The organism is Caulobacter sp. CCNWLW153, assembly GCF_036889365.1.
Classification (GTDB): Bacteria; Pseudomonadota; Alphaproteobacteria; order Caulobacterales; family Caulobacteraceae; genus Caulobacter; species Caulobacter radicis.
Genome location: NZ_JBAKFV010000025.1, coordinates 1 through 51362, shown reverse-complemented (window position 1 = coordinate 51362; position 51362 = coordinate 1). Strand labels below are relative to the sequence as shown.

Annotated in this window: 46 protein-coding genes, 3 pseudogenes and 1 riboswitch; of the genes and pseudogenes, 27 read left to right on the top strand and 22 right to left on the bottom strand. The window is 69.5% G+C overall.

Annotation, left to right across the window (positions count from 1 at the left end; genetic code table 11):
• Positions 1-1106, bottom strand: a 1106-nt coding sequence (locus V6S85_RS25670) for an acetyl-CoA carboxylase biotin carboxylase subunit (protein WP_334350696.1), incomplete at its 3' end; no start/stop codon positions are given.
• A gap of 246 nt (positions 1107-1352) precedes the next feature.
• Here V6S85_RS25670 and V6S85_RS25665 point away from each other — a divergent pair.
• Both V6S85_RS25665 and V6S85_RS25660 read left to right on the top strand, forming a co-directional pair.
• Positions 1353-5141, top strand: a complete 3789-nt coding sequence (locus V6S85_RS25665; protein ID WP_442885738.1) for a LamG-like jellyroll fold domain-containing protein — start codon at positions 1353-1355, stop codon at positions 5139-5141.
• A complete protein-coding gene (locus V6S85_RS25660; protein WP_334350694.1) occupies positions 5138-5599 on the top strand; it encodes a GlcG/HbpS family heme-binding protein in 462 nt (153 codons plus the stop codon). The genes V6S85_RS25665 and V6S85_RS25660 overlap by 4 nt, the downstream gene beginning before the upstream one ends.
• 112 nt (positions 5600-5711) lie before the next feature.
• On the opposite strand, the gene V6S85_RS25655 is transcribed toward V6S85_RS25660, so the two are convergent.
• Both V6S85_RS25655 and V6S85_RS25650 read right to left on the bottom strand, forming a co-directional pair.
• On the bottom strand, positions 5712-6290 hold the full coding sequence (locus V6S85_RS25655) for a type 1 glutamine amidotransferase family protein (protein WP_109098966.1): 579 nt from the start codon (positions 6288-6290) through the stop codon (positions 5712-5714).
• Positions 6290-6610 carry a heavy metal-binding domain-containing protein gene (locus tag V6S85_RS25650; RefSeq protein ID WP_058349561.1) on the bottom strand — a complete coding sequence of 107 codons (321 nt, stop codon included), beginning with the start codon at positions 6608-6610 and terminating at the stop codon, positions 6290-6292. Before V6S85_RS25650 ends, V6S85_RS25655 begins: the two co-directional genes overlap by 1 nt.
• A gap of 66 nt (positions 6611-6676) precedes the next feature.
• On the opposite strand from V6S85_RS25650, the gene msrB reads away from it, so the two are divergent.
• On the top strand, positions 6677-7156 hold the full coding sequence (msrB, locus tag V6S85_RS25645) for a peptide-methionine (R)-S-oxide reductase MsrB (RefSeq protein WP_116569211.1): 480 nt from the start codon (positions 6677-6679) through the stop codon (positions 7154-7156).
• A gap of 286 nt (positions 7157-7442) precedes the next feature.
• Here the strand turns inward: msrB and V6S85_RS25640 are convergent, their stop codons facing one another.
• The 5 genes from V6S85_RS25640 to thiC form a co-directional block, all read right to left on the bottom strand.
• The gene (locus V6S85_RS25640) at positions 7443-7835 is read right to left on the bottom strand and encodes a hypothetical protein (RefSeq protein ID WP_334350693.1); all 393 of its coding nucleotides are present in this window, start codon (positions 7833-7835) and stop codon (positions 7443-7445) included.
• A gap of 69 nt (positions 7836-7904) precedes the next feature.
• Positions 7905-8306, bottom strand: a complete 402-nt coding sequence (locus V6S85_RS25635) for a hypothetical protein (protein WP_334350692.1) — start codon at positions 8304-8306, stop codon at positions 7905-7907.
• A gap of 46 nt (positions 8307-8352) precedes the next feature.
• Complete coding sequence (locus V6S85_RS25630) at positions 8353-8706, bottom strand: DUF1428 domain-containing protein (RefSeq protein ID WP_334350691.1); 354 nt, start codon at positions 8704-8706, stop codon at positions 8353-8355.
• 78 nt (positions 8707-8784) lie between these two features.
• The gene (locus V6S85_RS25625) at positions 8785-10071 is read right to left on the bottom strand and encodes a S41 family peptidase (RefSeq protein WP_334350690.1); all 1287 of its coding nucleotides are present in this window, start codon (positions 10069-10071) and stop codon (positions 8785-8787) included.
• A gap of 146 nt (positions 10072-10217) precedes the next feature.
• On the bottom strand, positions 10218-12056 hold the full coding sequence (thiC, locus tag V6S85_RS25620; protein WP_058349554.1) for a phosphomethylpyrimidine synthase ThiC: 1839 nt from the start codon (positions 12054-12056) through the stop codon (positions 10218-10220).
• A gap of 74 nt (positions 12057-12130) precedes the next feature.
• Positions 12131-12236: riboswitch (TPP riboswitch) on the bottom strand.
• A gap of 124 nt (positions 12237-12360) precedes the next feature.
• Here thiC and V6S85_RS25615 point away from each other — a divergent pair.
• Positions 12361-12879, top strand: coding sequence for a RidA family protein (locus V6S85_RS25615; RefSeq protein ID WP_116569205.1), 519 nt, complete (start codon positions 12361-12363; stop codon positions 12877-12879).
• A gap of 56 nt (positions 12880-12935) precedes the next feature.
• Complete coding sequence (locus V6S85_RS25610; protein WP_334350689.1) at positions 12936-13706, top strand: hypothetical protein; 771 nt, start codon at positions 12936-12938, stop codon at positions 13704-13706.
• Between the two features lie 4 nt (positions 13707-13710).
• On the opposite strand, the gene ypfJ is transcribed toward V6S85_RS25610, so the two are convergent.
• Genes ypfJ through V6S85_RS25595 form a run of 3 tightly spaced genes read right to left on the bottom strand, consistent with a single transcriptional unit; the run spans position 13711 to position 15639 of the window.
• Positions 13711-14559 carry a KPN_02809 family neutral zinc metallopeptidase gene (gene ypfJ, locus V6S85_RS25605; RefSeq protein WP_116489885.1) on the bottom strand — a complete coding sequence of 283 codons (849 nt, stop codon included), beginning with the start codon at positions 14557-14559 and terminating at the stop codon, positions 13711-13713.
• 14 nt (positions 14560-14573) lie between these two features.
• A complete protein-coding gene (locus V6S85_RS25600; RefSeq protein WP_334350688.1) occupies positions 14574-14978 on the bottom strand; it encodes a hypothetical protein in 405 nt (134 codons plus the stop codon).
• Positions 14979-15021: 43 nt separating this feature from the next.
• Complete coding sequence (locus V6S85_RS25595) at positions 15022-15639, bottom strand: tetratricopeptide repeat protein (RefSeq protein ID WP_243410628.1); 618 nt, start codon at positions 15637-15639, stop codon at positions 15022-15024.
• Positions 15640-15856: 217 nt separating this feature from the next.
• Between V6S85_RS25595 and V6S85_RS25590 the strand changes: the two genes are divergently transcribed.
• Both V6S85_RS25590 and V6S85_RS25585 read left to right on the top strand, forming a co-directional pair.
• Complete coding sequence (locus V6S85_RS25590; RefSeq protein WP_334350687.1) at positions 15857-16858, top strand: D-cysteine desulfhydrase; 1002 nt, start codon at positions 15857-15859, stop codon at positions 16856-16858.
• A 129-nt stretch (positions 16859-16987) separates the two neighbouring features.
• On the top strand, positions 16988-17650 hold the full coding sequence (locus tag V6S85_RS25585; protein ID WP_116569200.1) for an aspartate/glutamate racemase family protein: 663 nt from the start codon (positions 16988-16990) through the stop codon (positions 17648-17650).
• A 159-nt stretch (positions 17651-17809) separates the two neighbouring features.
• On the opposite strand, the gene V6S85_RS25580 is transcribed toward V6S85_RS25585, so the two are convergent.
• Entirely contained in the window at positions 17810-19756 is a 1947-nt protein-coding gene (locus tag V6S85_RS25580; RefSeq protein WP_334350686.1) for a transglycosylase domain-containing protein, read from the bottom strand.
• Between the two features lie 97 nt (positions 19757-19853).
• Between V6S85_RS25580 and V6S85_RS26715 the strand changes: the two are divergent.
• A pseudogene (locus V6S85_RS26715) lies at positions 19854-19995 on the top strand (hypothetical protein); the annotation flags it as partial.
• Here the strand turns inward: V6S85_RS26715 and V6S85_RS25575 are convergent.
• Together V6S85_RS25575 and V6S85_RS25570 are read right to left on the bottom strand one after the other, a co-directional pair.
• Positions 19976-20998: a sensor histidine kinase gene (locus V6S85_RS25575; protein WP_334350685.1), complete on the bottom strand. Its 1023-nt coding sequence runs from the start codon at positions 20996-20998 to the stop codon at positions 19976-19978. The pseudogene V6S85_RS26715 and the gene V6S85_RS25575 sit on opposite strands and share 20 nt — an antisense overlap.
• A gap of 83 nt (positions 20999-21081) precedes the next feature.
• Positions 21082-21261 (bottom strand): hypothetical protein, encoded by a 180-nt coding sequence (locus V6S85_RS25570; RefSeq protein ID WP_116489879.1) that lies wholly within the window; start codon positions 21259-21261, stop codon positions 21082-21084.
• Positions 21262-21761: 500 nt separating this feature from the next.
• Between V6S85_RS25570 and V6S85_RS25565 the strand changes: the two genes are divergently transcribed.
• On the top strand, positions 21762-23399 hold the full coding sequence (locus V6S85_RS25565; protein WP_334350684.1) for a pectate lyase: 1638 nt from the start codon (positions 21762-21764) through the stop codon (positions 23397-23399).
• 26 nt (positions 23400-23425) lie between these two features.
• Here V6S85_RS25565 and V6S85_RS25560 read toward each other — a convergent pair whose 3' ends face one another.
• Together V6S85_RS25560 and V6S85_RS25555 are read right to left on the bottom strand one after the other, a co-directional pair.
• The gene (locus V6S85_RS25560; protein ID WP_334350683.1) at positions 23426-24937 is read right to left on the bottom strand and encodes a DUF885 domain-containing protein; all 1512 of its coding nucleotides are present in this window, start codon (positions 24935-24937) and stop codon (positions 23426-23428) included.
• 57 nt (positions 24938-24994) lie between these two features.
• Positions 24995-25315 (bottom strand): ArsR/SmtB family transcription factor, encoded by a 321-nt coding sequence (locus V6S85_RS25555; RefSeq protein ID WP_334350682.1) that lies wholly within the window; start codon positions 25313-25315, stop codon positions 24995-24997.
• 84 nt (positions 25316-25399) lie between these two features.
• On the opposite strand from V6S85_RS25555, the gene V6S85_RS25550 reads away from it, so the two are divergent.
• The 3 genes from V6S85_RS25550 to V6S85_RS25540 all read left to right on the top strand — a co-directional run bounded on the left by V6S85_RS25550 (position 25400) and on the right by V6S85_RS25540 (position 28556).
• Entirely contained in the window at positions 25400-25747 is a 348-nt protein-coding gene (locus V6S85_RS25550) for a putative quinol monooxygenase (protein WP_334350681.1), read from the top strand.
• 280 nt (positions 25748-26027) lie between these two features.
• Positions 26028-26606, top strand: coding sequence for a hypothetical protein (locus tag V6S85_RS25545; RefSeq protein WP_334350680.1), 579 nt, complete (start codon positions 26028-26030; stop codon positions 26604-26606).
• A gap of 111 nt (positions 26607-26717) precedes the next feature.
• Positions 26718-28556: a glycoside hydrolase family 9 protein gene (locus V6S85_RS25540; protein ID WP_334350679.1), complete on the top strand. Its 1839-nt coding sequence runs from the start codon at positions 26718-26720 to the stop codon at positions 28554-28556.
• 9 nt (positions 28557-28565) lie between these two features.
• Here the strand turns inward: V6S85_RS25540 and V6S85_RS25535 are convergent, their stop codons facing one another.
• Positions 28566-28976, bottom strand: a complete 411-nt coding sequence (locus V6S85_RS25535; RefSeq protein ID WP_334350678.1) for a MerC domain-containing protein — start codon at positions 28974-28976, stop codon at positions 28566-28568.
• A 198-nt stretch (positions 28977-29174) separates the two neighbouring features.
• Between V6S85_RS25535 and V6S85_RS25530 the strand changes: the two genes are divergently transcribed.
• Entirely contained in the window at positions 29175-30638 is a 1464-nt protein-coding gene (locus tag V6S85_RS25530) for a catalase (RefSeq protein WP_334350677.1), read from the top strand.
• Positions 30639-30855: 217 nt separating this feature from the next.
• On the opposite strand, the gene efp is transcribed toward V6S85_RS25530, so the two are convergent.
• Positions 30856-31422 carry an elongation factor P gene (gene efp, locus V6S85_RS25525; protein ID WP_101719796.1) on the bottom strand — a complete coding sequence of 189 codons (567 nt, stop codon included), beginning with the start codon at positions 31420-31422 and terminating at the stop codon, positions 30856-30858.
• Between the two features lie 135 nt (positions 31423-31557).
• Here efp and epmA point away from each other — a divergent pair, with 135 nt between their 5' ends.
• Positions 31558-32610: an EF-P lysine aminoacylase EpmA gene (gene epmA / locus V6S85_RS25520; protein ID WP_334350676.1), complete on the top strand. Its 1053-nt coding sequence runs from the start codon at positions 31558-31560 to the stop codon at positions 32608-32610.
• Positions 32611-32839: 229 nt separating this feature from the next.
• Positions 32840-33277 (top strand): VOC family protein, encoded by a 438-nt coding sequence (locus tag V6S85_RS25510; RefSeq protein WP_334350675.1) that lies wholly within the window; start codon positions 32840-32842, stop codon positions 33275-33277.
• A gap of 3 nt (positions 33278-33280) precedes the next feature.
• Here the strand turns inward: V6S85_RS25510 and V6S85_RS25505 are convergent, their stop codons facing one another.
• The gene (locus tag V6S85_RS25505) at positions 33281-34159 is read right to left on the bottom strand and encodes a LysR substrate-binding domain-containing protein (protein WP_116569189.1); all 879 of its coding nucleotides are present in this window, start codon (positions 34157-34159) and stop codon (positions 33281-33283) included.
• Between the two features lie 128 nt (positions 34160-34287).
• Between V6S85_RS25505 and V6S85_RS25500 the strand changes: the two genes are divergently transcribed.
• The 9 genes and pseudogenes from V6S85_RS25500 (at position 34288) to V6S85_RS25460 (ending at position 46180) form a co-directional block, all read left to right on the top strand.
• On the top strand, positions 34288-34413 hold the full coding sequence (locus tag V6S85_RS25500; protein WP_279325507.1) for a hypothetical protein: 126 nt from the start codon (positions 34288-34290) through the stop codon (positions 34411-34413).
• A 15-nt stretch (positions 34414-34428) separates the two neighbouring features.
• Positions 34429-34563 (top strand): annotated as a pseudogene (locus V6S85_RS25495) (hypothetical protein); the annotation flags it as partial.
• A 56-nt stretch (positions 34564-34619) separates the two neighbouring features.
• Positions 34620-35663, top strand: coding sequence for a lysine-2,3-aminomutase-like protein (locus V6S85_RS25490; RefSeq protein WP_442885736.1), 1044 nt, complete (start codon positions 34620-34622; stop codon positions 35661-35663).
• A 4-nt stretch (positions 35664-35667) separates the two neighbouring features.
• Positions 35668-36429 carry a pseudouridine synthase gene (locus tag V6S85_RS25485; protein WP_334350674.1) on the top strand — a complete coding sequence of 254 codons (762 nt, stop codon included), beginning with the start codon at positions 35668-35670 and terminating at the stop codon, positions 36427-36429.
• 293 nt (positions 36430-36722) lie between these two features.
• The gene (locus V6S85_RS25480; protein WP_334350673.1) at positions 36723-36959 is read left to right on the top strand and encodes a hypothetical protein; all 237 of its coding nucleotides are present in this window, start codon (positions 36723-36725) and stop codon (positions 36957-36959) included.
• Positions 36960-37098: 139 nt separating this feature from the next.
• Positions 37099-38415: an efflux RND transporter periplasmic adaptor subunit gene (locus V6S85_RS25475; protein WP_334350672.1), complete on the top strand. Its 1317-nt coding sequence runs from the start codon at positions 37099-37101 to the stop codon at positions 38413-38415.
• Positions 38416-38430: 15 nt separating this feature from the next.
• Complete coding sequence (locus tag V6S85_RS25470) at positions 38431-41553, top strand: multidrug efflux RND transporter permease subunit (protein ID WP_334350671.1); 3123 nt, start codon at positions 38431-38433, stop codon at positions 41551-41553.
• A complete protein-coding gene (locus V6S85_RS25465) occupies positions 41550-44750 on the top strand; it encodes an efflux RND transporter permease subunit (RefSeq protein ID WP_334350670.1) in 3201 nt (1066 codons plus the stop codon). The genes V6S85_RS25470 and V6S85_RS25465 overlap by 4 nt, the downstream gene beginning before the upstream one ends.
• Positions 44747-46180, top strand: a complete 1434-nt coding sequence (locus V6S85_RS25460; RefSeq protein WP_334350669.1) for an efflux transporter outer membrane subunit — start codon at positions 44747-44749, stop codon at positions 46178-46180. The genes V6S85_RS25465 and V6S85_RS25460 overlap by 4 nt, the downstream gene beginning before the upstream one ends.
• On the opposite strand, the gene V6S85_RS25455 is transcribed toward V6S85_RS25460, so the two are convergent.
• A complete protein-coding gene (locus V6S85_RS25455) occupies positions 46177-46671 on the bottom strand; it encodes a hypothetical protein (RefSeq protein ID WP_334350668.1) in 495 nt (164 codons plus the stop codon). The genes V6S85_RS25460 and V6S85_RS25455 overlap by 4 nt on opposite strands.
• A gap of 184 nt (positions 46672-46855) precedes the next feature.
• Positions 46856-46948, bottom strand: a pseudogene (locus V6S85_RS26710) (hypothetical protein); the annotation flags it as partial.
• 317 nt (positions 46949-47265) lie between these two features.
• On the opposite strand from V6S85_RS26710, the gene V6S85_RS25445 reads away from it, so the two are divergent.
• Positions 47266-47541, top strand: coding sequence for a FecR/PupR family sigma factor regulator (locus tag V6S85_RS25445; RefSeq protein ID WP_116569179.1), 276 nt, complete (start codon positions 47266-47268; stop codon positions 47539-47541).
• A 173-nt stretch (positions 47542-47714) separates the two neighbouring features.
• Here V6S85_RS25445 and V6S85_RS25440 read toward each other — a convergent pair whose 3' ends face one another.
• Positions 47715-50714, bottom strand: coding sequence for a TonB-dependent receptor domain-containing protein (locus V6S85_RS25440; protein ID WP_116569178.1), 3000 nt, complete (start codon positions 50712-50714; stop codon positions 47715-47717).
• A 226-nt stretch (positions 50715-50940) separates the two neighbouring features.
• On the opposite strand from V6S85_RS25440, the gene V6S85_RS25435 reads away from it, so the two are divergent.
• Positions 50941-51147 (top strand): hypothetical protein, encoded by a 207-nt coding sequence (locus tag V6S85_RS25435; RefSeq protein WP_058346819.1) that lies wholly within the window; start codon positions 50941-50943, stop codon positions 51145-51147.
• Between the two features lie 138 nt (positions 51148-51285).
• Positions 51286-51362, top strand: a 77-nt coding sequence (locus V6S85_RS25430) for a hypothetical protein (RefSeq protein WP_334350697.1), incomplete at its 3' end; no start/stop codon positions are given.

Sequence of the window (51362 nt, the reverse complement as noted above, 5' to 3'; positions counted from 1 at the left end):
CAGGCGCCCTTCTCGCCTTCCGGCGGCGGGGCGTAGCGCACCAGCCGGCCGATGCTGGGCAGGAACTTGCGGTAGGGATCCTCGGCATAGATCCGGCTCTCGACCGCCCAGCCGTTGATGGAGAGATCTTCCTGCTGGAACGACAGCTTCTCGCCGGCCGCCGAGCGGATCATCTGCTCGACCAGGTCAAGGCCGGTGATCAGTTCGGTGACCGGATGCTCCACCTGCAGGCGGGTGTTCATCTCCAGGAAGTAGAAGCTCCTGTCCTGGCCGGCGACGAACTCGACGGTGCCGGCGCTGTCGTAGTTCACCGCTTTTGCCAGGGCCACGGCCTGGGCGCCCATGGCCGCTCGGGTCTCTGGATCGAGCAGCGGGCTGGGCGCTTCCTCGATGACCTTCTGGTTGCGCCGCTGGATCGAGCATTCGCGCTCGAACAGGTGGACGACGTGGCCGTGCTTGTCGCCCAGCACCTGAATCTCGATGTGGCGCGGGCTCTCGATGAACTTCTCGATGAAGATGCGGTCGTCGCCGAACGCCCCGGCGGCCTCGGCCCGCACGGCCGGAAAGCCCTCCTCGACGTCCTGGCGGCTCCAGGCCACCCGGATGCCCTTGCCGCCGCCGCCGGCGCTGGCCTTGATCATCACCGGATAGCCGATCTCCTCGGAGATCTTCATGGCTTCGGCGACATCGGCGATCTCGCCGATATGGCCGGGCACGCAGGAGACGCCCGCGGCCTGGGCGAACTTCTTGCTCTCGATCTTGTCGCCCATGGCGCTGATGGCGCCGGGGTTGGGGCCGATGAAGACGATCCCCTCATCCGCGCACCTCTGGGCGAACTCGGCCTTCTCGGACAGGAAGCCGAAACCCGGATGCACGGCCTGGGCGCCGGTGGCCTTGCAGGCCTCGATGATCTTGTCGGCGACCAGGTAGGACTGCGCGGCCGGAGACGCCCCGATGTGCACCGCCTCATCGGCCATCTCCACCGCCAGGCTGTCGGCGTCGGCGTCCGAATAGACCACCACCGTCGCTATCCCCAGCCGACGGCACGTCTTGATCACCCGCACCGCGATCTCGCCCCGGTTGGCGATCAGGATCTTGTTGAACATGCGGTCCGTCCCTTGATCGTTCGCAGACCTCACCGAACGGAGAGGCAGCCCTTGAAAGTCGCCGCCGAGGCGGAACACCCATCCCGTAAAATCCCCGCTTTCGAGGGGATTTTACGGAGTGAAGGCTCTGACCTCTTCTAGGCGTAACAGGCCAAGGCCGGTTTGCAACGCGGGCCGCTCGCGCTAAAAGCGTCGCAGGAACCATGACACCGGTTTCCAATAAGAACGACTAGGGAGTGACGCGTGGTGAAGCAGGCGCTTTTTCTGGCCTCGGCCTTCTCGGTTCTGACCGCCGCCGGCGCGGCCTCGGCGGCGGAACCCGCCCTCCTCTTCCACGTCTCCGGCGACAAGGGCCTGAAGGCCGACCATGCGGCCGGCGACGCCGTCCCCAACTTCGCCGACAAGGTGGCGGTGATCCCCACCGGCAAGGCCGGCCCCGCCCTCTCGGCCCAGGACGACGGCATCCTGGCCTGGAACGCCCCAGGCAACATCCAGGCCCAGCGCGGCACGCTGTCGTTCTTCTGGCGCTCGGGCTATCCGGTGGGCGTCGCGCCGTTCGTGATCTTCCGCGTCGGCTATGCCGACCACACCAGCTGGGACATGGCGTTCCTGCGCATCGACTGGAACGGCCACGGCTTCGACGCCTTCGTCACCGACAACGGCCTGGCCCGCACCCGCGTCTCGTTCAAGCTGGACAAGCCGCCCGCCGCCAACGCCTGGACGCACCTGGCCTTCACCTGGGACGAGCAGACCGGCGTGCAGTTGTTCGTCGACGGCAAGCCCGTGGCGAAGAAGGAAGCCAAGCGGGTCTATGACGCGGGCCTGGACCAATTCGGCATCGCCGGCCGGGTGATCGCGCCGCACCAGGTGCAGAGCCGCTACAACTTCCTGCGCGGCGGCGATCTCGACGAGATCCGCGTCTACGACCGCGCGCTGGACGCCGGAACGGTCGCCGCCCTGGCCCGCAACGAGGTTCCGGCCGCCGCCGCGCCGGCGCCGACGCTGGAGGACCCGGCCACGCGCGCAGCCTGGCGCCTGCGCCATGGCTGGACGGGCGAGGCCCCGCCCCTGCTTGCCGATCCGGCCACCCGCATCCGCAAGGTCGAGTTCGCCGACGCCAAGGACATCAAGGAATGGATGTGGCGGGCCAACGACGGCATCCCCGAAACCACCTGGCCCGGCGTCTACAACCGCTCGCGCCTGGAAGGCCGCGACGACTACTTCCCGCTGCCGGACTGGAACACCTATGTCGAGGGCGGCAAGGCCCTGACCCTGGCCCTGCCCAACGAGCCGATCAGCCGCCTGGAGATCCAGGGCAGCGCCTATGGCGACCTGACCTGGGCGGCGAAAGCCGGCGACAAGGCGACGAAGATCGGCGTGCGGCCCAAGGGCCTCTACCGCTCGGTGACGACCCTGGCCCAGCCGCTGAAGGGCGGGGTGCTGACCTTCACCAACACCGACCAGGAGACCCCGATCCAGGAGATCTGGGCCTATGACGTCAGCGCCGGCAAGGAGCCCGACGGCGTCTTCAAGATGAACTACACGGTCCGCGCCGACGTGGCGCCGGACTACCTGAACCTCTCTGACCTCAATGCCTATGTCGCCGGGCGCTTCCCGGCCGGCGAACGGGCGACGGTGGTGGCGATCCCTGACGCGGCTCCGCAGCGCAAGCGCCCGGTCGCCGACCTTGCCGCGCCCGGCCTGCCGATCGTCCACGTGATGATCCCGTCGGGCTTCGGCGACGCCCCGGCCTCTCAGCCGCTGGCCCGTAACTGGGCCTATGGCTGGGAGAACGCCCGCGACGGCCTGGACGGGATCGCGCTGGACATCCCCGCCCTGCCGGGCGCGGCTGGAACCGCGATCCCGCTGAACATCCAGGTCAAGGACCCGATCTGGCCGGGCCGCAACATGATCGACGTGTCGGTCTCGGTGAAGGCCGGGCAGGCGCGCACCCTGTGGCTGGACCTGCGCGACCGGATCCTCACCGCCGACAGCCTGTACCTGACCATCGCCGCCGACAGCGCCGAGTTCGGGCCCAAGGCCCTGGACGGCGCCAAGGTGCGGCTGGTGTTCAAGGCCCGCGAGGAGGCCAAGGCCGAGCACGTGGCCGACCGCTTCAACCAGGTGAAGGACAACTGGGCCTTCCTGGTGGAGGAGCACACCACCTCCAAGCGCCAGGGCCTCTATCGCCGCCTCTACGCCGACATCTCCGACCTGCTGCGCGTCGATCCCGACCACAAGGAGGGCCGGGAATACTGGGGCGACATCACCTATGGCAGCCAGGGCTGGCCGGCCTTCGAACAGCCCAAGGCGCCGGACGGCGTGCCGCTGTGGGCCTTCCGCCAGACGCAAGACCTCAAGCGGGTGGCCAGGTTCATCAACTGGTGGATCGACGAGCGCCAGGTCGCTTACGGCGACTTCGGCGGCGGGCTGTCGGACGACACCGACCTCTTGCAGCAATGGCCGGGCCTGGCGCTGATGGGCGTCGATCCCGACAAGGTGAAGGGCTCGCTGAACCTCCTGACCGACGCGGTCTACCGCAACGGCATGTTCACGAACGGCCTGTCGACCATCGCCACCGACGAGTTGCACGCCTACGAGGAGGGCATCAACTCCAACAGCGAGGCGATGTATCTCGACTACGGCGACCCGCTGGCCGTCGAGCGGCTGTTCACGACGGTCAAGGCCCTGCCGGGGATCGTCGATCGCAATCCGGCCGGCCATGTCCACTTCAACACCAACTGGTACAGCGGCTCGATCTCGTACCGCGAAGGCCCATGGGAGTGGCAGAAGCCCTACTCGTTCGGCGTCGTGCACCCCGCGATCCTGATCGGCGACTACAATCGCGACCAGACCGCCCGCGACATCGTGCTGGGCCTGGCCGACGGCTACCTGGCGCACGTGAAGCCGGACGGCTCTTATCCCAACGAGATCAACTGGCGCACCGACGCCGAGCGCGGCGGCACGGTGCTGCAAGGCTCGGGCGCGGGCGGGCCGTTCCAGATCTTCTGGCAGGCCTGGCGCTGGACGGGGGAGCCCAAGTACCTGGCCCCGATCCAGTGGCGGATCGGCAAGAACGGGATCAAGTCGCTGAACGACCTCAACGACAACGCCCTTTCGATGCTGAACCTGGGCGAGGCCAACAAGGACGCCATCGTCAAGTCGGCCGCCAAGGGCGGGGCCACGGAGCGCTTCGCCGCCTGGACCCTGACCGGCGACAAGACCTGGCTCGAAAAGGCCTATGCCGACGAGATCCAGTGGGCCGACCAGCACATGTACATGCACACCGAAGGCCACTGGTGGTCGGACCGGGTGGAGATCCCGTCCGACGTGCTGCAACGCTCGCGCCTGGGCGGCATCGCCAACAAGCGCGGCCAGATGACGCCGGGCCACATCGTCAGCTGGCGCTTCGAAGACAACGCCAAGGGCGAGGACGTGGCGATCCTGGTCAAGGACGGCACGGCCAAGGGCTTCAAGGTCGTGGCCTACAACCTGTCGGACAAGCCGGTGACGGCGACCATGACGGGCTGGAACGTCGCGCCCGGCCAATGGACGCTGACCCAAGGGCTAGACACGACGGGCGACGACGCGATCGACACCACTGGCGACGGCGCGGGCGAGACGCGGCAGGTCGCCTTCGAGCGCACCAAGGGCGTCACCGTCGTGCTGCCGCCTGGCCAGACCACGATCATCGACATGGCCCTGGCGACGCCGGGCGATGAGCCCTCGCAACGCGCCGACCTCGGCATCGGGCGCGGCGACGTGACGGTGAAGGGCTCGGCGATCACGGCCAAGGTCCACAGCCTGGGCGCCCAGGACGCCCAGGCCTCGAAGCTGGAGCTGGTCGACGCCGCCGGCAAGGTGCTGGCGTCGGCGGCCGTGCCGGCCCTGGCCGCGCCGAAGGACCTGCTGCCGAAGGTCCATACCGCCCGCCTGAAGATCCCGGCCGGCGCCAAGCCGTCGGAACTGCGCCTGCGCATCGTCAGCGACCAGCCGCAGATCACCGCTCTCAACGACGAGGTGAAGCTGCCATGATCCGCACTGCCCTGATCGCCGCCGGTGTGCTGGCGCTGGCTTCTTCGGCCAACGCCGCCGAGCCCTATGGCCGCAACGTCACGCTGAAGGAGGCGAAAGCCGTGGCCGCCGCCGCAGAGACCGAGGCGCTGAAGACCGGCGTGGCCGTGACCATCACCGTGGTCGAGCCGAACGGCGCGCCGGTGCTGGTCTGGAAGATGGACGGAGCCTCGTACTCGGCCCCCGAGGTCTCGCGCCGCAAGGCCGAGACCGCCACCGCCTATCGCCGCCCGACCAAGGCGTTCCAGGACGCGGTGAAGGGCGGCAACCTCAACGCCATCTCCAACGGCGCCCTGGCCATCGAGGGCGGCGAGTTGCTGCTGGTCGAGGGCAGGATCGTCGGGGCGGTCGGCGTGGCCGGCGCCACGCCCGAGCAGGACGGCGTCCTGGCCCGGGCGGGCGCGGCGGCGGTGAAGTGAGGCAGGCAGTGAGTTCCTCGTCCTTCGACAAGCTCAGGATGAGGAACTCAAATCCGCGTCGGCAATCACCCTCATCCTGAGCCTGTCGAAGGACGGGGGTGACGCAAGGGCCTCACCCCTCGCCGAACTCGCGGGCGAACATCGCCACGTAGCCGTCGAGGCGCTCGGAGGCCTCCGGCGCGATCAGCCGCGTGACCTCGGCCGAGAAGGTGACCGGAGCCGAGCCGGCGGCGGTGACGATCCTGCCGTCGACCACCGCGCGAGGGCTTTCGACATAGCCTTCGGCGCCGGCATAGCCGGGGGCCTGCTCGGCCAGCCAGTCCTTGCCGTTGGAGGTGTGGGCCTTGCCCGCCAGCAGGCCGGCCTTGGCCAGGGCGATGGTCGCGCCGCAGATGCCGGCGACGATCTTGCCGTCGGCGTGGGCCTGGCGCAGCAGGCTGAACACCGCGTCGTTCTCGTAGCCCTGCCAGGCGTCGGAGCCGATCAGCAGATAGGCGTCGGCGTCCGACAGCACCGGATCGTCGAACCGGTAGTCGGCGGCGGCCAGGATGCCGCCGATCGAGGTCTCCGGATCCCCGGTCGGGGTGGCGATCTCGATCTGGACGCCGAAATATTCACGCAAGGACGCCAGCACGGGGCCGGCTTCCCAGTCGGCCCAGCCCGGCTGGAGGAAGGCGACGGCGATCGTCATCAGCGCAGCTTCACGGCGGTGCCAGCGGCGGTGACCATCAGCATGCCGTTGTCGGCGCCGAGGGCCTCGTAGTCGAGATCCACGCCCACCACGGCGTCGGCGCCCTGGCGGCGGGCCTCGTCGATCATCTCCTGCAGGGCGATGTCCCGCGCCTCGCGCAGGGCCTTCTCGTAGCCGCCGGCGCGGCCGCCGATGATGTTGGTGATGCCGGCGAACAGGTCGCGGAAGATGTGCGCGCCGATGATCGCCTCGCCCGAGACGACGCCCAGGGTGGCCACGGTCTCGCGCTCGGCGACGTACGGAGTGGTCGAGGTGATCATGCGGTTCCCGTCCCTTGATGCGGCCTGCCCTACCGGCGGGCCGTGCGAGCCCCTAGATTGGCACGCATGACCCAAGCCGCCACCCTCTCTTCCACAGGTTTCGACCTGACCCCGCCCACCGAGCCCGAACGCGAGCGCCTGGAAGGCGACCTGACCGCCGAAGAGGCCCGCGTCCTGCTGCACCACGGCACCGAGGCCCCGTTCTGCGGCGGCCTGCTGGGCGAGAAGAGCCCCGGCGTCTACGGCTGCCGCCTGTGCGGCCTGCCGCTGTTCAAGCACGAGACCAAGTTCGAGAGCGGCACCGGCTGGCCCAGCTTCTACGCCCCGTTCGACGAAGAGCACGTCAAGGCCGTGCGCGACACCTCCTACGGCATGGTGCGCATCGAGACCCGCTGCGCGCGCTGCGACAGCCACCAGGGCCACGTCTTCCCCGACGGACCGGCGCCGACGCGGCTGCGCTACTGCATCAACTCGGTGTCGCTGCAGTTCGTGAAGGCCGGCGATCCGCTGCCCGACCCGCTGCACCGCGGCGACCGCCTGCCATAGGCGGCCGGGCCGCCTTTCTGGGCGCTCTCAAATGCAAGGCAAAGCTTTCCCCGAAGGAAATTCGACCCTCGGTGGAAAAAATGGATTGCCCGACACAACTATAAAGAGCACATTCAATCCGACGCCGCAGGTGCGGCGACTCGCTCGGGCGACGTCCCCTAGGCGTATGTCCGAACCGCCTGCGCACAACCTCCGGCAGGGTTGCAGCGCTCCATGGCGGACGCGTCGGGAGGAGGCCCCTTCCCCCCAACCTTCTCCCGACGCGAACCCGTTTCTTCCAGGATCATCAGGACGAAGCCGCCGGCCCGTAAGCGACATAGCCGCGCTCGACCATCCGGCGCAGGGCCTCGTAGGCGGCGGAAAGCTCGTCATAGGCCTGGCGCAGGGCGGCCAGTTTCTCGACCTCGGCGGCGTCGGGCGCGCGGCCCGACTGGCTGATCGAAAGCGCCATGGCCGCCCAGCGCGCGCGGGCCTGGGCCGTGGTCACGGCCAGCTTCTGGAAATGGCCGGCGTCGAGCCGCCCAAGCGCCTGGGCCATGATCTCGCGGTTGGAGACGAAGGCGGTGTAGTCGATCTGCTCGAGGTGGCCGCGCAGGCGGCGTTGCTCCTGCGGATCGATGTCCTGCGGCTCGAAGTGATCGCTGAACCGACGGGTGTTGGACGTGACGGTGGACGACATGACGGCCTCCCTGACCGCATCGCGCATGCCTGAGAGTCTGCGCCCGAGGCCTTAAGCGGACCTTACACCTCAATCGGGCGTGAAAAGACCCTGCAACCCCACGATCATGGCGATGATCCCGAACACCGCCAGGACGAGGCCCGCGCCCTGCGCGCCGCTGGCCGGCAGTTCGCCCGATCCACCCAGCCGACGCGCCACCGCGCCGGCCCGCAGGCGGTCCCACAGCAGCAGGACGCCGACGGCGATCCCGACGATCTCGAAGTGGAAGACGTGCGGCCCCGAGACCAGGTGCACGATCAGGAAGTAGCCGCCGCAGACCAGGGCCGCGATCCCGACGATCCAGCCGAACGGCGCCAGGCGCGCGGCGAACCGCCCCAGGTCGTCGCCCGCCCTGGGCAGCAGCGCCAGCAGGCCGATCGCCAGCAGGAAGCCGCCGACGAGATTGCAGAGGTCGAGGATCAGTTCGAGCATGACCGTGGAATGCCGGCCGGGTCGCCGGCGTTCCACGGCCGGGGCCTCAGCGCTCGACGATGGTCTCGAAGCCGCCGAAGATCATGCGCTTTCCGTCGAAGGGCATGTCGTTCATGTACGGCTTGAGGCGCTCGTCCTCCATGACCTTGGCCATCACCTCGTCGCGCTTGGCCTTGCTGTCGTAGGTGATCCACGAAAACACGGTGACCTCGTCGTCCTTCAGCTGGACGGCGCGGGGGAACGAGGTCAGCTCGCCGTAGGGCACGTCGTCGGCGATGGCCTCGACGTAGGACAGCGCGCCCAGCTCCATCCAGATCGTGCCGGCCAGCGTGGCCATCTTCTTGTAGCGCTCGACATTGGCCTTGGGCACGGCGACCACGAAACCGTCGACATAGGTCATGGGATCCTCCCTTGGATCGTTGTTGCGCCCCTAGGACGTTTCAACGCGGAGAGGCCCGACAGGGACGCGGCGAAAAATTCAGCGCCCGTAGATCCGGCCCAGCACCCACTCCAGCGCCCTGGCGTGGCCTTGCGGGTCATTGGGCGGTTCTCCCGGCGGGAAGACCGGCAGCGGAGCCTGCGGCGCGATCCCCTCGCCCTCCACCACCCGGCCCCCGGCGTCGCGGTGCACCTCGGCCGGCAGGGCGAAGCGCCAGCCGTTCGGCAGCGGCTTCTGCAACTGGTCCGACAGAGCCCCGCGCGTCGTCTCGCCCGCCTGGCGCACATTGGGCAGGGCGCGCATCGACAGCGTGAAGGTCTCGCCGGCGCTGACCGTGACCTGGCTGGTCAACAGCCAGACGGGGCCGAGGTAGCGCGGGCGGTCCGACGGCGTGATGAACAGCGGCTGGACGACGCCGTCGCCGCCGACCGCGACCTTCGATCCGACCTCGCGCCGACGATCGGCGAAGCGTGCGGCGATCCGGCGGGCGATCACGTCGTAGCCGCCGCGATTGTCGCTGACGTCGACGATCACCGCCTCGGCGCCGGCGAAGGCGCCGATGGCTTCGTCCAGCGTCGCGTCGAGCAAGGCCGTGTCGTCGTCGCCGGCCCTGGGATCGAAGCCGCCCATGGCGGTCAGGGCCAGATAGCCGACCTCGCCCTTGCGGCCCCACAGGATCCGGCCGCCGGCCGCCTCGCGCACGCCCAGCGGCGCGGCCAGCACCTGCGCCCGCCAGGCTCGTCCCCAGGCCGCCTCGCCGCCGGGGGCGGCCTTGGCGCGCAGCAGCACGGCCGCCTCGCCCAGCCGCCGGGTGCGCATCTGGCCGTCGACGACGCCGTCGAGCTCCACATGGGCGTCGTCGATCCCGCGCAGCAGCACGGCCAGCGCCTTCCACAGCGCCGCGTCGTCCGGGGTTTCGCCCAGGGCCGCGAGGGCGTCGCGCCGCCGGGCGCTCCAGTCGAGGCCGCGCTCCTTGGAGAGGGGGTAGTAGGCGGCGAAGGTGTCGGCGACGACCGCCAGGGTGCGCCGCGGCGTCCAGGGTCGGACGGTGGAACAGGCCGTTGGCGGGGCCTTCAGCCGATCGAAGCGATAGAGCGTGCCATCGACCTCGCCCGCCGTCTCGATGGCGGCGCCGACAGGCCGCCACAGCTTCAGCACCCCGTCGGGATCGGCCTCGGAACGAGGGTCGCGCCAGCAGTCGTCGCCGGCAAGGTGGTAGAGGCTGGGGCCCGAGGCGTCGAACCGCACGATCCAGCCGTAGCCTCGGGAGCGCCAGACGCCCTGCAGCGGTTTGGCGACGGCGCCTGCGGTCGCGATGGGTTGCATGACTGGCTCGCCCCGGGCGGGCGAAGCCGGCGATGCGGCGGCCAAGGCGACGGCGAACAGGAACGACCTCATTCGCCCACCTTGAGCCGACCGCAGCTTGGGCATCAAGACGGCCGGCGAAGAACGAGCCTCGCCGGCCGCTACGATCACTCCGTCTTCAGGTAGATCTCAGACCCCTGCTCGCGGAACTTCTCGCTCATTTCGGCCATGCCAAGCTCGGCCGTGTTCGGCGCCTGGGCGGCGGCGAAGTCGCGGACTTCCTGGCTGATCTTCATCGAGCAGAACTTCGGGCCGCACATCGAGCAGAAGTGCGCGGTCTTGTGCGCCTCCTTGGGCAGGGTCTCGTCGTGGAAGGCCTGGGCGGTCTCGGGGTCGAGGCCGAGGTTGAACTGGTCTTCCCAGCGGAACTCGAACCGCGCCCGGCTGATGGCGTCGTCACGCATCGACGCGCCAGGGTGGCCCTTGGCGAGGTCGGCGGCGTGGGCGGCCAGCTTGTAGGTGACCACGCCCACCTTCACGTCGTTGCGGTCGGGCAGGCCCAGGTGCTCCTTGGGCGTGACGTAGCAGAGCATCGCCGTGCCGAACCAGCCGATCATGGCCGCCCCGATCGCCGAGGTGATGTGGTCGTAGCCAGGGGCGATGTCGGTGGTCAACGGACCGAGCGTGTAGAAGGGGGCCTCGTGGCAGTGCTTGAGCTGCTCTTCCATGTTGGCCTTGATCTTGTGCATGGCCACGTGGCCCGGCCCCTCGATCATCACCTGCACGCCGTGGTTCCAGGCCACCTTGGTCAGTTCGCCCAGGGTGCGCAGCTCGGAGAACTGGGCCTCGTCATTGGCGTCGGCGGTCGAGCCAGGACGCAGGCCGTCGCCCAGAGAGAACGACACGTCGTAGGCGCGCATGATCTCGCAGATCTCGTCGAAGCGCTCGTAGAGGAAGTTCTCCTTGTGGTGGGCCAGGCACCACTTGGCCATGATCGAACCGCCGCGCGACACGATGCCGGTGACGCGCTTGGCGGTCATCGGCACGAACGGCAGGCGCACGCCGGCGTGGATCGTGAAGTAGTCGACGCCCTGCTCGGCCTGCTCGATCAGAGTGTCGCGGAAGACCTCCCAGTTCAGGTCTTCGGCCACGCCGCCGACCTTCTCCAGCGCCTGGTAGATCGGCACGGTGCCGATCGGAACGGCGCTGTTGCGGATGATCCAGTCGCGGATGTTGTGGATGTTGCGGCCGGTCGACAGGTCCATGACCGTGTCGGCGCCCCAGCGCGTGGCCCAGACCATCTTGTCGACTTCCTCGGCGACGGTGCCGAGCACGGCCGAGTTGCCGATGTTGGCGTTGATCTTGACCAGGAAGTTGCGGCCGATGGCCATCGGCTCGAGTTCGCCGTGGTTGATATTGGCCGGGATGATGGCGCGACCGCGAGCCACTTCCTGGCGCACGAACTCGGGCGTCACGAAGTCGGGGATCGAGGCGCCGAAATCCTCGCCGTCGCGCACGCACGGACGGGTCTGTTCGCGGCGCAGGTTCTCGCGGATGGCGACGTATTCCATCTCGGCGGTGATGATCCCGGCGCGGGCGTATTCGAGCTGGGTGACCAGCTTGCCCTGGGTCCCGCGATAGATCTTGCGGCCGTTGTCGGGGAACTGCGGTGCCAGGTGCTTGCCCTGGGCGAAGCCGTTGTCCTCGGGCTTCACCTCGCGCGGATTGGCCACCACCTCGACGTCGCCGCGGGCCACGACCCAGGCGTCGCGGGCGCGGTCCAGGCCCTTGGCGATGTCGATGGTCGCGTTCGGGTCGGTGTAGGGGCCGGACGGGTCGTAGATGGTCACCGGCGGCTCGTTGGCCGATGGGTGGACGGCCACCTCGCGGAACGGCACGCGGATGTCGGGGAAGATCTCGCCGGCCTGGTAGACCTTGCGCGATCCCGGCACGGGGCCGGTGGCGACGTCGCCGGTCGCCGGAAGGATGGGGGTTTGGGCGTTCATGTTGCGGGCTCCTCAAGCACTGAAGAGACCCGGACGTGTCGAGCTAAGTCGGTCTTACGGCCTGGACTATACGCTCCCGGACCGCGTTCCCTCCCTTCGCCGGCATGACCCGGATCAGGTTCGACGGGTCAGGGCTCAAGCCCAATCTCAGCCGCGACAGCGACCCCCCGGTGAACAGGGCGGACACTAGGAGGATTGACGCGCGGGTCAAGAGCCCGTGGCGCGGCGCGGGTGACAGGAAATTCACTGGACCCTCGCCCGCTGAAGCGTCGATCAGAGAACGCCATTCTTTCGGAGGTCCGCCTTGATCCGCCGCCTGATCCTGCCCGCGCTCTGCGCCCTGCTCGCCACGCCGGCCCTGGCCCAGGAGACCTATCCGAAGAAGATCCCCTCTTCCGGCGGCGAGGTGATCATCCCCAACGCCCAGCACCAGAAGGCCTATGACGAGATCAAGTACGCGCCGGCGCGGCGCGTGGGCGACACGCTCTACGTCTCGGGTGTGATCGTCGGGCGCGCGCCCGGCGAGGGTACGGACGCCGAGGCGTTCAAGACCCAGGTCCGGCGGGCTTTCAAGGCGCTGGACGCGACGCTCAAGGCCGCCGGCGCCAGCTTCGACGACGTGGCGATGATCAACAGCTTCCACGTCTGGGAAGGCCCCGACCAGCCGGCCCCACGCTGGGAGCAGATCGCCATGATCAACGCCGTGAAGAGCGAGTTCATCAAGGGCCCCAGCCCCGCCTGGACGGCCGTCGGCACATCGGGCGTGCTGGCGCCCGGCGGCATCGTCGAGATCCAGGTCATCGCCCATGTTCCGCAGAAGTAGGGGCGCTGGTTCTCAAGGCGGCGCCTTCCCCCTAGCCTGACCGTGACGGGGGAATCATGGACGACCGCTTTTCGATCGCCGGCATGTTCGGCGCCTTGGGCCGCATGCTGAAGGCCCATGGGGTCGGCATCCTGGCGATCACGGTGGTGTACGTGCTGGCGCGCGCCGTGCTCGACCTGGCCCTCGGCCGCCTGCCGAACCTCGACGATGCGCCTGTCGCCCACGCCATCGCGGCGGACACGGCGGGCTCGCTGATCCGCCTGGCGCTGGGATCGCTGGTCGGCGGCGCGCTCCTGCATCTCGTGCTGGCGCAGCGGTCCGTATCGTCGGCGGCCAGCGCGGCCCTGTCGAGCTTTCCGGCGATCTACCTGATGGCGGCGATCATCAGCCTGCCGGCCATCGCCTCGACGGGTCTGGCGGCGATGATCCAGGCGCCGGACGCGACGCTGAAGGACATGGCGATGACCAGCTTGCTGCTGGGCCTGGCGGCCGAGGTCGTCGGCCTGGCGATCTACGCCTTCATCGGCCCAGCCGCCGCCATCGCCGTCACCGAGACGAGGTCGCCGCGCCAGGCCCTGGGCCGCGCCCTGCAACTGACCAGGGGCCACCGCTGGCCGCTGTTCTGGATCCAGCTGGGCCTGGTCGTGTTCATCATCATCCTTCACGCCATCCGGGCCGCGCTGCTCGCGCTGATGATGAAACCGATAGGGTTCCATCCCACGATCACCTCGACCATGCACGCGCTCACCGGCGTGCTGTCGTGGCTGGTGCTGGCGGCGATCTACCGGGAACTGCGGCGGCCCCGGCCGGGCGAAGCGGCCGCCTGAGCCCCTACAGGTCGTCCGTCGCGAAGGTGTCGCAGGCGGCGGGCTTGCCGGCGTCGTAGCCCTTGCCGAACCAGCGCATGCGCTGCTCGCTGGTGCCGTGGGTGAAGCTGTCGGGCATCACCCGCCCTTGCGCCTTGGACTGGATGGCGTCGTCGCCGACGGCGGCCGCCGCCCCCAGGCCGTCCTCGACGTCGGCGCGGGTGATGCGGATGCTGGAGACCTCGGGCGCGTGGCGGGCCCAGACGCCGGCGTAGCAGTCGGCCTGCAGCTCCAGCCGCACCGAGCCGCTCTCGGCGCCGCGACGGCCCAGGCGATCGGCCTGGCGGGTGGCGCCCAACTGGTTCTGGATGTGGTGGCCGATCTCGTGGCTGATCACATAGGCGCGGGCGAACTCGCCCTTGGCGCCGAAGCGGCTCTCCAGCTCGTTCCAGAAGCTGAGGTCGAGATAGACCTTGCGGTCGGCCGGACAATAGAACGGCCCCATGGCCGACTGGCCCAGGCCGCAGCCGGTGCCGGTCTGGTCGTCATAGAGCACGACCGAGGTCGGCGGGACGTAGCGGCCGCCCGACCGCGCGAAGATCGGCCCCCAGACGTCGGTGTTGGAGGTCTCGATGACGTCGACGAAGCGGCCGCCCTCGTCCTGCACCGAGCCGCGCCGGCCCTCCTGCTGCTGGGCCGCGGGCGCCTGGACGCCCTCGACGGCGTTCAACGTGGTCTGCGGATCGACGCCGAACACGAAATAGCCCACCGCCGCCAGCACTAGGGCTCCGATGCCGCCGCCGGCCGCCGCCACGGGCCCGAGTCCGCGCCGGTCCTCGATGTTGCCGGACTGCCGGCCGCCTTCCCATTCCATGCGCGCAAGACCCTCTAGCGATCCGAAGCGGGCTTGATGGCCCGCAGCACCTCATTGCTCCGCGCCAGCCGCGCGTCGGTCAAGCGGTCCAGTTCATCCAGCCGCAGCGACAGCCCCGCTGACGGATCGCCCCGCTCGGGCAGGACCTCGGCCGGCGGCGGACGATAGGGCTGGCCGGGCGCGCTTGCCTGCGCCTGCAACGAGCGCAGGGTCTGGGCCGCCGCCGCGCGATCGCGGGCGGCCTGGGCCTGCCGGGCCTGCTCCATCTGCTGCTGGCGCAGGGCCTCGATCTCCATACGAGCGGCCGCGCGCTCCTGGGCCAGGCCTGCATCGGCCAGGCCCGCGTCAGTCTGGGCGCTCGCCGCGCTCGCCGCCAGCGCCAGACCCGCCGCGACCGTTCCCGCCAGCAACCGCTTCATGCCACGCCTCCGTCGCCGCCCCGCGCGCCGGAAAAGCGCGGCCTCAGCGGCTCTTGAACGAGAAACGCGCCAGCTCCTCCTTCGGCGCCGCCCATTTCGGATCGAGCTCGGCCGCGCGCTGGAAGTCGTAATAGGCCGCCTTGACGTCGCCGAGGTTCTCGTGGGCCAGGGCGCGGTTGTAGTAGGCGCGCTCGGGCTTCTCGACGCCCAGGGCCAGGCCCCGGTCGATCTCGCTCAGCCCCTCGGCGAAACGATCCTCGGCCACCAGGGCCGCGCCCCGGTTGACATAGACCTCGCCCAGCTTCGGCTCGATACGGCCGGCCGCGTCAAAATCGGCGCGCGCCTCGACATAGGCCTGGCGGCGCAGCTGGATCACGCCGCGATTGACCAGGGTGCGGGCCCGGTCGCCCAGCGACAGGGTCTCGATCTCCAGCGCCGTGGTGCACAGCCGCATGGTGTCGTTGTCGTAGCGCCCGCGGATCACCGCCTCGGAACAGTCCTTGGCGATGCCGCCGCCGATGATCAGCACGGAACCAGCCGCGTTTGCGGCTGGCGGCAGCATCGCCAACACGGCGACGCCGAGGATCCAGCCGCGCAAGGTGCGCGCGCCGGTGCGGCCGATGCGAAGCGGTGGCCGAGACTTGAGGATCTTGGCTTTCATGCGTTTTCTCCCAACGTCCGCCCGGCCTTCCGACGGGCCCGCGGGGATGGAGAAAACCAAGCCGCGGGTACGCGGGGACAGGCTTTTTGCGCCCGCCGACGTCGAGGCCGCCGGGCGAGCGCCAGCATAGCACCGTTTGGGCCCGCCGCCTCGCCGAAACGCTTTGCCAGCCGCTCTCGCGCGGCCTATCTCCAGGCGTCCGGATCGGAGTTCCCGCATGCACCTGGCCCGCTTTCCCCGCGCCCGCTTCGCCCACCTGCCGACGCCGCTTGAGCCCCTGCCCCGCCTGGGCGCGGAACTCGGGATCGACCTGTGGGTCAAGCGCGACGACTGCACGGGCCTGGCCGGCGGCGGCAACAAGACCCGCAAGCTGGAATTCCTGCTCGGCGAGGCCCTGGCCCTGGGCGCCGACACCCTGGTGACGCAAGGGGCCGTGCAGTCCAACCACGTGCGCCAGACCATCGCGGCGGGAGCTCGCTACGGCCTCTCGACCGAAGTCATTCTCGAGGAGCGCACCGGCTCGAAGGCCAGCGACTATGTCTGCAACGGCAACGTGCTGCTCGACCGGCTGATGGGCGCGGCGATCCGCTTCGTGCCGGGCGGGACCGACATGAACGAGGAACTGGAAGCGACCGCCGAGATCGTCCGCCGGCGCGGCGGCAAGCCCTATGTGATCCCCGGCGGCGGCTCCAACACGGTGGGCGCGCTCGGCTATGTCGACTGCGCCCGTGAGCTGGTCGTGCAGGCCGACGCGCAGAACCTTAAGATCGACCGCCTGGTCACGGCCACCGGCAGCGCCGGCACCCATGCGGGCCTGGTGGCCGGCTTTTCGGCGCTGTCGGTCGACGTGCCCATCCTCGGCTTCGGCGTGCGCGCGCCCAAGGCCAAGCAGGAAGAGAACGTCTTCAACCTGGCGGTCGCCACCGCAGAGACGATCGGCGCGGCCGGCCGTGTGCGGCGCGAGGCCATCGTGGCCGACTGCGACTATGTCGGCGAAGGCTATGGCCTGGTCGACCAGGGCGTGATCGACGCCCTGGCGCTGGCGGCGCGCACCGAGGGCCTGCTGCTGGATCCGGTCTATTCGGGCAAGGCGATGAAGGGCCTGATCGACCAGGCCCGCAAGGGCGCGTTCAAGGGCGAGCGGGTGGTGTTCCTGCACACTGGCGGCGCCCAGGGGCTGTTCGGCTACCAGTCGGTGCTGGAGCGGGCGCTGGGCTGAGGAGCCGAAAACCTTGTCCTTCGACAAGCTCAGGATGAGGTTTTCTACTGATCATGGCGTTGGATCTGGTCCTCATCCTGAGCCTGTCGAAGGACGAGGACCACGCAAGGTGTTGGCAAAGGAAACCCGATGAGCAAGGTCCTCGGCGTGCTGGGCGGCATGGGTCCGGCCGCCACCCTCGACTTCCTGGCCAAGCTGCAGGCCGCCACGCCCGTGGTCCGCGAGCAGGACCACATCCGGGTGCTGGTCGACATCAATCCGAAGATCCCCGACCGCAATACCGAAGGCGACGCGGCCGGCCCCGTGCTGGCGGCCATGGCCGCGGGGCTGCGCAATGCGGGCGCGCAGGTTCTGGCCATCGCCTGCAACACCGCCCACGCCTTCGCCGAGCAGGTGAAGTCCAGCGGTCTGCCGCTGATCGACCTGCCGGAGACGGCGGTGGAGGCCGCCCGCGCCGGCGGCGCGACCCGCATCGGCGTGCTGGGCACGGCCGGCGGCCTTTCGATCTATCGCGACCGGCTCGCGCACCTGGGGCTGGAGGCCGTCACGCTGGGCGACCACGAGCAGGTCGAGTTCATGGCCCTGCTCTACCGCATCAAGCGCGGCGACCTGTCGGACGCCTCGCGCCAGACCATGGCGGCGCTGGCGCACCGGCTGGTGGGACTGGGGGCGCAGGCCGTGGTGGCCGGCTGCACCGAAGTGCCGCTGGTCCTGGGCCAGGACGACCTGACCGTGCCGTTCGTCGACGCGACGCAGGCGCTGGCCAAGCGGTGCGTGGAGGTTTGCCGGTAAACCTCCCTTCTTCCTGAAGGGAGAAGGTGGCGCGAAGCGCCGGATGAGGGGTCAGGGACAGTCGCCGGCGTGCCGGCACGACGTCAGACGTTGTCACCCCTCACCCTCCCAGGCTTCGCCTGGGCCCCTCCCTCTCCCCTCCGGGAGAGGGCGATCAACTCACCCCCCAAAGATCCGCCGCAGCCAGCGCGGGATGCCGCCGAGGTCCTGTTCCAACTCACGCTCCAGCCCCTCCTCCTCGGACGGCGGCTGCACGCGCGGGATCGGGGCGCGGTCGCGGGCGATCAGGCCGGCCTTCAGGCCCTGGCCAACGAAGTCGCGCCAGATCTGGGCCGGCAGGCCGCCGCCGGTGACGCCGTTCATCGGCGAGTGGTCGTCGTTGCCGACCCACACCCCGACCACCAGGTCGCCGGTGAAACCGACGAAGACGGCGTCGCGGTGCTCCTGGGTGGTGCCGGTCTTGCCGTAGGTCAGCTGGCCGGTGCGGGCCGCGCGGCCCGTGCCTTCCTCGACCACCGCGCCGAGCAGCTCGTAGAGCGCCGCGCGCTGGGCGGTGTCGAGCTGGCGGCTGGGCGGGGGCGCCTCGCCCTCCTTGCGCGGCCGGCCGTAGGGCGCGACCGGCATGTGGCCCGAGGCCACGGCGGCGTAGGCGGAGGTCAGCTCCAGCAGCGTGGTCTCGGCCGCCCCCAGCGACAGGCTGGCGTCCGTGGCCTTCAGCGGCGAAGTGACGCCTAAGTCGCGGGCGGCCTGGACCACCGCCTCGCCGCCGGCCGTCTGCCAGATGCGGGCGGCGATGATGTTGTTGGACTGGGCGAAGGCGTCGCGCAGGGTCAGGTCCTGGCCAGAACCGCCCTCGTAGTTGCGCGGCGTCCAGCCGTCGATGGTGACCGGATCGCCGACCACCCGCATGTCGGGCCGGGCCCCGTCGCGCAGGCCGGCCAGGTAGACGAACAGCTTGAAGGCGCTGCCCGGCTGGCGCTTGGCCTGGACGGCGCGGTTGAACTGGCTCTTGGCGTAGGAACGGCCGCCGACCATGGCCACCACCTTGCCGTCGGGGCGCATGGCGACCAGCGCCGCCTGCCCCGCCTTCAGCCGGGTTCCGGAGCGGGCCAGGGCGTTGTTGACCGCCTGCTCGGCGCGGCGCTGTAGGCGGCCGTCGAGCGTGGTCGGCACGCGTACCTCGCCGTAGCGGGCTGTCTCGAAGGCGTCGGCGATCTGCGGCGAGACCCAGTCGGCGAAATAGCCGCCGACCGGCAGGCTGGCGCGTGTGGCCCGGGCGCGGGCGCCCCGTGCATTGGCGGCCTGCTCGGGGGTGATGAACTTGACCTCGACCATGTCGGCCAGCACCCGGTCGGCGCGGGCCGCGGCGGCCTTGGGGTTGTCGACGGGATCCAGGCGGCTGGGCGCATTGACCATGCCGGCCAGGATCGCGGCCTGGCCCAGGGTCAGCTTCTCGGGCGGACGGCCGAAATAGTGCCGCGAGGCCGCGCCCAGGCCATAGACCCCGTCGCCGAAATAGATGCTCGACAGATAGCGGGCGAGGATCTCGTCCTTCGACAGGCGCAGTTCCAGCCACACGGCGATAACCGCCTCCTGCGCCTTGCGGCGAAGCGTGCGCTCGTTGCTGAGGAAGGCGTTCTTGGCCAGCTGCTGGGTGATGGTGCTGGCGCCCTCGCGGGCCTTGCCGGCCTTGATATTGACCGCCGCCGCCCGGCCCATGCCCCACACATCCAGGCCGAAGTGGCGGCGGAAACGCCGGTCCTCGATGGCGATGAAGGCGTCGGGCACGTACTTGGGCAGGTCGGCGACGACGACGGGCGCCTCCTTGTAGGCCCCGCGCCGGGCGAAGGGCTTGCCCTGAGCGTCCAGCAACACGACGGCCGGACTGTCCAGCGGCTCCAGCGAGCGCGACAGCGGCAGGCTGACGCCGATCCAGACGAAGGCGGCCAGCAGGGCGGCGAAGACCAGGCCGAAGAAGCCCATCCAGCGCGGATGGCGACGGAGGAAGGCGACGAGGCCGCGCGCCCTGGCGGCGACGAAGGCGGTCACGGTCAAGACGACATGCCGCGCCTTCACCGTCCAGGATCGCCAGTCGAAATCGGCCACTCGGCCCCCGTTTCCTGTTTCAGCCCTCGCCTGAATGGCAAGAACTTGCGGCAGGAAAGCGTCACAGCAGGCCGGAGGTTTCCGGCTCGGTGCGTGGCCCTCGTCCTTCGACAAGCTCAGGATGAGGACCACTCATCGGCTTGGGGCGGTCGAAAAACCTCATCCTGAGCCTGTCGAAGGACGAGGTTTTCGTCTCCGGCGCGGGCAGGCGATTCCCCCTCAGGCGTGCAGCGCCATGAAGGCGTCCACCCGGTCGAGCGCCCCGAGCGGCGCGCGGAGGGTGCAGACCAGCCCTTCGGGCCGGTAGTCGAGCTCGACCTCGCCGTCCAGTTCGCTGGCCAGGGCCAGCTCGATGATCCGCGAGCCGAAGCCGCGCCGTGAAGGCCGCGCCACCGGCGGGCCGCCGCGCTCGGTCCAGGTGACCAGGAGGCGCGCGCAGGGCTGCGAGGTCCAGCGCACCTCGACCTCGCCGCCGGGAACCGACAGGGCGCCGTACTTCAGGGCGTTGATCGCCAGTTCGTGGAAGGCCAGCGCCATGACCACCGCCGGCTTGGGCGAGACCATCAGGTCGGGTCCGTCGACCGCCACCTCGTGGTCGGCGTTGCGATAGGGACGCACCGAGCCCTCGACGATCTGGCGCAGGCTGGCGGCGGCCCAGTTCTCGTCGGTCAGCACGTTGTGGGTGGCGGCGATGGCCATCAGCCGGCCCTCGAAGGCCCGCCGCACGGCCGGATCGACGCCGGCGTTGCGCAGCGACTGGGCGGCGATCGACTGGACGATGGCCAGGGTGTTCTTGACCCGGTGATTGAGCTCGTTGACCAGCAGCTGGCGGTGGCGCTCGGCCAGCATGGCGGCGGTGACGTCGCGCGAGGCGGCCAGCACCCGCACCACCCTGCCCGCCTCGTCCAGCACCGGGGAAACCGTGGTGTCCCACCAGCGGACATTGCCCCTGGCGGTGGGGCACAGGGCGCGAAACGACGAAGAGCCGCCGGCCAGGGCCTTGCTCAGGGCGTCCTCGACGGCGGGACGGCTTTCGGGCGGCCACATGTCGGGCCAGTAGCGATGGCGGTTTCGGCCCTCGAAATCGTCGATCTCGAACAGCTCGCGGCCGCGCAGGTTCATGTATTCGATCAGGCCGGCGCGACTGAGCACGCGGATGCAGTCCTGGCTGGCTTCCAGCACGCTGTGGAAATAGGCGCCGGCGCTGGCCAGCACGCCATCGTCCGTACGGTCCTGCCCCATGCCCCCTCCGTCGCCCGGCCCCTTGCGGAGCCCGAGTTGCGCGAGGCCGCTACGATCGTCAGGGCGTCCTCGAAGGATCGGCCTCAGCAGGCGGCCGCGGGGGCGTCCTCGGCGCAGGCTTCCATCAGTCCGACCATCGCGGCGGTGATGCGCGAGGTCTGGGCCATGCGGCGAAGGGCGTCGCGGGCGTGGGCGCTGTCGGCGATCTCGGCCTGACGCTCCAGCCGTTCGGCTTCCCTGAGATGATCGTTTTGGCTCGGCATGGTTTGATTCTTTACTGCGAATGAACGTCGTTCTCCATGCGACCGCGCGACGCAGGCCGAAGGGTTTTGTTAACGCTCTCAGCTGGTTAAGTGCGAAAGCACATATGAAAACACCCCCGGGCCATAGGACCCGGGGGTGTCGTCCTGTTCCCCAACAGGACGGCGTCGCCCGCTGCCTTTCCGGCGCGGCGGCGTCGCCTCATGAACCGATGGGGGTCATTTGTTGGATATCGCCTCCTGAGACAACGCGGCGGCCTGTCGCACACGTCTCAGGGGAAATTCGGCGCCGCCTCGCCAACAGGGCGCTTGCCAAGCATGACACCGGTGGACATTGTGCTCTTCAGATACGCGCCGGGCCAACGGCGGCAAGGATTCGAGGCCTTCGCCTCGACGGGGAAGGAAACCAAGGCGCAGCTTGGAAACGAGCGTCGCGACCAGCCTCCGGACCCAGCCGCCTGCGTCTCCGCGTCGCGCCCGCCCGCTCTGGAGTTATCGCGTCGATGCCGCTCAGCCCCCTTTCCCGCCGCCGCCTGCTGGCGACCACCGCGGCCGCCTTCGCCGCCTCGGCGGGTCTCGCGCCCTTCAAGGCCCTGGCGGCCGAGGCGCCGACCAGGCAAGCGGCGCTGGCGACGATGAAGCGGGCGACCACCTTCATGGTCGAGAAGGTCGCCTACCAGGGCGGCTACGTCTGGAGCTACCTGCCCGACTTCTCGCGCCGCTGGGGCGAGATGGAGGCCTATCCGACGATGATCTGGGTGCAGCCGCCCGGCACGGCGACCATGGGCCACCTGTTCCTCGACGCCTATCACGCCACCGGCGACGAGTATTACTACGAGGCCGCCAAGCAGGTGGCGAGCGCCCTGATCAAGATCCAGCATCCTGCCGGCGGCTGGAACTATCTGGGCGACCTGGCCGGCGAGCCGTCGATCAGGAAGTGGTACGACACCATCGGCAAGAACGGCTGGCGGCTCGAGGAATTCCAGCATTACTACGGCAACGCCACCTTCGACGACGCCGGCACGGCCGAAAGCTCGCAGTTCCTGCTGCGGCTCTATGTCGAGAAGAAGGATCCGGCCTTCAAGCCGGCGCTGGACAAGGCCATCCAGTTCGTCCTCGACAGCCAGTACCCGGTCGGCGGCTGGCCCCAGCGCTTCCCGCTGAAGGACGAGTTCCACCACCACGGCCGGCCTGACTACACCGGTTACATCACCTTCAACGACGACGTGGCCGGCGAGAACATCGAGTTCCTGCTGATGGTCTGGCAGGCGCTGGGCGATCCGCGCGTGCTGCCGGCCGTGAAGAAGGCCATGGATTGCTTCGTCGCCTGCCAGCAGCCCCTGCCCCAGGCCGGCTGGGGCCTGCAGCACAAGGTTTCCGACCTCAAGCCGTCAGGCGCGCGCACCTACGAGCCCGAGGCCTTCGCCACCCATACCACCGCGGCCAACATCACCGCCTGCATGGGCTTCTACGAACTGACGGGCGATCCGAAGTACCTGGCGCGCCTGGGCGAGGCCCTCGACTGGCTGGAGACCACCAGGCTGCCCGTCGAACACCAGAAGGGCCGCCAGTTCCCGACCTTCGTCGAGATCGGCACGAACAAGCCCTTGTTCGTGCACCGCACCGGCAGCAACGTCGTCAACGGCCGCTACTATGTCGATGGAAATCCCGAGAACACGGTGGCGCACTACTCGTCGTTCCGGGGCGTCAACATTCCAGCCCTGCGCAAGCGGTTGGAGACCCTGAAGGCCACCCCGCCGGACGTCGCCAGCAAGGCCTCGCCGCTGAAGGGCGGCCGCCAGGCGCTGCCGAAATACTACACCCTCAAGGACGTCTCGGTTTCGGACCTGAACGTCGGCGCCGTGAAGGGCGACGCGACCGCCGGCGCGCCGGACAAGGCCGCGGGCCTGATCGCCGCCCTCAACGAGGCCGGCTGGTGGCCGACCGAGCTGAAGGCGACCAGCAATCCCTATATCGGCGACGGCTCGCCCACCCCGACCCCGGGCGACTTCAGCCGCACCCACGTCGGCGACGCCTCCGACACCTCGCCCTACGTGACCGACAAGCCGAAGATCGGGATCTCCACGGGCAGCTACATCGAGAACATGGTCACGCTGCTGAAGTACGTCGGAGCGGCGTAACGATCCTCCCCCTTCGGGGGGAGGATTTAGAGCATCGCCAGCGGCAGCGTCCCGCGATCCAGCACCCGGGCGTGGAACTCGCGCAGCGTGCCGCCCCAGGCGCGACGCATACGGGAGAGTTCCAGCCAGTACATCCCCTGCCCAGCCGCCGCGCCCGGGGCGATGGCGGCGCGCTCGACCTCCTGGGCGAAGGGCGCGAAGATCACCGGCGATCCCTGGACGTCCGCCAGGAAGGCCATGGCCTTTTCAGGCGTCCACCCCTCCAGGTGGACGCCCAGATCCATGCGGGCGCGGGCGGCGCGGAACAGGATCCAGTAGAGGCCGCCGATCTCGGCCAGCGGCTCGCCGTCGAAGGCGCCCGTTTCCCAGGCCAGGTGCTCGGCATAGACGGCCCAGCCCTCCATCGCCGCCGGACAGGCCACGCGCGAACGATAGGGATGCGCGCCCGACAGCGCCTCCTTGGGGATCTGCAACATGTGGCCGGGCAGCACCTCGTGATGCACCACGGCCGGCAGGCTCCAGCTGGGCCGGTCGCGGATCCGCTTGAGGTCGACATAGTAGGCGCCGGGCTTTGCCCCGTCGGCCGACGGCAGGTCGCGATAGCCCTGTCGGCCGGCCGCCTCGTCGGCGGGCGACATCCGCCGCACCGAGACGGCGTCGACCGCGCCAGGCAGGTTTCCGAAGGCCTGGGGCAGGCGCGCGCGGGCCTTGGCCAGCCACGGGGCCATGTCGGCGATGGCGCGATCGCGGCCGGCGTCGTCGTCCGTGTAGAGGAAGCGCTCGTCGGCCATCAGCGCCCGCAGGCGCTCGCCTACCCCGCCCTGGGTCAGGCCCTGCGCCTTCAGAAGGACGTCGGCGCGGGCGTGCAAGGCGCGGATGGCCTCGTCCAGCCGGCGGCGAGCCTCGGCAGGAGGCATGGGCGCGCCGAGCTGGGTTTTCAGCATCGCCGCGTAATAGGCCTCGCGGTCCTTGAAGCGGACGCCGGCGGCCGTTCCCGCGCGGGACTTCAGGGCGGCCAGGACCTCGCTCTGGCGGGCGAGCGCGGCGGCGATCTCGGTCGCGGCCTTGCCGGCGACCTCGGCGAGGCCGGTTTCAAGCCGGGCGATCAGGAAAGCCGGCGGGATCACGCCCCGGCCGGCGTCGGCGCGGATCTGGGCGGTCTCGGTTTCGAGGCGCTTGGCCGTGGCCGCCACGGCCTCGGGCTTGGCGTCCGCGGCCTTCTGCCAGGCGCCCGAGCGCGTGGTGACGACATAGGGCCCCGCGACGCCCGCCCCGAACCGAAAGCGGCGCACCAGTTCGGCCTCTGCCTGCGTGGCGAGGCGCACGGCGTCGTAGTCAAGGCGAGCCTTGGGCGACAGGGCCTGGGGATCGAGGGCGGCCAGGGCCTTCAGCCTATCGGCGGCGGTCCCGCCACCGGCGAAGCCGTTCAGGAGGCTCTTCAGCGCCGCGTCGCCGTCCTCTCTCCCAGATTGGGCCAAGGCCGGACCGGCGGCCAGGCTCGCGCCGGCCAGCAGCATCATCGCGCGACGATCGATCATCCGGCCGCCTCCCTCTTGTCTCGTTACCCCCTGTCGTAGCGGGAAAGACACCGGTGTCTAGAGGGGCTGGTCCTCGGCCGCGACCAGGGCCAGCAGGCCGGGGAAGCGGGCCTCGATCTCGTCGCGGCGCAGCTGGGCGGCGCGGCTGTTGCCGCGGTCGACCTGGCGGATCAGGCCCGCCTCGCGCAGCACCCGGAAGTGGTGGGTCAGCGAGGCCTTGCTGACCGGCAGGCCGAAGGAGACGCAGGTGCGCTCGGTCGACGGCTCGGCGCGGACCAGCTCGGCGACGACGCGGCGACGCTGCGGATCGGCCAGGGCGGCCAGCAGGGCGCCCAGCTGCATTTCCTCGGGTTCGGGGTGGCCGTCGGCGTCGGGCATCGGGTCTCCATCACAAAGGTAAGAATTGAACCTTACCTCCAAAGCGCTTTAGGTAAGCACCTATCCTTACCTACGAGGCCCAGCATGTCCAACACCCCCTTCGGCCCGCCCCTGCCCGACGCCGGCGAGACCGGCCCCTACGCCCTGGTCGGCACGGCCCGCGCCCGCCCCGGCATGGCCGACGCCCTGGAGGCGCGGCTGGTGTCGCTGGTGGAGCCGACGCGGCGCGAGACCGGCTGCGTGGCCTATCACGTGCATCGTGACCGGGCCGACCGCGCGCTCTTCGTGTTCTACGAGGCCTGGAGCGACCGCGCCGCCCTGCTGAAGCACTTCGAAGAGCCCTGCATCCTCGGCTTCCTGGCCGACCGCGCCGACTATCTGGACGGTGAGCTCGAGGTCCGCTGGCTGCGGATGAGCAGCCCGGCCGCCTAGCGACGCACGGCTGGGTGCAGTCGCGCGCAATACATTCACAGATTGCAAAATCGATGAATTCTCCCGAAGGTGCCGACGGAGCCTTCGGGGGGCGACCATCCAGTCATGCCGGCGACAGCGCGCCCGTCCCCGGGCGGGCGGCGCGGCCGCCCCCCATCGCGCCAGCCGTCTTCGAGGACGCCCTTCGCGCCCGGAGGACCCAGTAAGCAGTCAGCGTCCGCGTCCAGCCAACCGCGCGCGGTCGATGTCGGCCGCCGTTCTCCAATGGAGGTACGACCCGATGACTTCGACCACTCGCCGCTCCCTGATCGCCTCGGCCGTCGCCCTGGCCGCCATCGCGGGCGCGTCGGCGCCGGCCGCCGCGCAACAGGTTCTTCCACGGATCTCCGAAGCGGAGGTCCGCGCCGCCGCCGAGGCTTGGGGCAAGGGCCTGGTGTCCATCTCGGTCGCCTATTACGAGAACGAGAACAACTTCGAGAAGGCCAAGGTCGTCGCCAGCGACTTCATCGACAAGGCCTACGGCTATCAACTCGGTCCGGTGCTGTTCAAGCCGACCCTGACACGCGAGCCGCAGACCTTCCGCACGACCAAGGTCGGCGCCCTGGCCTACTTCGTCGGTCACGACAAAGCCTATCCCTATGACGACGGGTTCGCCCTGCTGCCGTGGCGCAGCGTGGCCTACAAGCCGGTCGGCATCCAGATCAACGGCTCGGTGGCCAGCACGATGGGCAAGCTGGAACTGCGCGACAAGAACGACACCCTGACCGTGGTCGACAAGACCTGGGTGTTCAAGAAGGACGACCGCGGCGTGGTGCGGATCATCGTGCACCACTCCTCGCTGCCGTTCGTGGGCTACTAGGGTCGACGGCGGGCTCGGCGCGCCAGCACGTGACAACGCTGTCAGATATCGCCTAGGGTCTCGCCGGGGCGCGAAAAGACGCCCATCTGTTTCGCGTCCCGGAGGAAACCCTTGCCGCACCGTTCGATGCCCGCCCTGCTGGCGGCGACCGCGCTGACCACCTTGGCCGCCTTCGCCTCGCCCGGCCTCGCGGCCGAACCGATCGCGCCGATCCGCCTGAACCAGGTCGGCGTGCTGGAAAGCGCGGGCAAGCTGGCGGTGCTGCCGGAGACCTCGACGACGCCCCTGGCCTGGACGCTGGAGGACAAGGACGGCCACGTGGTCGCCAAGGGCCAGACCCAGGTGGTCGGTCCCGACGCCGCCTCGGGCGAAAGCCTGCACCAGATCGATTTCTCGGCTGCGCCGGCCGGCTACGGCTACCGCCTGAAGGTCGGCCAGCGGGCCAGCCGACCGTTCGCGATCGACGCCCATCCCTATGCGCGGCTCAAGCGCGACGCCCTGGCCTTCTTCTACCAGAACCGCAGCGGCGTCGCGGTCGAGGCGCGGTTCGGCGACGATCCCAAGCTGGCGCGCCCAGCCGCCCACGCCCCCGACCGCGCCACCTGCTTCAACGGCCAGGACCAGCGCGGCCAGGTCTGGGCCGGCTGCGGCTATGAGCTGAACGCCAGCAAGGGCTGGTACGACGCCGGCGACCACGGCAAGTACGTGGTCAACGGCGGCATCGCCGTCTGGACGCTGGTCAACTATCACGAGCGGCTGACGGCCCGCGGCAAGACGCCCGACTTCGCCGACGGCGCCCAGCGCATCCCCGAGGCCGGCAACGGCGTCTCCGACCTGCTGGACGAGGCCCGCTGGGAGCTGGAGTTCCTGCTGCGCATGCAGGTTCCGCCCGGAACGACCATGGCCCTGCCGATCGGCAAGCAGGGCCAGGGGCAGCTGGCGCTGACCGATGTCGACGCCTCGGGCATGGCCCACCAGAAGCTGACCGACGCCTACTGGACCGGCGTGCCCACCGCCCCGCATGAAGATCCGGCCCCGCGCTATCTCTACCACCCGACCACCGGCGCGACGCTGAACCTTGCCGCCGTCGCCGCCCAGTGCGCGCGGGTGTGGAAGGACGTCGACCCCGCCTTCTCGGCCCGCTGCCTGAAGGTCGCCCGATCCGCCTTCGACGCCGCGCGGCGCAATCCCGAGGTCTACGCCCACAGCCAGTTCAATGGCGGGGGCGGCTATGGCGACGGCGAGCTGTCGGACGAGCTGTTCTGGGCCGCCGCCGAGCTGTGGGCGACCACCGGCGAGGGATCTTACGGCGAGGTCGTCACCGCCTCGCCCTACATGCCGGCCGCCGGCAAGCCGGCCGAGGCGCCGGGCTGGGGCTCGACCTCGACCCTGGGGGTGATCTCGCTGGCCCTGTCGGACAAGGTCCCGGCCCAGGCGCGCGAGGCCGCCCGCGCCGGCCTGGTCGCCGCCGCCGACCGCTACGCCGCCGAGGACCTGCAGGCCGGCTATCGCCTGCCGGACGCGGGCACGCGCTATGTCTGGGGCTCGAACGGCGTGGTCATGAACCGCGCCATGGTGCTGGGCCTGGCCTTCGACTTCACCGGCAAGGCCGCCTATCGCCAGGCCGCGGCCGACGCCATGGACTACGTGCTGGGCCGCAACCCGCTGGACCAATCCTACGTCACCGGCTGGGGCGCGCGGCCGATGAAGCATCCGCACCACCGCTTCTGGGTCGGCAAGGGCAAGTACCCCGCCCCGCCGCCCGGCGTGATCTCGGGCGGGCCCAACAACACCGCCTTCAGCGACGAGATCGCCAAGAAGATGGAAGGCAAGTGCGCCGCCCAGACCTGCTGGACCGACAGCATCGACGCCTTCACCCAGAACGAGGTCGCCGTGAACTGGAACGCACCGTTCTTCTGGGTGGCGGCGTTCCTGGACGAGGGGACGTAGGCGCGGCGTCTAGGCCGCCGGCTCGAGCTTGGCGCACTCGGCCTGCTCGGCGCACGAACAGATCCGCGCGTTGAGCAGGTGGACGCCGGCCAGGGCCAGGCCGCCCAGGCTGGTCAGGGCCGCCTCGGCCCAATCGGCCATATGGACGAAAGCCCCCACGGCCATCAACGACAGGCCGGCGACCGCCAGGGCCACCATGCCCGGACGCCGCCAGTTGCCCGAGCGGGCCAGGGCGAAGACCGAGACCGGCGCGGCCATGGCCAGGAACAGCGGGTGCAGCCACTCGGCGTGCGACAGGTTCGCGGCCAGCGGCAACAGGGCGGCCATGGCCGGCAGCGCCAGGCAGTGCACCAGGCACAGGCCCGAAAGGCCGATCGCAGCGCCGTCGAGACCCCGTTGCAGGTGGTTGTGGCGAGCCATGGGGTACTCCGGTAGCGAACGGTCGAGGCGACTTAGATGTTATTACATAACACCAGGTCAAGGGCGGGGCGGCGAATTTTGTCCATAGCGACGTTACGCCTCGCCCCGACTTGCACCTTCTGAACGACGCGATCGTTCAAGCCCGCGACCGGCGCCATCGGCGAGTCTCGCCGCCACGCAACACCGCCGGAGACCGCCATGTCGGACGCCCGTTTTTCCCGCGCCAACGGCGCGCCCGTCCATGACAACGTCAATATCGAGACCGCCGGCCCGCGCGGTCCGGCCCTGCTGCAGGACATCTGGCTGCTGGAGAAGCTGGCCCATTTCGACCGCGAGGTGATCCCCGAGCGGCGCATGCACGCCAAGGGCTCGGGCGCCTACGGGACCTTCACGGTCACCGGCGACATCAGCCGCTTCACCAAGGCCAGGCTGTTTTCGGAAGTGGGCAAGGAGACGCCGGTGTTCCTGCGGTTCTCGACCGTGGCCGGCGAGCGCGGGGCGGCCGACGCCGAGCGCGACATCCGCGGCTTCGCCGTGAAGTTCTACACCGAGGACGGCAACTGGGATCTCGTGGGCAACAACACCCCGGTGTTCTTCTTCCGCGATCCGCTGCGCTTCCCTGACCTCAACCACGCGGTCAAGCGCGACCCGCGCACGGGCATGCGCAGCGCCCAGAACAACTGGGACTTCTGGACCCTGCTGCCCGAGGCCCTGCACCAGGTGACGATCGTGATGAGCGACCGGGGCCTGCCGCGCGACTATCGCCACATGCACGGCTTTGGCAGCCACACCTTCAGCTTCATCGACGCGGCCAACGAGCGGGTGTGGGTGAAATTCCACTTCCGCAGCCAGCAGCCGATCGAGAACCTGACCGACGGCGAGGCCGAGGTCCTGGTCGGCAAGGACCGCGAGAGCAGCCAGCGCGACCTGTTCGAGGCCATCGAGCGCGGCGAGTTCCCGCGCTGGACCCTCTACGTCCAGATCATGACCGACGCCCAGGCCAAGACCTTCCGCTTCAACCCGTTCGACCTGACCAAGGTCTGGCCCAAGGGCGAGTTCCCGCTGATCGAGGCCGGGGTGCTGGAGCTGAACCGCAACCCGCAGAACGTCTTCGCAGAGGTCGAGCAGGCCGCCTTCACGCCGGCCAACATCGTGCCCGGCATCGGCTTCTCGCCCGACAAGATGCTGCAGGCGCGCCTGTTCTCGTACGGCGACGCCCAGCGCTATCGCCTGGGCGTGAACCACGTCCACATCCCGGTGAACGCGCCGAAATGCCCCTATCACAGCTATCACCGCGACGGGGCGATGCGGGTCGACGGCAATCTCGGCGCCACCCCGACCTACTGGCCCAACAGCCGGGGCGAATGGATCGACCATCCGCACATGGCCGAACCGCCGCTGGCCATCGAGGGCGCGGCCGCCCACTGGGACCACCGCGTCGACGACGACCACTACCAGCAGCCGGGCGACCTGTTCCGGCTGATGGACGCCGGGCAGAAGCAGGCCCTGTTCGACAACACCGCCCGCTCGCTGGGCGGCGCCAGCGCCGACATCCAGCAGCGGCACATCGCCAACTGCACGAAGGCCGACCCGGCCTATGGCGCGGGCGTGGCCGAGGCCCTCTCGCGCCTGGCCCCGCCCCAGGTCGCGGCGGCCGAGTAGCTGGGCGAGCGAAACGCGGCATCCAACAAATCCGCTCAGTCCCGCGAAGGCGGGGATCCAAGCGGCCTTTGCAGACGCGCACGCCCGCGCCCTTCCTCGCTGGCTCAGCTTGGGCCCCCGCCTTCGCGGGGATGCTCGCAGAGGGGGGAGGTCCAAAAGAAAAACCCCGGCGGCCTTTCGGTCGCCGGGGTTTTCAATTCCAGGCCGCGAAGGACGATCAGTCCTTGGCGCGTTCCTGATAGCTGTTGTCTTCGGTCAGGATGATCACGCGGGTGCCCACGGTGATGTAGGGCGGCACGGTCGTCTTGACGCCGTTGCTGAGCACGGCCGGCTTGTACGACGACGAAGCGGTCTGGCCCTTCACCGATGGTTCGGTCTCGACGATCTCGAGGACCACGGTGCGCGGCAGTTCGATGGCGATCGGCACGTCGTTGTGGGTCGACAGCTGGACCGTCATGTTCTCCTGCAGGTAGGGCGCGGCGTCGCCGATCACGTCCTCAGTGGCCACGAGCTGGTCGTAGCTTTCCGGGTTCATGAAGTGGAAGCCTTCGCCGTCCTGGTACAGGAAGGTGTGGTTGCGCTGGTCGACGAAGGCGCGCTCGACCTGCTCGGTGGTGCGGTAGCGTTCCGACACCTTAACGCCGTCGCTAATGCGGCGCATGTTGAGCTGGGTCACCGGGGTGCCCTTGCCGGGGTGGATGTTGTCGACGGTCAGGACGACATAGAGCTTGCCTTCCATGTCGACGACGGCGCCCTTGCGGAGCGAGCTGGCGGCTACCTTCACGTGAGAGTCCTTGAAGATCGGGCGACGGCGCGTTGACCGCGCGCGCGTATATTGCAGATGAATCCGTGTGCCCCTCTATAGCGAACGGGGCTAGATCGCCAGCCCTTCCGTCGTTTCGAGCCGCCGAGAGCCAAAGTGTCAGCCCCCTCTCCTTCTCCCTGGTGGAGCCCCGGCAAGCACCAGGACCGCCGTCCGTTCCTGCTGGCCCGCAACCGGATCGCGGCGGCGGTGCGGGACTGGTTCGGCGGCCGCGACTTCCTGGAGATCGACGCGGCGGCCTTGCAGGTCTCGCCCGGCAACGAGGCGCACCTGCACGCCTTCTCTACGGAGGCCGTTTCGCTGTCGGGCCAGCGCGCGCCGCTGCACCTGCACACCTCGCCGGAATTCGCCTGCAAGAAGCTGCTGGCGGCGGGCGAGCAGCGGATCTTCAGCCTGGGCAAGGTGTGGCGCAACCGCGAGCGCGGGCCGCTGCACCATCCAGAGTTCACCATGCTGGAGTGGTACCGGGTCGGCGAGCCGTACGAGGCCCTGATGGACGACTGCGCGGTCCTGCTGGCCCTGGCGGCGCGGACGGCGGGCACGACGCTGTTCAGCTTCCGGGGCCTGGACTGCGATCCCTTCGCCGCGCCCGAGCGGCTGACGGTGGCCGACGCCTTCAGGCGTCACGCCGGCGTCGACCTGCTGGTCAGCCTGGGCGAAGGCGGCCAGACCGACCGCGACGCCCTGGCGGCCTCGGCGAGCTCGGCCGGGATCCGGGTCTCGGCCGACGACACCTGGGCCGACGTCTTCAGCCGGGTGATCGTCGAGAAGGTCGAGCCCAACCTCGGGATCGGCCGCCCCACGGTGCTGTGCGAGTACCCCACGGCCGAGGCGGCTCTGGCTCGCCCCAAGCCGGGCGATCCGCGCGTGGCCGAACGCTTCGAGCTCTATGCCTGCGGCGTGGAGCTGGCCAACGCCTTCGGCGAGCTGACCGACGCGGCCGAGCAGCGCCGCCGCTTCATCGCGGAGATGGACGAAAAGCAGCGCGTCTACGGCGAGCGCTATCCCATCGACGAGGACTTCCTGGCCGCGCTGGAACACATGCCGGCCTCGGCGGGCTCGGCGCTGGGCTTCGACCGCCTGGTGCTGCTGGCCACGGGCGCGCGGCGCATCGACGAGGTGCTGTGGGTTCCGGTGGCGGAGGTCTGAGCGCCCCTTCCCTCTCCCGTCATTCCCGCCCTTGTGGCGGGAACCCCTGGTTCCGCTTTCTAGGCAGATGCAAGCGGATCGCTGGCGATCCGCCCCCTCCGCACCTGCGGCTGACAGAGAGGTTCCCGCCACAAGGGCGGGAATGACGGGATAATAGGGGAGCGTGATCGACAGATCGTCGTTCTCCTGCGCTAGTTTCCCCAAAGGAAACATGTCCAGGGAGGACGCCATGAAGATCGTCACCAGCCTGAGCTTCCAGGGCGAGTGCCGCCAGGCCTTCGAGTTCTACGCCAAGGTTCTGGGCGGCAAGGTCACGGCCGCCTTTCCGTTCGGCGAGGGCCCCGCCGACATGCCGGTCGATGCGAAATACAAGGACTGGCTGATGCACGCCTGGCTCGACGTCGGCGACCAGTCGCTGATGGGGGCCGACATGCCGCCCGAGTTCGCGCCCAATATCGACAAGCCCAAGAACGGCTTCGACGTCACCTTCCACACCGAGGACGCGGTCGAGGCCAAGCGGGTGTTCGAGGCGCTGTCCGAAGGCGGCAAGGTCGGCATGCCCTTCGCCCCCACCTTCTGGTCGCCCGGCTACGGCAGCCTGAGCGACAAGTTCGGCATCCCGTGGATGGTCAACACCATCCCTGGCGCGGACTGGACGCCGGGCTAGCGCTCAGCACGCCTCCCGCCCCACCTCGGCCAGCAGCCAGTCGCGCACCTTGAGAATCCGCGCCAGCCGGGGCGCGTCGGCGCGCCAGACGACGTGGTGGCCGGTCTCGACCTCGACCTCGCCGGCGAAGGGCCGCACCAGCCGGCCGTCGCGCAGGTCGCGTTCGGAGAGGCCTTCGCGGGCCAGGGCGACGCCGATCCCCTGGGCGGCGGCGTCCAGCATCACCGAGGTGTCGTCGAAGGCGATGCCGGTGATCATCGCCGGCGGCTCCAGGCCCATGCCCCGGAACCAGACGGCCCAGTGCACGCCGGTATGACGCAGCAGCGGCACGGTCAGGAGGTCGGCCGGACCGCTCATCGGGTGTCGCTCCAGAAAGCCCGGCGAGCAGACCGGAAACAGCCGCTCGCCCAGCAGCGGGATCGACTCCAGCCCCTCCCAGGGCCCGCGCCCGAAGCGCAGGGCGATGTCGACGCCGTCGGTGCGCAGGTCGGCCTTGCGGTCCTCGATGCGCAGTTGCAGGTCGGCCTCGCCGGTGTCGGCGGCCAGGCGGGCCAGGCGCGTCACCAGCCAGCGGCTGGCGAAGGCCGAGGTGGCGCTGACCACCAGCGGCCCCGCCAGGGTCTGTCGCGCGGTCTGCACGCCGGCCCGCAGGATCGCCAGCGCCTCGGCCACATGCTCGGCCAGCCGCCGGGCGGTGGGCGTGGGGACCATGTCGTTGCCCTCGCGCCGAAACAGGACCGCGCCCAGCTCTTCCTCCAGCTTGCGGATCTGCTGGCTGACCGCGCCGTGGGTGACATGCAACTCGTCGGCCGCGCGGCTGTAGCCGCGATGACGATAGGCCGCCTCCAGGGCGACCAGGGAGCTGAAGGGCGGAAGCCGCACGCGTACCTCACCTGTTAGCCAGGCTCACAACTTGGCGCAGAAGGCATCGTTCGTAAAGCTGACCTGGATTTGGGATTGTCTCCCTGCGGCCGCCCTCCCCTTCGACCGCATCTAACAGGAATGAGACGATGAAACTGCTGCTCGCCGGCGGCGCCCTGGCGCTCGCCCTGATGGGCGCGCTCGACCGCGCGCCCTCCTCGCCCTTCAGCCCCGAGCCCTGGCCCGGCAGCGTGCCGGTGCATAGCCCGCGGTAGCTCCCTCTTCTCTTCCCGTCATTCCCGCCCTTGTGGCGGGAACCCCTCTGTCAGCCGCAGGTGCAGTTGGGGCGGATCGCCGGCGATCCGCTTGCGCTTCACGTGCGAGCGGAACCAGGGGTTCCCGCCACAAGGGCGGGAATGACGGGAGCAAGGGGGACCGCATTTGCCAACCACGCCCGTTCGGCGCATATCCCGCAGCGATCATGATCGCCGCCAAGAAGACCCTTCGCAGCGCCAGCGCGCTGGCCGACGCCGGACTCGTCGCCGCCGACCGCCTGCCGGCGCTGGAGCGCGTGGCCGCCCAGTACGCGGTGGCCATCACGCCCGACATGGCGCAGCTGATCGACGAGGCCGACCCGTTCGATCCGATCGCCCGCCAGTTCGTGGCCGACGAGGCCGAACTCGTCACCCTGCCCGCCGAACGCGCCGACCCGATCGGCGACTTCGCTCACAGCCCGGTCGAGGGGATCGTCCACCGCTATCCCGACCGCGTGCTGCTGAAACCCACCCACACCTGCGCGGTCTATTGCCGGTTCTGCTTCCGGCGCGAGATGGTCGGCCCCGAGGGCCTGAAGACCCTGTCGCCGGCCGAGCTGGACGCGGCCTTCGCCTACATCGCCGCCCGCCCGCAGATCTGGGAGGTGATCGTCACCGGCGGCGATCCCTTCGTGCTGTCGCCGCGCCGCATCGCCGACCTGATGGACCGGCTGGAAGCGATCGAGCACGTCAAGGTCGTGCGCTTCCACACGCGTATTCCCTCCGTCGATCCGGAAGCGGTGACGCCCGAACTGGTGGCGGCGCTGAAGCGCGGAAGCAAGGCCGTCTATGTGGCCCTGCACGCCAACCACGCCCGCGAGCTGACGCCGGCCGCCCGCGCCGCCTGCGCGCGCCTGGTCGACGCTGGCGTGCCGATGATCGGCCAGACCGTGCTGCTGAAGGGCGTCAACGACGATCCGGAAAGCCTGGGCGCGCTGATGCGAGCGCTCGTGGAGACGCGGGTGAAGCCCTACTACCTGCACCAGGGCGACCTGGCCCCCGGCACCAGCCACCTGCGCACCACCGTCGAGGAAGGCCAGGCGCTGATGAAGGCCATCCGCGGCCGCTATTCGGGCCTGTGCCAGCCGACCTACGTGCTCGACATCCCCGACGGCCACGGCAAGGTTCCGATCGGTCCCAACTATCTGGACGCCGGCGCGGTGGAAGACCCGCGCGGCCAGACCCACGCCTATCCCCCGAAAGCCGACTGATCCCATGGCCTGGACCCGCACCTACGACGAGGCCGAGCCTCAGCGCGTCAACAAGTGGCTGGCCCAGAGCGGGGTCTGCTCGCGCCGCGAGGCCGAGGCCCTGATCGGCCAGGGCCTGGTGACCATCGACGGCGAGGTCGTCGAGGACGCCGGCCGCAAGATCCTGCCCGGCCAGACCCTGGTGCTGAACGACGGCGCGACCGCCAAGCTCGGCGCGGCGATGACGGTGATGATCCACAAGCCAGTCGGCATCGTTTCGTCCCAGCCCGAGGGCGAGCAGATCCCGGCCGTGCGCCTGCTGACCAGGGCCGCCCAGTTCGGCCAGCCCGGCCCCGTGCCCGGCCGCGACAGCAAGCTGGCGCCGGTGGGACGCCTGGACATGGACTCGCGCGGCCTCTTGATCCTGTCGGAGGACGGCGTGGTGGCCAAGGCGGTGATCGGGCCGGAGTCGACGCTGGAGAAGGAATACCGCGTCCGGGTGCGGGGCGAACTGACCCGCGAGAAGATCGACTGGCTGCGTCACGGCCTGGAGCTGGACGGCCGCAAGCTCAAGCGCGCCGTCGTCGACCGCCTGGGCCAGGAGACCCTGCGCTTCGTGCTGACCGAGGGCCGCAACCGCCAGATCCGCCGCATGTGCGATCTCGTGGAGCTGGACGTCATCGACCTGTTCCGCCATCGCGTCGGCCCGATCGAACTGGGCGACCTGCCCGAAGGCCGCTGGCGCCCCCTGACGCCCGCCGAGCGCGAGGCGCTGATCCGAGGGTAGTTCCCTCGCTCCCTCCCCGCCCGTCATTCCCGCCCTTGTGGCGGGAACCTCTGGGTCCGCTCGCACGTGAAACGCAAGCAGCGTGCTTGGCACGCCGCCCCATCCGCCGTTGCGGCTGACGGAGGGGTTCCCGCCACGAGGGCGGGAATGACGGAAGTTGGGAGACGAGCGCGAGGCCTCCGCCCAACTCCCGCCACGGCGTGTTGCAAGTTCGCCGAAAGCCGTTTCAAAGCCGCAACATCATCGCGACGTGACGTTGTTAGCCAGTCGATCCCAATACACTGGAGATCGACATGAAAGTCGTCGTCACCTCGCTCGCGCTCAGCGCCCTCGCCCTGTCCACCCCCGTCCTGGCTCAGGGCCACGACCGCCACGAGGCGCCGGCGCCGCGCCACGAGCAGGCCAAGCCGGGCAAGGAAACCAAGCAACAGCGCCACGTGCGCGCCTGCAAGGCCAAGTACCGCAGCTACGACGTCAAGCGCGACGCGTACCGCGGCCAGGGCGGCCGATGGATCAAATGCCGTCTCTAGCAGTTTAGCTTGAGCGTCGGGTCGCCAGGGTCGGCGACCCGACTTTTCGCGCATCGCCTAGCTTCCGCCGGGGTCCCTGAAGGACGACGGCGTCTTCGACCATCTTCGCCGCCGCATCGTCCGCGCCCAGAGGCCGTCCATGACCGAACCCAGCCCGTCCCTCGCCGTCCGCAAGCCCAGCCGCCGGGCGCGGATCATCGGCGGCGCCGTCGCCCTGGCCGCCCTGGCGGGCGTCGGCGTCCTGGCGTGGACCCTGTTGAACGGCGGCGGCGGTGGCGGCGACATGGGTCCGGGCGGGCCGGGCGGCCCCGGTGGTCCCGGCGGCGGCGGCGGTCGTCGCGGTCCGGCCAGCACCGTGGCGGTGGCCACGGCGACCAAGACCGACCTGCCGGTGGTGATCGAGGCCCTGGGCACCGTCACGCCGGCCGCCACGGTCACCGTCAAGCCGCAGGTCTCGGGCGTCATCACCCAGGTGCTGTTCCGCGAGGGCCAGATGGTCCAGGCCGGCCAGACCCTGGTGCAGATCGACCAGCGGCAATTCCAGATGGCGCTGATGGAGGCGCAGGGCAACCTGACTCGCGACGAGGCCCAGCTGGCCGTCGCCCGCCTGACCCTCAAGCGCTACCAGACCCTGCTGGAGCAGGACTCCATCGCCCGCCAGGAGGTCGACACCCAGGCCGCCACCGTCAAGCAGCTGGAAGGCACGGTGATGAGCGACCGCGCCGCGGTCGGCACGGCTCGGCTGAACGTCGGCTTCTCGCGCATCACCGCCCCGGTCAGCGGCCGCGTGGGCCTGCGCGTCGTCGACGTCGGCAACTACATCGCCTCGGGCGACGCCAGCGGGGTTGCGGTGATCACCACCCTCTCGCCCATCGACGTGGAGTTCACCGTTCCGCAGGACGACGTGCCGCGCATCTCGCAGCGTGTCTTCGGCGGGGCCACCCTGCCCGTCACCGTGCTCGACCGCACGCGCACCAACACCCTGGACCAGGGCACGTTCTCGACGCTGGACAACTTGGTCGACACCGGCACCGGCACGGTGAAGGGCAAGGCCCGCTTCCCCAACTCTGGCGGCAAGCTGTTCCCCAGCCAGTTCGTCAATGTCCGCATCCAGCTGGACACCCTCAAGGACGCCGTGGTCGTGCCGGCCACCGCCGTGCGCCAGGGCTCGGACGGCGCCTTCGTCTGGAAGCTGAAGTCCGACCAGACGGTCACCAAGGCCAAGGTCGCGACCGGCCAGTCGACCACCAACCAGGTGGCGATCACCCAAGGACTCGCCGTCGGCGACAAGGTCATCACCGAAGGCGGCGACCGCCTGACCGAGGGCGGCAAGGTGCAGCTGCCGGGCCAGGCGGCCCAGCGCCAGGGCGGCCAGCGCGGCGAGAAGGGCCAGCGCGGCAAGCGTCCGGAAGGCGCGCCTCCCGGCGGCGGCGAAGGCCGTCGGCGTCCCGAGTAAGCCGGCGGACGGTCGATGAACCCCTCGCGCCCCTTCATCCAGCGGCCGGTCGCCACGGCCCTGTTCATGGCGGCCATCGTGCTGGCCGGCCTGGTCGGCTTTAGGCTGCTGCCGCTGTCGGCCCTGCCGCAGGTCGACTATCCCACCATCCAGGTCCAGACCCTCTATCCCGGGGCCAGCCCCGAGGTGATGAGCCAGACCGTCACCGCCCCGCTGGAGCGCCAGCTGGGCGAGATGTCGGGCCTTTCGCGCATGAGCTCGGTCAGCACGGCCGGCGCCAGCGTCATCACCCTGCAGTTCAACCTGGGTGAGACCCTCGACGTCGCCGAGCAGGAAGTGCAGGCGGCGATGAACGCGGCCAACTCGCTGCTGCCGGCCGACCTGCCCGCCCCGCCGGTCTACGCCAAGGTCAATCCGGCCGACGCGCCGGTGCTGACCCTGGCCATCACCTCCGACACCCTGCCGCTGACCGAGGTGCAGAACCTCGTCAACACTCGCCTGGCCCAGAAGATCAGCCAGGTCTCGGGCGTGGGCCTGGTGTCCCTGAGCGGCGGCCAGAAGCCGGCCATCCGCATCCAGGCCGACACGCAGGCCATGGCCTCCTACGGCCTGACCCTGGCCGAGCTGCAAAGCGCCATCGACAACTCCAACGCCAACAGCGCCAAGGGCAGCTTCGACGGCCCGACCCGCACCTACACGATCAACGCCAACGACCAGCTGCTGAGCGTCGACGACTATCTGAACCTGATCGTCACCTACAAGAACGAGGCCCCGATCCGCATCCGCGACGTGGCGGGCGTGGTGCAGAGCGCCGAGAACACCCGCCTGGGCGCGTGGGCCGGCAAGACCCCGGCGATCATCGTCAACGTCCAGCGCCAGCCGGGCGCCAACGTCATCAAGACCGTCGACGCCATCAAGGCCAAGCTGCCCGAGCTGCAAGCCGGCCTGCCGGCGACGCTGAAGGTCGAGGTGCTGGCCGACCGCACCACCGGCATCCGCGCCTCGGTGCACCACGTGGAGCTGGAGCTGATCCTGGCCGTGGTGATGGTCGTGCTGGTGATCTTCTTCTTCCTGCACTCCATGCGCGCGACGATCATCGCCAGCCTGGCCGTGCCGATCTCGCTGATCGGCTCGTGCGGGGTGATGTACCTGCTGGGCTACAGCCTCAACAACCTCTCCCTGATGGCCCTGACCATCGCGACCGGCTTCGTCGTCGACGACGCCATCGTGATGATCGAGAACATCATCCGCCACATGGAGAAGGGCGAAAAGCCGATGGAGGCGGCGCTGAAGGGCGCGCGAGAGATCGGCTTCACCATCATCTCGCTGACCATCTCGCTCATCGCGGTGCTGATCCCGCTGCTGTTCATGGGCGACGTGGTCGGGCGGCTGTTCCGCGAGTTCGCCGTCAGCCTGGCCATCACCATCCTGATCTCGGCCGTGGTGTCGCTGACCCTGACGCCGATGCTGTCGGCCCGCTGGCTCAAGAGCCACGAGGAGGACAAGCCCGGCCGCGTCGGCCGCAAGGCCCAGCAGGTGTTCGAGAAGATCGAGGCTCGCTACGAGACCGCCCTGGCCTGGGTCATGGCCCGCCAGAAGGCCACCCTGGTCGTCGCCGTCGCCACCCTGGTGCTGACCGGCGTGCTCTACATGGTCATCCCCAAGGGCCTGTTCCCGACCCAGGACACCGGGCAGTTGCAAGCCCGCACCGAGGTCGAGCAGTCGGTGTCGTACGCGCGCATGGCCGGCCTGCAGCAGCAGGCGGCCGCGGCGATCCTCGAGGACCCGGCCGTGGCCAGCGTGGCCTCGTTCATCGGCGTCGACGGGGCCAACAACAGCATGCTCCATACCGGCCAGATGCAGATCAACCTGAAGGGCGACCGCAAGGGCTCGCAGGAGAAGATCATGCAGCGGCTGCGCGAGCGCGTGGCCGCCGTGCCGGGGATCACCCTCTATCTCCAGCCGACCCAGGACCTGACCATCGACGCCGAGAGCGGCCCGACCCAGTACCGCCTGTCGCTGGAAGGCGCCGACACCGCCACCGTCAAGGAATGGGCCGGCAAGCTGGCCGAGAAGCTGGCCACGGTGAAGGCCGTCCGCAACATCTACAGCGACGCCTCGGCCACGGGCGCGGCGGCCTATGTCGACATCGACCGCGACACCGCGGCCCGGCTCTCGATCACCGCCTCCGACGTCGACGACGCCCTCTACAGCGCGTTTGGCCAGCGGATCGTCTCGACCATCTTCACCGAGACCAACCAATACCGCGTGATCCTGGAGGCCAAGCCGGGCCTGCTGACCGATCCTTCGTCGCTGGGGAACCTGAACCTGCGCACCGGAGGCGGCTCGCCCACGCCACTGGCGGCCTTCTCGACCATCAAGGAGCAGCAGTCGCCGCTGCAGGTGACCCACGTGGCCCAGTTCCCGGCCACCACCATCGGCTTCGACACCGCGCCGGGCGTCTCGCTGGGCCACGCCGTCGACGAGATCCGCACGGCGATGACGGACATCGGCATGCCCTCGTCGGTGACCCACACCTTCCTGGGCGCGGCCGGGGCCTACGAGAACTCGCTGTCCAACCAGCTGTGGCTGATCCTGGCGGCCGTGGTCTGCGTCTACATCGTGCTGGGCGTGCTCTACGAGAGCTACATCCACCCGCTGACCATCCTGTCGACACTGCCCTCGGCGGGCGTTGGCGCGCTGCTGGCGCTGTGGCTGACCGGCCACGACCTGGGCGTGATCGGGATCATCGGCATCATCCTGCTGATCGGCATCGTCAAGAAGAACGCGATCATGATGATCGACTTCGCCATCGAGGCCGAGCGCAACGAGGGCAAGTCGCCGGAGGAGGCCATCTTCCAGGCCGCCATCCTGCGCTTCCGCCCGATCCTGATGACCACGCTGGCGGCCCTGTTCGCCGCCGTGCCGCTGATGCTGGGCTTCGGCGAAGGCGCCGAGCTGCGCCGTCCGCTGGGCATCGCCATCTTCGGCGGCCTGCTCGTCAGCCAGTTGCTGACCATGTTCACGACGCCGGTCGTCTATCTCGCCTTCGACCGCATCGCGCCCTCGGGCAGGAAGCGCCGCGACGAGGCGGATGAAGACCGCGTCGACCAGCCGCTGCCGGGGCTGCCGTCATGAACCTGTCGGCGCCCTTCATCCGCCGGCCGGTGGCCACGGTCCTCTTGACCATCGGCCTGGCTTTGGCCGGCATCTTCGCCTTCCTGGTGCTGCCGGTCTCGCCGCTGCCGCAGGTGGACTATCCGACCATCTCGGTGTCGGCCAGCCTGTCGGGGGCCAGCCCCGAGACCATGGCCTCCAGCGTCGCCACGCCCCTGGAGCGGCGCCTGGGCGTGATCTCCGGGGTCAACGAGATGACCTCGCAGAGCTCGTCGGGCTCGACCCGGGTGACCTTGCAGTTCGACCTCAACCGCAAGATCGACGGCGCCGCCCGCGAGGTGCAGGCGGCCATCAACGCCGCCCGCGCCGACCTGCCCGCCACGCTGCGCAGCAACCCGACCTACCGCAAGATGAACCCGTCGGACGCGCCGGTCATCATCCTGGCCCTGACCTCCGACACCAAGACCCCCGGCCAGATCTACGACGCGGTCTCCAACGTCGTGGCCCAGCGGATCTCGCAGGTGAAGGGCGTGGGCGACGTCGAGATCGGCGGCGGCTCGCTGCCGGCCGTGCGGATCTCGGTCAATCCGTTCCTGCTCAACAAGTACGGCGTCAGCCTGGAGGACGTGCGCGCGGCCATCCAGTCGGCCAACGCCAACCGCCCCAAGGGCGCGGTCGAGGGCGACGGCAAGCGCTTCCAGATCTACACCTCCAGCAGCGGCCGCAAGGCGGCCGACTATGCCGGCCTGCTGGTCGCCTGGCGCGGCGAGGCGGGCGTCAAGCTGTCGGACGTGGCCAGCGTCACCGACAGCGTCGCCGACACCCGCACCATCGGCCTGTTCAACGGCAAGCCGGCGATCATCGTCCTGATCACCCGCCAGCCCGGCGCCAACATCATCGAGACCGTCGACAGCGTGCGCGCCGCCCTGCCCGAGCTGCGCGAACAGCTGCCCGGCGACATCAACGTGCAGGTGGCCAGCGACAGCACCAACTCGATCCGCGCCTCGCTGCACGAGATCGAGGTGACCCTGCTGATCTCGATCGTGCTGGTGGTGCTGGTGGTCAGCGCCTTCCTGCGCAGCGGCCGGGCGACCTTCATCCCGGCGGCGGCGACCATCGTCTCCCTGCTGGGCACCTTCGGGGTGATGTACCTGCTGGGCTTCTCGCTCAACAACCTCAGCCTGATGGCTATCACGGTCGCCACGGGGTTCGTCGTCGACGACGCCATCGTCGTGCTGGAGAACACCCAGCGCCACATCGAGGCGGGCATGGAGCGCTTCAAGGCCGCCACCCTGGGCGCGCGCGAGGTCGGCTTCACGGTGCTGTCGATCAGCGTCTCGCTGGTCGCCGTCTTCATCCCGCTGCTGTTCATGGGCGGCCAGGTGGGGCGGCTGTTCCGCGAGTTCGCCGTCACCCTGTCGGCGGCGGTGCTGATCTCGCTGGTCATCAGCCTGACGACCACGCCGATGATGTGCGCCTACCTGCTGAAGCCTCGCCCCGAGGGCCACAAGGAAGGCCGCATCGCCCGCTTCTTCGAGAAGATGTTCGACAAGGTCCAGGCGATCTACGCCCGCTCGCTGGACTGGGCGCTGCACGCCAAGCCGCTGGTGATGTTCATGCTGGCCGCCGTGATCGGCATGACGATCTGGCTCTACATCGCCGTGCCCAAGGGCTTCTTTCCCCAGCAGGACAACGGCCAGCTGATGGCCGGCATCCGCGCCGACCAGAGCGTCTCGTTCCAGACCATGGAGCAGAAGCTGCGCGCCGTGGTCGAGATCATCCGCAAGGACCCGGCCGTCGACACCGTGGTCGGCTTCACCGGCGGAGCCCGGGCCGGCGGCGGCTTCATGTTCGTCAACCTCAAGCCCGCCAGCGAGCGCAAGGAGAAGGGCAGCGCCGTGATCGCCCGCCTGCGGCCGCAGCTGCAGAAGGTGACCGGCGTCTCGATCTTCCTCAACCCGGTGCAGGACCTGCGCATGGGCGGGCGGTCGAGCAACTCGACCTACCAGTACACCCTGACCAGCGACTCCAGCGAGACCCTGAAGGAATGGGCCCCCAAGCTGGCCGAAGCGATGAAGGAACACTCCGACGTCATGACCGACGTCGACAGCGACCAGTCGGAGAACGGCGTCGAGACCTTCGTCACCATCGACCGCGACAGCGCCTCGCGCATGGGCGTCACGCCCAGGGCCGTCGACAACGCGCTCTACAACGCTTTTGGCCAGCGCCAGGTCGCGACGATCTACGAGGACGTCAACCAGTACTCGGTGATCATGGAGTGGCAGCAGCAGTTCGCCCAGGGCCCCGAAGCGCTGAACGACGTCTACGTGCCCACTTCCACGAGCGGCTCGACCACGACCGGCAGCAGCAGCGGGGCGGCGGTGAACCCGTCGTTGCGCGACGCCTCCACCGGCTCGGCCCTGAACACCACGGCCACGCCGATGACGCCGCTGACCGCCATCGCCAGCGTCGCCCAGAGCGCCACCCCCACCTCGGTCAACCACCAGAACGGCGAGCTGGCCACCACCGTGTCGTTCAACCTGCCGGACGGCGTGTCGCTGTCCCAGGCCCAGGCCGCCATCACCCAGGCCGAGGCCGATATCGGCCTGCCGACCAGCGTGCGCGGCAGCTTCCAGGGCAGCGCCCGCAGCTACAACGAGCAGATGAAGCAGCAGCCGTTCCTGATCGCGGCGGCCATCGTGGCGATCTACATCGTGCTTGGCATCCTCTACGAGAGCTACGTCCACCCCGTGACGGTGCTGTCGACCCTGCCCGCCGCCGGCGTCGGGGCGGTGCTGGCGCTCCTGCTGTTCGGCATGGAGTTCTCGATCATCGCCCTGATCGGGGTCTTCCTGCTGCTGGGCATCGTCAAGAAGAACGCCATCCTGATCATCGACTTCGCCCTGGAGGCCCAGCGCGGCCGGGGCCTCTCGGCGATCGAGGCCGTGCGGGAGGCCAGCCTCCTGCGCTTCCGCCCGATCCTGATGACGACCCTGGCCGCGGCCCTGGGCGCCCTGCCCCTGGCCATCGGCTTCGGCGAAGGCGCCGAACTGCGCCGGCCGCTGGGCATCACCATCATCGGCGGCCTGATCGCCAGCCAGCTGCTGACCCTCATCACCACCCCCGTGGTCTACGTCTATCTCGACCGCCTGCGCGGCAAGCGGCGCGACGAGCGCGACCTGACCCACATGCCCTCCGCGCCGGAGCCCGCCCGATGACCGCCCGCCTCCTGACCGCCCTGCCCCTCCTGGCTCTGGTCGCCGCCTGCTCGACGACGCCGGCCTACGAGACGCCCAAGCTCGCCTCGCCGACGCCCGCGACCTGGAAGGCGATGGACGGCTGGAAGGCCGCCACGCCGTCCGATCATCTCGATCGCGGCGACTGGTGGGCCCTGCTGGGCGATGCGCAGCTGAACGCCCTGGCCGAGCGCGTGAAGGTCGACAACCAGACCATCGCCGCCGCCGAGGCCGCCTATCGCCAGGCCCGCGCCCTGGTGAGGGAGCAACGCGCCTCGCTGTTCCCGAGCGTCGACCTGTCGGCCTCGGGCACGCGCTCGGGCGGCGGCGGGACCAGCAGCGCGCCGGGCGCGGGCGGCGCCACCAGCTCGGGCGACACCAAGCGCTACAGCGCCAGCATCGGCGCCAGTTGGGAGCCCGACGTCTGGGGCCGCATCCGCGCCTCGATCGGCAATGCCAGCGCCAGCGCCCAGGCCAGCGCCGCCGACCTGGCGGCCGCCCAGCTGTCGGCCCAGGGCGAACTGGCGACCAATTACCTGGGCCTGCGCCAGAGCGACATCGAGATCGCCCTCGTCCAGGCGACGGTCGACGGCTACCAGCGCGCCCTGAAGATCACCCAGAACCGCTACGACGCCGGCATCGCCCCGCGCTCGGACGTGCTTCAGGCCCAGACCACCCTGGCCAACGCCCAGTCCAGCCTGGAGGGCCTGATCCAGACCCGCGCCACCTATGAGAACGCCATCGCCGTGCTGGTCGGCCAGCCGGCCAGCGGCTTCCGCATCGCCGCCGATCCCAGCTGGACGGGCGCCGTGCCGGAGATCCCGACCGGCCTGCCCTCGACCCTGCTGGAGCGTCGTCCCGACGTCGCCGCCGCCGAGCGCCGCGTGGCCGCCGCCAACGCCCAGATCGGCGTGGCCCGCGCCGCCTACTTCCCGAGCTTCACCCTCAGCGGATCGGGCAGCTCGACCGCCAGCGTGCTGGGCGACCTGTTCTCGGCCTCGGCCAACACCTGGTCGCTGGGGCTGTCGGCGGCCCAGACCCTGTTCGACGCCGGCGCCCGCAAGGCCCAGGTCGCCCAGGCCCGCGCCGCCTATGACGCCGCCGCCGCCAACTATCGCCAGACGGCCCTGACCGCCTTCCAAGACGTCGAGAACCAGCTGACGGCCGTGCGCGTGCTCGAGCGCCAGTACGCCCTCCTGGAAACCGCCTCCAAGGCCGCCGACCAGACCGAGCAGATGCTGCTGAACCAGTATCGCGCCGGCCAGGTGGCCTATACCGACGTCGTCACCGCCCAGGCTTCGGCCCTGTCGGCCCGCCGCGACCTGGCCAGCGCCCGCGTGTCACGCCAGACGGCGGCCGTGGCCCTGGTGCAGGCGATCGGCGGGGGGTGGACGGGGCTGCGAGAAAACTAGGGCTCGGAGCGATCGGACGCCGACGCCGCCCTCTCGCACGCAACGAGGGCGGCTGCCGCCAGTTCGTCCGCGTAGGCGTTGTCCGAGGGCTGGGCCCAAACTCGCAGGTCGGGAATGAGCGAGGGATGGGCGCATAGGACAGCCGCTTCGAGTATCGGAACCGTCACGCTTCCCCCGCGCAGCGCGTCTTGAACCAACGGCAGCGCGAGCCCCGCGTCCCGCGTCGCCAAACCCAGGGTCGCCTCGCCCCTGACGGCATCGTCGTCATCGAACGTCGCGGCCTGAACCAGGGCTTCGCGGACGTTCGGCGTATCGATTTCCGCCTGCGCGAGAAGAAGCGTGGCCCAATCGCGGTTCGAGCGATCGACGTCGCGGGTCAGCGCTATGAGCTGGCGCAGGTTTTCTTCGGCCCGCTGTCCCTCGGAAACAGATTCCGTTTCGGCGATGACCGCGTTCAGGAACTCGGATGCTGGTCGATAGTCCTCGGGCATAGGCCCACCCTACCCCGCCGAAGCTTCCGTCGCGACGCGCATCTTGCGGAAGGCGGCGGCGAGTTCGGCCTTGGCGCCGGCCAGCGCCCCGCCGTTGCGCATGGCCCGCCGGGCGTCGGCGACCGCGCCGCGGTTGATCTGGTCGGCCACCTGGCCGGCGATGCGGTGGAAGTCGCGATGGGCCTCCAGGCAGTGCAGGTGCAGGTGGCTGCCGGGCATCCGCTTGTGGCCCTCGCCGTGCAGCCATTGGCCGGCCGCGCAGGTCCGCTCGGCGCGGATCGCGGCGGCGTCGACGGCGCGTCCGGCGGCCATGGCGGCCTCCAGGTCCTCGCAGATGCGGTTGTGAAACGTCGTCTGTTCCAGGAAGTCCATCAGCACGCCCCACGCGCATAGCCAGCAAGGCCGGGGCATGGCGGTTCTCGGTTTCGCCAGTATTGCGGGGAGATTGCGGTTTGAAGAAACCGCTCCGCGGCCTGCCCGCGCATCTGTTTTGGGAGCAGAGGGTCGCAGGACACCGGGCGATATCGCGACACGTCCCGCGGGAAACACGGACGCAACACCAGCCCGCATGATCGCGGTCAGGAGCACGTGCGCATGACCCGAACCGAAGACGACCTCCGCGAAGCCGCCGCCTGGCTGGACCGCCTGCGCTCGCCGCAGGCCGGCGAAGGCGACCGCGAAGAGTTCGAGACCTGGGTCGCCCATCCCCGCCGCCGCGACGCCTTCGAGGCGGTGAGCGCGGTCGACGCCGAGATCGCGAGCTGGGATCCGCCGGCGGCTTCGGCATGGCGAGAACTCAAGGTGCTGGCCATTGGCGGCGCCGGCCTGGCGGCCGCGGCTCTGGCGGCTGTGAGCCTGCTGGCGCATTAGCCGTCACCAAACCTCTCATCTCCCACCTCCCGTCAGAGAGAGGCCCACAAAGCGAAAAGGGCGCCGGTCCGCCAAGACCGGCGCCCTTCCTCGCCGCCGCCGGGGCTGACTGGGCGGCGAGCGCCGGGCGCGCAAAGGGGGAGAAGCGCGCCCGGGTTGGCTTCAGGCTTCGACTAGAAGCGCTTGCGGATGCCCACGTAGTAGGAGCGGCCGAGCACGTCGTAGTTCTGCGGGTCGTAGTTGCCCTCGGTGTCGCCCACCTGCGGCGGGGCCTTGTCCAGCAGGTTGTTGACGCCGAAGCGCAGGGCGGTGTCCCAGGGCAGCTCGACGCGGCCGTTGAGGTCGAAGGCGTTGTAGGCCTTCACGCCGCGCGAGGTGCTGGTCGGGGTGACGACCTTGGCCGAGTTCTCCATGGCCTCGATCCAGCGCCAGCGCACGCCCAGGCTCGCCGGACCCCAGGTGTAGGTGCCCGAGGTGACCGACTTCCACTTCGGGTGAGCCGTGCCGGCCGTGCTTTCCACGCCCGTGCCGATCGTGCCGACATAGTCGTAGACCGGCGCGCCCGGCAGGTTCTGGATCTTGAACTTGTCGGTGTAGCCCAGGGCCACGTTCAGGGAGAAGGAGCCCGGGATCATGTCGAGCGCGCTGTCGGCGAAGTCGAAGCTCCAGTCGACCTGCACGTCGACGCCGGTGGTCTGGAACTGGCCCAGGTTCAGCAGCGGCTGGACGGGGTTGGTCGGCACGCCGCTGGCCGAGTTACGGGTCAGCAGCGAGCAGTAGTAGTTGCTCGGGTCATAGGACGGGTTGGAGCCGCCCGAGTTGAAGCAGAACTGGAAGGCGTTGACGATCGACAGGCTGCCGATCGCGTCCTTCACCTTGATGTCGTACCAGTCGATCGAGGCCGTCAGGCGGCTGAGCAGCGGGTTCTCGAACGGCGAGCGCAGCACCGCGCCGAACGAGTAGGTGTCGGCGGTTTCTTCCTGCAGGTCCGGGTTGCCGCCGGTGAGGGCGAACACCTGGGCCGTGCCCAGCTGGTAGCTGTCGATGATCGCGGTCGGCACGCCCTGCGCCAGGCAGAGACTGCGGACGGCCGCGGCGTTGGCGCCCGTCCGCCAGGACGAACGCACGTCGCAGGGGTCGCCGTTGGTGGTGGTCGACGAGGCCGTGCCGATGGCCACCGAGCCGGTCGAGACCGGCGCGTAGAGCTCGCCGACGCTCGGGGCGCGGATGGCGCGGTTGTAGCCGCCGCGCAGGCGGACGGGCTCGACGATCTTCCAGTCGAAATCGGCCTTGTAGGTCTGCACCCCGCCCACCGAGCTGTAGTCGGAATAGCGGTAGCCCAGGTCGAGGTTGAACTCCTGCACGAAGGGCAGGTCCTTGACGATCGGCACCAGCAGTTCGCCGTAGACCTCGTAGGTGTCGACCGAGCCGGAGGCGTCGCGCAACACGCTGTAGCCCAGGATGTCGCTGGTGCCGTCGGGCTGGTTCAGCTGGCTGTCGGGGGTGAAGGTGTATTCGTTCGAGCGGTAGTCCGTGCCGGCGGCGAACTTCACCGTGCCGGCCGGCAGGTCGAACAGCGAACCGGAGACGTTCACCTCGACCATGCGCTGCTCGAGGGTGTTCTGGTTCAGGGTCCGGCGCGACATGTAGCGCGCGCACTCGGCCGACGGCGTCAGGTTGCCGAAGGGGTTCCAGCCGCCGGCGCAGTACTCCGTGCCGCCCGTTGGGCTGTTGAGCAGGCGCGAGATGGCGCTGGCGCTGGCGCCGCCGGTCTGCTCGTTGTCGAACTTGGCGCGGCTGAACGAGACGTAGCCGTCCCAGGTCCAGTCCTTGAAGCCGGTCTCGCCCGACAGGCCGTTGGTGAACTGGAAGACGTCGTAGCTGTACTTCTGGACGCGCGGACCCAGGATATCGAGCGCCTTGTAGAAGGTGAAGGCGGCGTTCGGGGTCGGGCGCGAGGCCAGGATCGGACGGAAGTCGGTCGGCACGAACGGGTTGGTGACCGGAACCGTCAGGCCGTAGACGTTCGAGGCCAGGGTCGGGTTGGAGACGCCCACCGAGACGTAGTCGGTGAAGGTGAACTGCGAGAAGAACTTGATGCTGTCGGTCAGGTCGTAGTCGACCTTGGCGAACACGGCGTAGCGGTCGAGGTCCGACTGCATCGAGCTGCCGTTGTAGCCGAAGTTCACCTGCTGCGAGGTGCCGGCGGCATTGGCGTTGACGATGTAGGCGTTGTCGGTCTGCGGGTCGCGGAAGTTCAGGACCGGCACGCCCGAGGTCGAGAACAGGGTCTGGTCGGTGTTGAAGCCGATCTGGCCGGTGTAGCGGCCGGCGGCGTTGCCGGTCAGGGCGGCGGCGCCGTAGCTGCCCTGGAACAGGCTGTTGATCGAGGCCAGGGTCGGCAGGTTGGCGCCGAACAGCACCGTGCCCTGCGGGATGGTCGACAGGCCCGGCGCCGAGGTGCGGAAGATGTAGTAGTCGCGGGCGCTCTGCAGGGCGCGGTCACGGTTGGTGTAGTCGAACGACAGCACCGCCCGGCCCTTGCCCTCGGCGAAGTCCGAGCCGCCGGTGATCGAGAAGCGGAACGACTCCGCGTCGCCCTTCTCGGAGATGCCGTACTGGGCGTCGGCGGTCAGGCCGTTGAAGCTGCGCTTGAGCTTGAAGTTGACGACGCCGGCGGTGGCGTCCGAGCCATAGGCGGTCGAGGCGCCGCCGGTGATGACTTCGACGTTCTCGATCAGGGCTTCGGGGATGATGTTGAGGTCGACCGAACCGTCGGGGTTTGACGGCTGCAGGCGGCGGCCGTCGAGCAGGATCAGGGTGCGCTTGGCGCCCAGGCCTCGGAGGCTGGCGTAGGACTGGCCGCCGTTGAGGCCCGTGCTGGTCGAGCCGGTGTTGCCCTGGCCGAACGAGCCGGTGAACTGCGGCATCTGCGACAGGGCCTTTTCGACCGTCACCTGGCCGGTGGCCTCGATGGCCGCGGCGCCGACCGTCTGGATCGGGCTGTTGGCCACATAGTCCTGGCGGGCGATGCGCGAGCCGGTGACGACCACGGCCTCGACGGCCTGGGGCTCTTCTGGAGCGGCGGCCTCCTGGGCGTGGGCGACGCCGAGCATCAGCGCGCCATACGCGCAGCCGCCGGCCATCATCCGCTTCAAGGTCCTCGATCGCATACTTGCATCCCCTTTGGATTGGGTCGCGCCCCTCGCGCTTCCGATCCTCAAGACGCAGCCTGTTTCCGAACCCACACCTTCCCGACAACTTTTTGCCGCAGAGCCAAGTCACGGATTGGTAAGGAGAAAAATTTTTGCTTTCGGACGTGAGGAAACGCCGATGGCCTGCGTCTTGATAGATGCGGGCCGCTCATGTCGGCCTCTTGAACAGAGCTACGGGACCGCCATGCCGGACGTGATCCAGATCCCCGCCGAACATTTCGAGCGATTGAAGAGCCGCTTGCCCGCCATCACCCGCGAGCACCTCAACAACGTCTACGGCATCAGCGAGACGACCTGGACCAAGCTGCGCCGGGGCGAGCCGATCAAGCGGGTCACCTGGGAGCGACTGCTCAGCCGCTACGAGCGCCTGCAGAAGGCCGCCGCATCCTGACTTTCGCGCCTAGGCGCTCCTGACACCGCCGGGCCGGCCTCGCCGCGCCCGCTGTCGACCCCTTTTCCCAGAATTCACGCGCTTCACGGACGCCTCGGCGGCGCCCGGCGCGTTCGCCGCGTGCGCAAAGGCTTCTTCATGAACAAACGCTTCGCCTATCTGATCGTCGGCGCGATGGTGCTGGGGGTGCTCGTCGGCTGGGGGTGCAACCAGTT

What these genes read in the sequence shown, in the direction of transcription:
- V6S85_RS25660 (WP_334350694.1), top strand. Translation starts at nt 5,138, where the DNA reads ATGATCCGCACTGCCCTGATCGCCGCCGGTGTGCTGGCGCTGGCTTCT.
- V6S85_RS25655 (WP_109098966.1), bottom strand. Translation starts at nt 6,290, where the DNA reads ATGACGATCGCCGTCGCCTTCCTCCAGCCGGGCTGGGCCGACTGGGAA.
- V6S85_RS25650 (WP_058349561.1), bottom strand. Translation starts at nt 6,610, where the DNA reads ATGATCACCTCGACCACTCCGTACGTCGCCGAGCGCGAGACCGTGGCC.
- msrB (WP_116569211.1), top strand. Translation starts at nt 6,677, where the DNA reads ATGACCCAAGCCGCCACCCTCTCTTCCACAGGTTTCGACCTGACCCCG.
- V6S85_RS25640 (WP_334350693.1), bottom strand. Translation starts at nt 7,835, where the DNA reads ATGTCGTCCACCGTCACGTCCAACACCCGTCGGTTCAGCGATCACTTC.
- V6S85_RS25635 (WP_334350692.1), bottom strand. Translation starts at nt 8,306, where the DNA reads ATGCTCGAACTGATCCTCGACCTCTGCAATCTCGTCGGCGGCTTCCTG.
- V6S85_RS25630 (WP_334350691.1), bottom strand. Translation starts at nt 8,706, where the DNA reads ATGACCTATGTCGACGGTTTCGTGGTCGCCGTGCCCAAGGCCAATGTC.
- V6S85_RS25625 (WP_334350690.1), bottom strand. Translation starts at nt 10,071, where the DNA reads ATGCAACCCATCGCGACCGCAGGCGCCGTCGCCAAACCGCTGCAGGGC.
- thiC (WP_058349554.1), bottom strand. Translation starts at nt 12,056, where the DNA reads ATGAACGCCCAAACCCCCATCCTTCCGGCGACCGGCGACGTCGCCACC.
- V6S85_RS25610 (WP_334350689.1), top strand. Translation starts at nt 12,936, where the DNA reads ATGGACGACCGCTTTTCGATCGCCGGCATGTTCGGCGCCTTGGGCCGC.
- ypfJ (WP_116489885.1), bottom strand. Translation starts at nt 14,559, where the DNA reads ATGGAATGGGAAGGCGGCCGGCAGTCCGGCAACATCGAGGACCGGCGC.
- V6S85_RS25600 (WP_334350688.1), bottom strand. Translation starts at nt 14,978, where the DNA reads ATGAAGCGGTTGCTGGCGGGAACGGTCGCGGCGGGTCTGGCGCTGGCG.
- V6S85_RS25595 (WP_243410628.1), bottom strand. Translation starts at nt 15,639, where the DNA reads ATGAAAGCCAAGATCCTCAAGTCTCGGCCACCGCTTCGCATCGGCCGC.
- V6S85_RS25590 (WP_334350687.1), top strand. Translation starts at nt 15,857, where the DNA reads ATGCACCTGGCCCGCTTTCCCCGCGCCCGCTTCGCCCACCTGCCGACG.
- V6S85_RS25585 (WP_116569200.1), top strand. Translation starts at nt 16,988, where the DNA reads ATGAGCAAGGTCCTCGGCGTGCTGGGCGGCATGGGTCCGGCCGCCACC.
- V6S85_RS25575 (WP_334350685.1), bottom strand. Translation starts at nt 20,998, where the DNA reads ATGGGGCAGGACCGTACGGACGATGGCGTGCTGGCCAGCGCCGGCGCC.
- V6S85_RS25570 (WP_116489879.1), bottom strand. Translation starts at nt 21,261, where the DNA reads ATGCCGAGCCAAAACGATCATCTCAGGGAAGCCGAACGGCTGGAGCGT.
- V6S85_RS25565 (WP_334350684.1), top strand. Translation starts at nt 21,762, where the DNA reads ATGCCGCTCAGCCCCCTTTCCCGCCGCCGCCTGCTGGCGACCACCGCG.
- V6S85_RS25560 (WP_334350683.1), bottom strand. Translation starts at nt 24,937, where the DNA reads ATGATCGATCGTCGCGCGATGATGCTGCTGGCCGGCGCGAGCCTGGCC.
- V6S85_RS25555 (WP_334350682.1), bottom strand. Translation starts at nt 25,315, where the DNA reads ATGCCCGACGCCGACGGCCACCCCGAACCCGAGGAAATGCAGCTGGGC.
- V6S85_RS25550 (WP_334350681.1), top strand. Translation starts at nt 25,400, where the DNA reads ATGTCCAACACCCCCTTCGGCCCGCCCCTGCCCGACGCCGGCGAGACC.
- V6S85_RS25545 (WP_334350680.1), top strand. Translation starts at nt 26,028, where the DNA reads ATGACTTCGACCACTCGCCGCTCCCTGATCGCCTCGGCCGTCGCCCTG.
- V6S85_RS25535 (WP_334350678.1), bottom strand. Translation starts at nt 28,976, where the DNA reads ATGGCTCGCCACAACCACCTGCAACGGGGTCTCGACGGCGCTGCGATC.
- V6S85_RS25530 (WP_334350677.1), top strand. Translation starts at nt 29,175, where the DNA reads ATGTCGGACGCCCGTTTTTCCCGCGCCAACGGCGCGCCCGTCCATGAC.
- V6S85_RS25510 (WP_334350675.1), top strand. Translation starts at nt 32,840, where the DNA reads ATGAAGATCGTCACCAGCCTGAGCTTCCAGGGCGAGTGCCGCCAGGCC.
- V6S85_RS25500 (WP_279325507.1), top strand. Translation starts at nt 34,288, where the DNA reads ATGAAACTGCTGCTCGCCGGCGGCGCCCTGGCGCTCGCCCTGATGGGC.
- V6S85_RS25490 (WP_442885736.1), top strand. Translation starts at nt 34,620, where the DNA reads ATGATCGCCGCCAAGAAGACCCTTCGCAGCGCCAGCGCGCTGGCCGAC.
- V6S85_RS25485 (WP_334350674.1), top strand. Translation starts at nt 35,668, where the DNA reads ATGGCCTGGACCCGCACCTACGACGAGGCCGAGCCTCAGCGCGTCAAC.
- V6S85_RS25480 (WP_334350673.1), top strand. Translation starts at nt 36,723, where the DNA reads ATGAAAGTCGTCGTCACCTCGCTCGCGCTCAGCGCCCTCGCCCTGTCC.
- V6S85_RS25475 (WP_334350672.1), top strand. Translation starts at nt 37,099, where the DNA reads ATGACCGAACCCAGCCCGTCCCTCGCCGTCCGCAAGCCCAGCCGCCGG.
- V6S85_RS25470 (WP_334350671.1), top strand. Translation starts at nt 38,431, where the DNA reads ATGAACCCCTCGCGCCCCTTCATCCAGCGGCCGGTCGCCACGGCCCTG.
- V6S85_RS25465 (WP_334350670.1), top strand. Translation starts at nt 41,550, where the DNA reads ATGAACCTGTCGGCGCCCTTCATCCGCCGGCCGGTGGCCACGGTCCTC.
- V6S85_RS25460 (WP_334350669.1), top strand. Translation starts at nt 44,747, where the DNA reads ATGACCGCCCGCCTCCTGACCGCCCTGCCCCTCCTGGCTCTGGTCGCC.
- V6S85_RS25455 (WP_334350668.1), bottom strand. Translation starts at nt 46,671, where the DNA reads ATGCCCGAGGACTATCGACCAGCATCCGAGTTCCTGAACGCGGTCATC.
- V6S85_RS25445 (WP_116569179.1), top strand. Translation starts at nt 47,266, where the DNA reads ATGACCCGAACCGAAGACGACCTCCGCGAAGCCGCCGCCTGGCTGGAC.
- V6S85_RS25440 (WP_116569178.1), bottom strand. Translation starts at nt 50,714, where the DNA reads ATGCGATCGAGGACCTTGAAGCGGATGATGGCCGGCGGCTGCGCGTAT.
- V6S85_RS25435 (WP_058346819.1), top strand. Translation starts at nt 50,941, where the DNA reads ATGCCGGACGTGATCCAGATCCCCGCCGAACATTTCGAGCGATTGAAG.